General features: G+C 47.0%; 37 protein-coding genes. 22 read left to right on the plus strand and 15 right to left on the minus strand.

Features of this window, described 5'->3' with window-relative positions:
* Nucleotides 1–542: 542 nt before the first annotated feature.
* From OGH69_RS16975 to OGH69_RS16990, 4 genes are all read left to right on the plus strand, one after another.
* The gene (locus OGH69_RS16975; protein WP_265175689.1) at nt 543–1820 is read left to right on the plus strand and encodes a PQQ-dependent sugar dehydrogenase; all 1278 of its coding nucleotides are present in this window, start codon (nt 543–545) and stop codon (nt 1818–1820) included.
* Between the two features lie 357 nt (nt 1821–2177).
* Nucleotides 2178–4367, plus strand: a complete 2190-nt coding sequence (locus OGH69_RS16980; protein ID WP_265175690.1) for a TonB-dependent receptor — start codon at nt 2178–2180, stop codon at nt 4365–4367.
* An 89-nt stretch (nt 4368–4456) separates the two neighbouring features.
* On the plus strand, nt 4457–5011 hold the full coding sequence (locus tag OGH69_RS16985) for a hypothetical protein (RefSeq protein WP_265175691.1): 555 nt from the start codon (nt 4457–4459) through the stop codon (nt 5009–5011).
* Between the two features lie 45 nt (nt 5012–5056).
* The gene (locus OGH69_RS16990) at nt 5057–6292 is read left to right on the plus strand and encodes a cation:dicarboxylate symporter family transporter (protein ID WP_265175692.1); all 1236 of its coding nucleotides are present in this window, start codon (nt 5057–5059) and stop codon (nt 6290–6292) included.
* Between the two features lie 237 nt (nt 6293–6529).
* On the opposite strand, the gene OGH69_RS16995 is transcribed toward OGH69_RS16990, so the two are convergent.
* Nucleotides 6530–7792, minus strand: a complete 1263-nt coding sequence (locus OGH69_RS16995) for an MFS transporter (protein WP_265175693.1) — start codon at nt 7790–7792, stop codon at nt 6530–6532.
* Between the two features lie 170 nt (nt 7793–7962).
* Nucleotides 7963–9426, minus strand: coding sequence for a glycoside hydrolase family 130 protein (locus OGH69_RS17000; protein WP_265175694.1), 1464 nt, complete (start codon nt 9424–9426; stop codon nt 7963–7965).
* Nucleotides 9427–9619: 193 nt separating this feature from the next.
* Between OGH69_RS17000 and OGH69_RS17005 the strand changes: the two genes are divergently transcribed.
* The 10 genes from OGH69_RS17005 to OGH69_RS17050 all read left to right on the plus strand — a co-directional run bounded on the left by OGH69_RS17005 (nt 9620) and on the right by OGH69_RS17050 (nt 17548).
* On the plus strand, nt 9620–10771 hold the full coding sequence (locus OGH69_RS17005; RefSeq protein WP_265175695.1) for a 5-(carboxyamino)imidazole ribonucleotide synthase: 1152 nt from the start codon (nt 9620–9622) through the stop codon (nt 10769–10771).
* A gap of 72 nt (nt 10772–10843) precedes the next feature.
* Entirely contained in the window at nt 10844–11332 is a 489-nt protein-coding gene (gene purE, locus OGH69_RS17010) for a 5-(carboxyamino)imidazole ribonucleotide mutase (protein ID WP_265175696.1), read from the plus strand.
* A 29-nt stretch (nt 11333–11361) separates the two neighbouring features.
* On the plus strand, nt 11362–11580 hold the full coding sequence (locus OGH69_RS17015) for a hypothetical protein (protein WP_265175697.1): 219 nt from the start codon (nt 11362–11364) through the stop codon (nt 11578–11580).
* Between the two features lie 322 nt (nt 11581–11902).
* On the plus strand, nt 11903–13933 hold the full coding sequence (locus tag OGH69_RS17020) for a M3 family metallopeptidase (protein ID WP_265175698.1): 2031 nt from the start codon (nt 11903–11905) through the stop codon (nt 13931–13933).
* Between the two features lie 111 nt (nt 13934–14044).
* Nucleotides 14045–14551, plus strand: a complete 507-nt coding sequence (locus OGH69_RS17025) for a GbsR/MarR family transcriptional regulator (protein ID WP_265175699.1) — start codon at nt 14045–14047, stop codon at nt 14549–14551.
* A gap of 66 nt (nt 14552–14617) precedes the next feature.
* Entirely contained in the window at nt 14618–14923 is a 306-nt protein-coding gene (locus OGH69_RS17030; protein ID WP_265175700.1) for a hypothetical protein, read from the plus strand.
* Nucleotides 14920–15351 (plus strand): hypothetical protein, encoded by a 432-nt coding sequence (locus OGH69_RS17035; RefSeq protein ID WP_265175701.1) that lies wholly within the window; start codon nt 14920–14922, stop codon nt 15349–15351. The genes OGH69_RS17030 and OGH69_RS17035 overlap by 4 nt, the downstream gene beginning before the upstream one ends.
* Nucleotide 15352: 1 nt before the next feature.
* Nucleotides 15353–15724, plus strand: a complete 372-nt coding sequence (locus OGH69_RS17040) for a hypothetical protein (RefSeq protein ID WP_265175702.1) — start codon at nt 15353–15355, stop codon at nt 15722–15724.
* Nucleotides 15699–16565: an SAM-dependent methyltransferase gene (locus OGH69_RS17045; protein ID WP_265175703.1), complete on the plus strand. Its 867-nt coding sequence runs from the start codon at nt 15699–15701 to the stop codon at nt 16563–16565. The genes OGH69_RS17040 and OGH69_RS17045 overlap by 26 nt, the downstream gene beginning before the upstream one ends.
* Nucleotides 16566–16636: 71 nt before the next feature.
* On the plus strand, nt 16637–17548 hold the full coding sequence (locus OGH69_RS17050) for a TIGR01777 family oxidoreductase (protein ID WP_265175704.1): 912 nt from the start codon (nt 16637–16639) through the stop codon (nt 17546–17548).
* Nucleotides 17549–17558: 10 nt separating this feature from the next.
* Here the strand turns inward: OGH69_RS17050 and OGH69_RS17055 are convergent, their stop codons facing one another.
* Nucleotides 17559–18377: a UbiA prenyltransferase family protein gene (locus OGH69_RS17055; protein ID WP_265175705.1), complete on the minus strand. Its 819-nt coding sequence runs from the start codon at nt 18375–18377 to the stop codon at nt 17559–17561.
* 133 nt (nt 18378–18510) lie between these two features.
* Here OGH69_RS17055 and gcvP point away from each other — a divergent pair, with 133 nt between their 5' ends.
* The 4 genes from gcvP (at nt 18511) to OGH69_RS17075 (ending at nt 24109) form a co-directional block, all read left to right on the plus strand.
* On the plus strand, nt 18511–21360 hold the full coding sequence (gcvP, locus tag OGH69_RS17060) for an aminomethyl-transferring glycine dehydrogenase (RefSeq protein ID WP_265175706.1): 2850 nt from the start codon (nt 18511–18513) through the stop codon (nt 21358–21360).
* A gap of 212 nt (nt 21361–21572) precedes the next feature.
* Entirely contained in the window at nt 21573–22367 is a 795-nt protein-coding gene (locus tag OGH69_RS17065; protein WP_265175707.1) for an ATP-grasp domain-containing protein, read from the plus strand.
* Nucleotides 22368–22556: 189 nt separating this feature from the next.
* A complete protein-coding gene (locus OGH69_RS17070) occupies nt 22557–22928 on the plus strand; it encodes a group III truncated hemoglobin (protein ID WP_265175708.1) in 372 nt (123 codons plus the stop codon).
* Nucleotides 22929–23050: 122 nt separating this feature from the next.
* The gene (locus OGH69_RS17075) at nt 23051–24109 is read left to right on the plus strand and encodes a 3-oxoacyl-ACP synthase III family protein (RefSeq protein ID WP_265175709.1); all 1059 of its coding nucleotides are present in this window, start codon (nt 23051–23053) and stop codon (nt 24107–24109) included.
* A 47-nt stretch (nt 24110–24156) separates the two neighbouring features.
* On the opposite strand, the gene OGH69_RS17080 is transcribed toward OGH69_RS17075, so the two are convergent.
* Together OGH69_RS17080 and OGH69_RS17085 are read right to left on the minus strand one after the other, a co-directional pair.
* On the minus strand, nt 24157–25626 hold the full coding sequence (locus OGH69_RS17080; RefSeq protein ID WP_265175710.1) for a lipopolysaccharide biosynthesis protein: 1470 nt from the start codon (nt 25624–25626) through the stop codon (nt 24157–24159).
* Entirely contained in the window at nt 25626–26501 is an 876-nt protein-coding gene (locus tag OGH69_RS17085) for a glycosyltransferase family 2 protein (RefSeq protein ID WP_265175711.1), read from the minus strand. Before OGH69_RS17085 ends, OGH69_RS17080 begins: the two co-directional genes overlap by 1 nt.
* A 54-nt stretch (nt 26502–26555) precedes the next feature.
* Between OGH69_RS17085 and OGH69_RS17090 the strand changes: the two genes are divergently transcribed.
* The 3 genes from OGH69_RS17090 to OGH69_RS17100 all read left to right on the plus strand — a co-directional run bounded on the left by OGH69_RS17090 (nt 26556) and on the right by OGH69_RS17100 (nt 29006).
* On the plus strand, nt 26556–27410 hold the full coding sequence (locus OGH69_RS17090) for a glycosyltransferase family 2 protein (RefSeq protein ID WP_265175712.1): 855 nt from the start codon (nt 26556–26558) through the stop codon (nt 27408–27410).
* Between the two features lie 73 nt (nt 27411–27483).
* Nucleotides 27484–28224 carry an MlaE family ABC transporter permease gene (locus OGH69_RS17095; protein WP_265175713.1) on the plus strand — a complete coding sequence of 247 codons (741 nt, stop codon included), beginning with the start codon at nt 27484–27486 and terminating at the stop codon, nt 28222–28224.
* Nucleotides 28224–29006, plus strand: coding sequence for an ABC transporter ATP-binding protein (locus tag OGH69_RS17100; RefSeq protein WP_265175714.1), 783 nt, complete (start codon nt 28224–28226; stop codon nt 29004–29006). Before OGH69_RS17095 ends, OGH69_RS17100 begins: the two co-directional genes overlap by 1 nt.
* 92 nt (nt 29007–29098) lie before the next feature.
* Here the strand turns inward: OGH69_RS17100 and OGH69_RS17105 are convergent, their stop codons facing one another.
* From OGH69_RS17105 to pdhA, 9 genes are all read right to left on the minus strand, one after another.
* Nucleotides 29099–33358 (minus strand): T9SS type B sorting domain-containing protein, encoded by a 4260-nt coding sequence (locus tag OGH69_RS17105; RefSeq protein ID WP_265175715.1) that lies wholly within the window; start codon nt 33356–33358, stop codon nt 29099–29101.
* A 334-nt stretch (nt 33359–33692) separates the two neighbouring features.
* Nucleotides 33693–37949 (minus strand): T9SS type B sorting domain-containing protein, encoded by a 4257-nt coding sequence (locus tag OGH69_RS17110; protein WP_265175716.1) that lies wholly within the window; start codon nt 37947–37949, stop codon nt 33693–33695.
* Between the two features lie 168 nt (nt 37950–38117).
* Nucleotides 38118–39182 (minus strand): mannose-1-phosphate guanylyltransferase, encoded by a 1065-nt coding sequence (locus OGH69_RS17115; RefSeq protein WP_265175717.1) that lies wholly within the window; start codon nt 39180–39182, stop codon nt 38118–38120.
* A 76-nt stretch (nt 39183–39258) separates the two neighbouring features.
* The gene (locus tag OGH69_RS17120) at nt 39259–39855 is read right to left on the minus strand and encodes a SprT-like domain-containing protein (RefSeq protein WP_265175718.1); all 597 of its coding nucleotides are present in this window, start codon (nt 39853–39855) and stop codon (nt 39259–39261) included.
* A gap of 6 nt (nt 39856–39861) precedes the next feature.
* Nucleotides 39862–40539, minus strand: a complete 678-nt coding sequence (locus tag OGH69_RS17125) for an SDR family NAD(P)-dependent oxidoreductase (protein ID WP_265175719.1) — start codon at nt 40537–40539, stop codon at nt 39862–39864.
* 1 nt (nt 40540) lies between these two features.
* Nucleotides 40541–41434 (minus strand): M20/M25/M40 family metallo-hydrolase, encoded by an 894-nt coding sequence (locus OGH69_RS17130; RefSeq protein WP_265175720.1) that lies wholly within the window; start codon nt 41432–41434, stop codon nt 40541–40543.
* Between the two features lie 3 nt (nt 41435–41437).
* Nucleotides 41438–42379 carry a M28 family peptidase gene (locus OGH69_RS17135; protein WP_265175721.1) on the minus strand — a complete coding sequence of 314 codons (942 nt, stop codon included), beginning with the start codon at nt 42377–42379 and terminating at the stop codon, nt 41438–41440.
* A gap of 135 nt (nt 42380–42514) precedes the next feature.
* Nucleotides 42515–44200, minus strand: a complete 1686-nt coding sequence (locus OGH69_RS17140) for a pyruvate dehydrogenase complex dihydrolipoamide acetyltransferase (RefSeq protein WP_265175722.1) — start codon at nt 44198–44200, stop codon at nt 42515–42517.
* Nucleotides 44201–44203: 3 nt separating this feature from the next.
* Nucleotides 44204–45205, minus strand: a complete 1002-nt coding sequence (gene pdhA, locus OGH69_RS17145) for a pyruvate dehydrogenase (acetyl-transferring) E1 component subunit alpha (RefSeq protein ID WP_265175723.1) — start codon at nt 45203–45205, stop codon at nt 44204–44206.
* A 353-nt stretch (nt 45206–45558) separates the two neighbouring features.
* Between pdhA and OGH69_RS17150 the strand changes: the two genes are divergently transcribed.
* Entirely contained in the window at nt 45559–47316 is a 1758-nt protein-coding gene (locus tag OGH69_RS17150; RefSeq protein WP_265175724.1) for a S41 family peptidase, read from the plus strand.
* Between the two features lie 128 nt (nt 47317–47444).
* Here the strand turns inward: OGH69_RS17150 and OGH69_RS17155 are convergent, their stop codons facing one another.
* Complete coding sequence (locus OGH69_RS17155; RefSeq protein ID WP_265175725.1) at nt 47445–48260, minus strand: hypothetical protein; 816 nt, start codon at nt 48258–48260, stop codon at nt 47445–47447.
* Nucleotides 48261–48388 lie beyond the last annotated feature (128 nt).

Below are 48388 nucleotides of genomic sequence, written 5' to 3' on the forward strand. Positions count from 1 at the left end.
TTTTAAAACGTATAACCTTTTATGGGCTAAAAAGGAGACTTTAAAATGTCAAAATCAGCATGCAAAGAAAAGTAAACTTAATTAAAATGAAAAAGGGGCTATCCTTTTGAGACAGCCCCCCTTAAAAAACAGAATGATAATATAACCTGAATTAGGGATAATATTACAAGGTTCTTTAAAACAAAGGTGTTGGGAATACTTATTTCAAGGATTTTTACCACAAGGGACACAAGGTTATTCACCAGGAACACAAAGCAGAAATAATAAAGTCTTTACGCTGAAAGCACACAAAGCTTTGTGACCTCCCGCCTTTGGCGGCATTCATTGTGCACCTTGTGTAAATCTTCGCGCCCTTTGTGGTAAAATCATCTATCTGTTTCGATGGCAGTAAAGACGTTGCATTGCAACGTCTCTACCCTTAAAAAGCAGAATGATAATATAATTAAAGACAATCCCCAATGTTAAAATACACCTAATTCACAAGGCTTTGGAATTGCAAATAGGTAAATTCGTACTGCATCGCATAACCGAATTATTTTACCATGAAAACATCGTACATTACCCTGGCCCTGGTGGCTGTAATGGCCCTGTCCTCCTGCAAAAAGGACCGCGTGACCAAAGAAGAAAAAGAGGCCGCCAAAGCCGAAGGCAGCACTACCGTGCAAACCGCCATAGGCCCGCTCACCCTCCCGGCGCCCTATGCCACCGAATCGGCAACCAAGAGAAACAGCATGGCCGACTGGCCGGAGGGTCAAACCCCGAAGGCCCCGGCAGGATTTACGGTAACCATATTTGCTGCCGACCTCAAGAACCCGCGCAATACCTACATCGCCCCGAACGGCGACATTTTTGTGGCGGAATCGAACACCAAAGGCAGCGCCGACCAGATAACCGTTTTCCGTGATAAGGACAAGGACGGGACTTTTGAGACCCGTACTGTTTTTGCTGAGGACCTGAACCAGAACTACGGCATGCTGGTACTGAACAATTACTTTTACATTGCCAATACCGACGGGCTGTACCGCTACCCGTACAAAACGGGCGACTTAAAGCTGGCTCCCAAAGGCGAAAAGATCGTAGAGCTTCCCGGCAAGGGCTACAACAACCACTGGACACGCAACCTGCTGGCGAATGCCGACGGGTCGAAGATATACATCTCGGTGGGCTCATCGAGCAACGTGGGCGAGAACGGCATGGAGAACGAAGTGCGCCGCGCCTGCATCCTCGAAATTAACCCCGACGGCAGCGGCGAGCGCATTTATGCCGGCGGCCTCCGCAACCCCGTGGGCATGGACTGGAACCCTGCCAATAAAGAACTGTGGACAGCAGTCAATGAGCGCGACGAACTGGGCGACAACCTGGTGCCCGACTACATAACCAGCGTAAAGGAAGGCGGCTTTTACGGATGGCCCTACTCCTACTACGGTCAGATCGAGGACCCGCGCATGAAAGGCAAAGCACCCGAACTGGTGGCCAAAGCCATTGTGCCGGATTTTCCGGTGGGCAGCCACACCGCGGCGCTTGGCCTTACATTTTATAATGCCGATGCGTTTCCTGCCGACTACAAAGGCGGTGCATTCGTAGGCCAGCACGGCTCCTGGAACAGGTCGGTGCTGAGCGGGTATAAAGTACTGTTCGTACCGTTTAAAAATGGCAAGCCTTCAGGTCCGCCGCAGGATTTCCTTACCGGCTTCATTGCCGATGAGAAAAAAGCCGAAGCCTGGGGCCGCCCGGTGGATGTAACCGTAATGAACGACGGCTCGCTGCTGGTGAATGACGATAGCGGGAATACGCTTTGGAGGGTGAGTGCGAATAAATAAATTCCAAAAGACAAATCCCAAATAACAAATTTGAGCTGCTCTTACGGGGGTTCGTCACTGCGAGGAGGCACGACGAAGCAGTCTTTCTATACAGATGAAACTCGTTACGCAGGAAAGATTGCTTCGTCGTGCCTCCTCGCAATGACAGTGACGGAGTTATTTTCCAAAAAACAAATCCTAAATAACAAATTGAGCAACTCTCACGGTGGGGCGTCACTGCGAGGAGGCACGACGAAGCAGTCTTTCTTTATAAACATTACAATTTGTAGCGGAGGAAAGATTGCTTAGTCGTACCTCCCCGCAATGACTTCACCTAAATTATTTTTTAAAAACTCCCTATTTGCTTAGCTTTATGCCATGCTAAAAAAACTACTACCGCTCCTGTTTCTTATCACCCTGAATGCTTTTGCACAGGATACCATTGGCAGAAAAAAAACTAACCCTGTATTTATCCCGCAGGAAATTCAGGATGACACTCTGATCAAGTCTCCAAACAAGGGCCCCGAATTTCATCACGTAATCGATTATGCGCATGGAGTACAGATAAAATCGATTACTCTTGAAGAGCTTACCATCAGCCGCTACCACATCAACGACAGCCTGCTTAATGCCCCGGCTTCCATCAGCATACTGTCGCAATCACAAATACAGCGCAATAATCTGTCCGACATCTCGCCGGTGCTCAACACGCTGCCGGGGGTATTCATGCAGTCGGGCGGCATCAATACCAACCGCATTTCCATTCGCGGCATCGGGGCCAGGACACCGTATGGCACCAACAAGATCCGCGCGTTTTACGGGAGCATACCGCTTACCTCGGGCGACAGCGAAACCACCATCGAGGATATCGACCTTGAAATCATAGACCGGGTGGAAGTGATCAAGGGGCCGCTTTCCAGCCTGTACGGTGCGGGGCTGGGCGGCGCGATACTGCTTACGCCAAAACTATCAGCCGCAACGGGGAGCACCGGAAAGGTCAGCACCACACATGGGTCGTTCGGACTGATGAAAAATACCATCGGCTACAGCCTGGATACCCAAAACGGGAGCCTTAACCTCAGCTACCACAAACTGGAAACCGACGGCTACCGCGACAACAGCGCGTATGAACGGGAAGGCGTGACCCTTGCCGGCGAGCTGTTCCGGAAAGAAAACAGCAGGCTGACCTACTTTGGGAATTACACGTATTTGAAAGCCTACATACCGAGTTCCATCGACAAAGAAACCTTTGAGAACGACCCTGGCGCGGCGGCCTTTACGTGGAATGCGGCCAAAGGCTATGAACAATACGATTCGTGGCTGGGCGGGCTGGCCTACGACTGGCAGTTGGGCAAAGTAAAGAACTCGACTTCTGTATTCATCAACTTCAAGGAGAATTATGAGCCGCGGCCTTTCGACATCCTGGCGCAGGACACCAAAGCCTGGGGCGCGCGCACGCAGTTTTCGGGTGACTTTAAGCTGGGCAAAATGAAAACGGAGTTTGTGGCCGGGCTGGAATATTTCAACGACGGGTTCGAGGGCAGCACCTATGCCAACCTGTATGAGGACAACAACGGGCAGGGCAGCCTGCAGGGAGAAAGGCTTACAGGTACCGAACAGCAGCGCGGCTTCATCAATGCCTTTGCGCAACTGAGGGTACAACTGGCACGGAAGTGGGAATTGCAGGCCGGGCTGAACTATAACAAAACGCAGTTTGAGCTGGACAACACCTTCCCGGAAGCATCATCCTCTTCCGAAAGCTATGCCTATGAAGGCATCTGGTCGCCACAGGTATCGCTATTGTACAAGCCGTCGCCATTGCAAACACTCTATGCGTCGGTAAGCCGTGGTTTTTCCTTGCCCTCAATAGAAGAAACACTGACCGAAGATGGCACCATCAACCCTAACATAAAACCGGAGAACGGGTACAATTTTGAGGTGGGCGGCAAGTTTTGGCTGCAGGACAGGAACCTGTATGCCGAAATTTCATTATACAGGATGCAGGTGAAGGACCTGCTCGTGGCGCAACGCGTAGGCGACGACCAATACGTGGGGGTGAATGCCGGCGAAACGCTGCACCAGGGCATCGAGGCCAGCATCACCCACCACTGGCAGATAAGCCCGGCCTTTGCACTGAAGCGGTATGTAGCGGTCTCCATCGGCCAATATGAGTTCACGGAATTCCTGAACAACGATGTGGACTATTCGGGCAACGACCTTACGGGCGTGCCGGACAACAAGATCAATGCGGGCATTACATTGCTCGCACCGTATGGACTGTACCTCACTGCCGACTACTACTATGTGAACCGCCTGCCGCTGAATGACGCCAATTCGCTTTACGCCGACAGCTACAACCTGCTCAATGGCAAAGCAGGGTGGCGACACGAATTGTTCAAAGGGTTTACGACCCATGTTTCGGCAGGCGTGAACAATGCCACCGACACAAAATATGCTTCGATGGTTTTGGTCAACGCAACAGGTTTCGGGGGAGCTTCGCCGAGGTATTATTATCCCGGTTTGCCCGTCAATTTTTATGGAAATGTTTCGGTGAATTACAGTTTTTAGCACACTGTACCCAAAAATCATCCCGGCAACCCCCAAAAATCATATCTTAGTGGCTCAAAAATACCCTTACAAGTATCTAAAAACCACCTTTGAACGAGCCATTTTACCATAAAATCATCAACAGTACGGCGCACCGGCCCATCCGTGACCAATTATCGGGTGAGGTGCTGGACAACCCTGATTTACTCCCTGATTTATTGCACATTGCCTTTGACACAACGGACAAAAACCATCACAAAGCCTGCTGGGTACTGGAACTCGTCATGGAGGCGAGGATCGAATGGCTGGCACCCCACATGGATGCTTTTTGCAATGCGCTTTCGGGCTATAGGCAGGAGGGCGCGATACGGTCGATATCGAAGGTTTGCCTCTTTGCCGTGACCCGTCACCGGAAGGTAAAATTACTGGAAAACAAGCATTTGGAACAGATTACCGAAGCCTGCTTCGACTGGCTCATCGACCCTGAGGGTAAAGTGGCGGCGAAGGCGTATGCCATGCGGGCACTATTCATCATTGGCAAAAATGAAGACTGGATCTACCCTGAATTACAGCGCATTTTATCGGAAGACAGCGTGAAGCATACCGCGGCTTATAAGGGAGCTGCAAAAGACATATTAAACAAAATCAATACCTTACAGGGATAAAGCAATGAATTGCGGTAGTTCTTCAGAATCCTTATCTTCGGCACGATGAAACCATCTCCCGAAATCCCGCAAACCCAACAAAGCCTGCTCTTCAGGATAGTGACCAACCTTACCTTTTGGGTGCTGATCGCTATTTTAGCCGGCATTTTGCTTGGGCATTTTACTCCGGCCACGGCTATGAAAATGGAGGTTATAGGCACAACGTTTGTGGGCATCATCAAGATATTCATAGTACCCATCATTTTCCTGACCATAGTACTCGGCATTGCGGGAATGGGCGACCTGAAGAAGGTGGGGCGCATTGGGCTGAAATCGCTGATATACTTTGAGATAGTCACTACATTCGCACTCGCTATCGGTGTAGCGGTGGCGTACTTCATTGAGCCGGGCAAGATTGACAAGTCAGGGCTTGACATCGGCGACCCGTCGAAGTATACCCAACAGGCTGGGGAGTTCAGCTGGCTGCAATTTTTCCTTGACAACATTACCCTGCAGGTACTTGTGGTGGCCATTATAACCGGCATTGCACTGAATTATTACAGGAAACGCGAGCAGGCCATCAGCATTTTATACACCTGTTCCAAATATGTTTTCCTGGCGCTGAAATGGGTCATGTACCTGGCGCCTGTGGGGGCTTTCGGCGGAATGGCGTTTACCATTGGCAAATTCGGGCTGCACACGCTGGTACCGTTGGGCAAACTGATGCTGACGGTTTACATTACCATGGCGCTGTTCATCTTTGTGATACTGGGCGGCATCATGAAATATTACAGGCAAAGCATCCTGGAATTCATCACCTATATTAAGGCAGAACTGCTCATCGTGCTGGGCACTTCCTCTTCCGAAAGCGCGCTGCCCAACCTGATGGAAAAACTCGAGAAGATGGGCTGCAGCAAACCGGTGGTCGGGCTTGTGGTGCCTACGGGTTATTCCTTTAATCTCGACGGAACCTCCATATACCTGTCGATGGCGGTGATATTCCTGGCGCAGCTATATGATGTGCACCTGACCTTTGGCGAGATAGCCACCGTCATCGGGCTGCTGATGATTACGTCAAAAGGGGCTGCGGGCGTAACGGGAAGCGGGTTCATTGTGCTGGCTTCGACACTGACGGCAATCAATAAAATTCCTGTAGAAGGGTTGGCATTCCTGCTGGGTGTAGACAAATTCATGAGTGAGGCACGTGCGATAACCAACTTCATAGGCAATGGCGTGGCTACTATCGTTATATCAAAATCGGAAGGTGAATTTGTGGATGTGGATAACCCGAGGGTGGAGTAGGCACCTATCCGGATTTTCTTACTCTTACGAGATTAGTCCTCTCCCCGGCCTTCTCCCAAGGAGAGGGTGACGGGACGTGCTGACAGTACGCATATACTATCGAAAATATTATGATGAAAACCGAATGTAACATGAATGCTTACGCGCGCGTGAGGGATTGCAGCGGCATCCTGCGGAGGCACGGAGCGGACAGGCCCAAGCATTGGCCTTAGAAAGGGAAGGGACACACCCAAAAAATTATTCCTTTTTCCCGCCTTCATCATCATAATTGAAATTCCGCAGCTTTGGTGCGCCGAAAAATGTCACCGCGACCACTCCAAGCGTGAGGCATCCGCCAACCACAACAGCCCTTACCGTACCGAGCCAATGGGCCATGACACCGCTTTCGAAGTCACCCAGTTCATTGCTGGAGCTGACGAATATGGTATTGACCGAGGCGACGCGTCCCCGCATGTGGTCGGGTGTAACGAGTTGCAATATAGTACTTCGGATAACTACACTCACCGCATCAAACATACCCGAAAACAGCAGCATGAAGAATGAGAGGAGGAAATTCGTGGACAAGCCGAACCCTATGATGCAGAGCGCAAAGCCTGTCACAGCGAGGAATAGTTTGCGCCCCGGGTATGTTTTGAGCGGGATAAAGGCCAGCAGCACCAGCGTAACCAATGCCCCGACACCGGGTGCAGAACGCAGGAGCCCGAAGCCGACCTCATCTACGTGCAGGATTTCCTTTTGGTACACCGGCAGGAGCGCCACTGCCCCGCCAAACAGCACCGAAAACATATCGAGCAGCTGTGCTCCCAGTAATGCGGGTGTTTTGAGTACAAAACGGATGCCCTGGGTGAGGCTTTGCAGTACCGGCTCTTTTTCCTTTTTGAGGATGGGCTTGCGTTTTATGGAAAGTATGGGGATTAGCAAAATAATCTGTATCAGGATGACAGCAAACATACCTGTAGTTATGCTATTGATGGCTATGGCAAGCCCTGCGGCCAACGGCCCGAGCATGGCACCCGTTTGCCATGCCATGCTGCTCCAACTGGTAGCATTAGGGAAATGCTCACGCGGCATAACCAATCCGAACAGCGAGAACACAGAAGGCCCCATGAACGCCCGGGTGATACCGCCAAGGAAAACGAATGCATAGATAAGGTATTGCGTAGAACTTACCCCCAACCTGCCGAAAGCAAAAGGTGTTGTGAGTGCAAAAAGACTGCAGCCAATAACGATATAAGAGGCGATACAGAACAGTACCATCCTGCGCTTTTCGCTGAGGTCAACCAAATGCCCGGCAAAAAACGAGCAGCAGATGGCGGGTATCACTTCGGCCAGGCCCACAAGTCCAAGCGCCAGCTTATCGTTGGTAATGTGGTAGATCCAGTAAAAAATAATGGTAGACTGCATATTCAGGCTGAAAATCAGGCCAAAACGGATGCTGAGGAAGTAGCGGAACTCCTTTATTGACAGTGACGGGTTCTTTGCCCAAAAGCCGTTTTTCACTTTGTGCTGATTATGGTATATTTTTATTCGCTATGCACTATAACTTGTGCAAAGATGGTCATTTCCTGACATAAAAACATTATGCTCCTTCGCCAAAGCAAAGGAGCAGTTTCATCCTGTAAAACAGTAATGCACTAACACCGTCAATGTTTCAGATTTGTATGCGGCGGCTACCCACCATTGCGCAATCTGTCCAGCAGTGTTTTTAAGTTAACGGTTGCAAAGCCGGAACTGTGGTCGGAAAGGCCGTAAGGCAAGACCAGCTCACCATTGTGGATGACTGATCCGCAGGAATATACGACATTGGGAACATAGCCTTCACGCTCGTCCGGATTAGGTACTATAAGCGGATCACGTAACCTGCCAATTTCTTTTGATGGGTCGTGGATGTCCAGCAGTGACGCACCGATGCTGTAGCGTCGCATTGGGCCTACAGCATGGGTTATTACAAGCCAGCCGTATTCGGTTTCAATTGGCGAACCGCAATTGCCTATCTGCACGAATTCCCAGTGGTATTCCGGAGACTGTATTTTAATTGGATCCTCCCATTCGTTAATATTATCGGAATACATCAGGTAATTATTCCAGCCATCGATACGCGAGAGCATGGCATATTTACCATTTATCTTCCGCGGGAATAAGGCCAGGTTCTTGTTCTTGGCCCCGGCCCCGTGCAGCGGGCTGGTCTTAAATTCATAAAAATCGGTGGTTTTCAGAAGCTTGGGCATTATGTGTACGCCATCATAGGCCGTATAGGTGGCATAGTAGCACCCCTTGCCATTGTCGTCGGTAAATTGGACAAAACGGGCATCTTCAATACCTTTGGATTCAAAGTCGGATATAGGGAAAATAACGCGGTCACTGATGTCGGTATCTTTGGAAAAAGTGATCCTGCGGTAACTGTCGGAAAGTGCCAACAATAAGTTATATTGTATCAGCGTTGCGGGGTCATCGGTTTTCTGCCTGGCCTCTATTACCAGTTTCTTCAACTGGTCGTAATCAAAACGATCTTCCAGTTTTTCGGTAACCATGGTAAGGAATTCTTCATTAATATCAGCTTCCTGCGCTTTTTTCAGGAACAGGCGCTTTTGGTAAATGAGGTTGTGAATTTTTTCGGCTTCATCAATGTAATTGCCTGCCGGTATAACGGTAATGTTGTTATTACGGTCGATGATCGCACGTCGAAACACTACTGAAGACACATGCCCTTCGCCTACTGCACGAAAGCTGATGATAACCCTGAGCTGCCCCTCCTCCAGATTGTGCTGGTCGGGATCGGGAACGATAGACGGGTTAAAGAATGCGGCCGATTCAATGGAATATTCGTGTGTAAAGTAAGAACCGATGAGAAGGCGGGTATAATCATCCAGCTTTTCGTAATTGCCGCCGGCCTTATTTATGTATAACTTTACCCTCTCGCAATGGCGGAACAGTTTGCGGGTAATGCTGCGGTGCCTTTTGGAAAAATCCTGCAGCAAAGGCAGCACAAGCCCTGACACTTCCTCTTTATCAAGCGTCAATATCTTTTTTATCAGTTCGACAGCCCTTTCCTCGCCATTAAAAAAAAAGCGTGCAATTACACGCCTGGTATCCGGAAGCACCTTAGCCGGTTTTCTTTCTACTGTCAGTCTCATACCTAATTGTTTGCATCCGCAGGGTGCGGATTTGTGAACCTCTAAATTAAGTATTATTTAAAAAATGTATAGTATGCAAATGCTAAAGTTATCGTAAAAATACTACAAAGGGCAATTTACCTGTACCCGGAATTTCTTACTTTCCCAAAAACCAATAAATAAGTATCTTTGGCATTGAAACAACACACGACAAATGAACTATTTTTCTTCCGATTTTAAACTGGGCATACTGGGCGGCGGCCAGCTTGGCAAGATGCTGCTTACCGATACCCGGAAATTTGACATACAAACCTACGTGCTCGACCCGAGCGATGAGGCACCGTGCAAAATTGGCTGCAACCTGTTTTTTAAAGGCGACCTCATGGATTATGATACCGTGTACAACTTTGGTAAACAGGTGGATGTGCTTACTTTTGAAATTGAACACGTAAATGTTACGGCCCTTGAAAAGCTGGAGGCGGAAGGCATACAGGTGTACCCTTCGCCAAAAACGCTAAACCTCATCCAGAATAAGGGCAAGCAAAAGGATTTTTACGCAGCACACAACATACCCACTGCCGACTACCGCAGGTTTGAAACGCTGGCCGACCTTATACTGGCGGTTGAAGACCGGAAAATCGTGATGCCTTTTGTGTGGAAAAGCACCGAGGGCGGTTACGACGGCATGGGCGTAAAGGTGGTACGCGACGCACAAACGCTGGAAAGCCTTCCGGATGTGCAGTGCATTGCCGAAGCGATGGTGCCGTTCAAAAATGAGCTGGCGGTTATCGTGGCGCGCAACCCGTCGGGAGAGATAAAAACGTATCCGGTGGTAGAAATGGAATTCCACCCTGAAGCCAACCAGGTGGAATATGTAATATGCCCGGCGCGCATTGACCATGTGGTTTCGGAAAAAGCAAGGGCTGTAGCCCTGAAAGTGTCGCAACAGTTTGACCATGTAGGCTTACTGGCCGTAGAGATGTTCCAGACCGTTGACGACGAGATACTGGTAAACGAGGTGGCGCCGCGACCGCACAACAGCGGGCACTACTCGATTGAGGCGAGCTATACGTCGCAGTTTGAGCAGCACCTGAGGGCGATACTCGACCTGCCATTGGGCAACACCGACAGTAAGGCAGCGGGCATCATGGTAAACCTTGTTGGCGAGGAAGGCCATAGCGGGAATGTGGTGTATGAAAACATTGACAAAATAATGAAGCTGGACGGCGTAACCCCGCATATTTATGGCAAAAAGCAAACCAGGCCATTCCGCAAAATGGGCCATGTAACGATAGTGAATAAAGATGTGGAACAAGCACGGAGGATTGCAGAGGAGGTTAAGAACACGATTAGAGTTATAGCATAAATTGTTCAGAGTTTAGAGTTCAGGGTTCAGAGTTGACCCAGAACCCTAAACCTGGAACCCTAAACTGAAGTTATGAAAGTAGCAGTGATAATGGGCAGCATATCGGACATGCCGGTGATGCAGGATGCCATAGACATATTGAAGGAATTCGGAATTGAGACGGAGGTAGACATTGTGTCGGCGCACCGTACGCCGGAGAAATTATTTGAGTTCAGTACCGGAGCGCACATGAGGGGCATTTCGGTGATCATAGCCGGTGCCGGTGGCGCAGCGCATTTACCTGGCATGGTGGCATCCATGAGCCCGTTGCCGGTGATAGGCGTTCCTGTTAAATCCAGCAACTCTATTGACGGGTGGGACAGCGTACTCTCCATACTGCAAATGCCGGGCGGTGTACCTGTAGCGACGGTAGCCCTGAACGGCTCGAAAAACGCGGGTATATTGGCGGCGCAGATCATTGGCAGCCACGACAAGCTGGTGCTTGCCAAAATAGTGGCCTATAAACTGGGATTGAAAGATGCAGTGAATAAGGCTGCTGAGGGCTTGAGGAATAAGGAATAGTTTTTGTAACTTTGATAAAAAAGGAGATCATGGACTTTCAGGCAACAAAAGAAGAATTAGCGAAAATGATATTGGAATCTGACGATTCTAAACTCATCGATAAAGTACGTAAGCTTTTATTCAAAGAGAAGAAGGATTTTTATGATGAGTTTACCGAAGATCAAAAACTTGAAATTCAATATGGAATTGACCAGTTAGACAGAGGTGAAAGAGTATCATGGGAAGATCTAAAAAAGAGATTACCTTGAGATATGCCTTTTATTTTTCACCACTAGCAGAAAGAAATCTTTTCCTTTTGCTCAATTACCTGATTGACGAATGGTCGGTAAAAGCTAAAGACAATTTTAAGCTGATTTTGGATGAAAAACTAAATTACATTTCATTGTATCCCGAAAGCTGCATAAAATCGAAAGCTTTCAAAAATCTGCATATTTGCATCGTTACTAAACAAACATCCCTCCTATATAGGATAACTAATAATGAAATTGAAGTTGTTACCGTTTTTGACAACCGTAGCAGCAATAAATCAATTATGAAAGAAATTCGTAAATACTACGGACGCATATAACCATGAACCTACTTACACAAAAGTTTACCACGAAACACGATACCGCGCCATTCAGCGGGATAAAAACTGAAGATTTCATGCCTGCTTTTATAAAAGGTATTGAAATTGCCCGTAAAGAAATTGACGACATCGTTGCCAATCCGGAAGAGCCTACGTTTGAAAACACCATTGAAGCCATGTCATTTGGCGGGGATGTTTTGGAACGTACCTCGTCGATATTTTTCAACCTGCATTCGGCGGAAACGAATGATGATATCCAGAAGATTGCCATGGAGGTGTCTCCCCTGTTGTCAGAATTCGGGAATGACGTACGCCTGAATAAGGACCTGTTTGAAAGGGTAAAAGCCGTTTACGACAAAAGGGATTCACTCGACCTTACTCCGGAACAGGCTACGCTATTAGAAAAAAAATATAAAGGCTTTGCCCGCAACGGCGCCAACCTGCCGGAAGATAAAAAGAACAGGCTGCGCGAAATTGACAAAGAAGCCTCAAAGCTGAGCCTTGAATTTGGCGAGAATGTGCTGGCGGAAACCAACGCGTACCAGCTGCACATTACTGATGAAAAGGACCTCTCGGGACTGCCGGAAGGCACTATAGAAGCCGCACACGAACTGGCCATGAGCCTTGAAAAAGAAGGCTGGGTGTTTACGCTGGATTATCCGAGCTACGTCCCGTTCATGACCTATGCCGATAACCGCGAACTGCGTAAAAAACTTGCGATCGCTTTTGGCGCGAAGGCATTCCAGGGGAATGAATTCGATAACCGGGAGATTGTACTAAAGATTGCAAAGCTGCGCCACGAACGTGCCAACCTGCTGGGCTATAAGTCGCATGCCGACTTTGTACTGGAAGAGCGCATGGCCGAAAGCCCGGAGAAGGTAAAATCGTTCCTGCAGGACCTATTGGCGAAAGCGAAGCCCGCTGCCGAAAGGGAATTTGCCGAGCTGACCGCTTTTGCGAAAGAACTGGACGGGCTTGATCACCTTGAGAAATGGGACGGAGCCTACTATTCGGAAAAACTGAAGCAAAAGCTGTTCAACCTCGACGACGAGAAACTGAAGCCGTACTTCAAGCTGGAGAATGTGCTCAACGGTGCGTTCACCATTGCCGGAAAACTGTACGGGCTGAAGTTTGAGGAAGTAAAAGATATTGACACTTACCATAAAGACGTTACAACATACGAAGTAAAAGATGAGGCAGGAAAGCTTGTCGCGATTTTCTACGCCGACTTTTTCCCGCGCAAAGGCAAACGCAACGGCGCGTGGATGACTTCGTTCAAGTCGCAGTATGTGAAGGATGGCGTGAACGAAAGGCCGCACATATCTATTGTTTGCAACTTTACAAAGCCAACAGAAACCAAGCCGTCGCTGCTTACGTTTAATGAAGTGACCACATTGTTCCACGAGTTTGGGCACGCGCTGCATGGCATGCTGGCCGACACGGTATATCCGGGCCTATCGGGTACCAGCGTGTACTGGGATTTTGTGGAGCTGCCCAGCCAGGTGATGGAGAACTGGTGCTACGAGCCGGAAGCGCTTGCCCTGTTTGCCCACCACTACCAGACGGGAGAAATTATACCAATGGAATACATCCAAAAAATAAAGGAAAGCGCGAGCTTCCAGGAAGGCATGGCTACCATGCGCCAGCTAAGCTTTGGCCTGTTGGATATGGGCTGGCACAGCGCCGATCCAAGCGGCATTACCGATGTAAAAGCTTTTGAAACAGAACAGTTCGCTACCACGCAACTCTACCCTGATGTGAAGGAAAACGCCATGAGTACTGCTTTCTCACACATATTCCAGGGCGGGTATTCCTCAGGCTACTACAGCTACAAATGGGCGGAAGTGCTGGATGCCGATGCCTTTGAGTTTTTTCAGGAAAAAGGGATTTTTGACAAAGAGACCGCAACAAAATTCAAAAACAATATCCTTTCCAAAGGCGGTACAGAGCACCCGATGGTTTTATACAAGCGTTTCCGCGGGCAGGAGCCAAGGCCGGAGGCATTGCTGAAAAGGGCGGGGCTTTTAGGCTAAGAGACAGATGTGAGACAATAGAAAAACCCTGAGCGTAGCTTCGGTTTTTTTTTATCGAAAATAACTTTCAATTATTTTTGAAAGTTTCAAAATAATTTCTAAATTTGACACATGGAATTTAAGGAAGCAAAAAATAAGTTCGTACAAACCTGGGGGGCGCTCGGTTCTCAGTGGGGTATCAATAAGACGATGGCGCAGATACACGCCCTGTTGCTCATTGCCCCCGAACCGCTTTCTATGGAAGATGTGATGGAGGAGCTCCACATATCCCGGGGCAACGCCAGCATGAACCTGCGCGCCCTGATGGAATGGGGCATTGTATATAAGGAATTCAAACAAGGGGAACGTAAGGAATACTTCACTTCTGAAAAAGACCTTGACGAGTTGGCAGTAAAAATTGCCCAGGAACGCAGCCGCCGCGAAATAAAGCCTGCGCTGAAAGTACTGAAGGACGTTTCCACTTCGGTAAAGGAAAACAGTTCATCTGAAGCGAAACACTTTACCGAACAGACCGCCAAACTGTACGATTTTGTTTTAAAAGCGGATAATATGCTTGAAAAAGTTACGGAATATAAGGACAACTGGCTTGCCCGCCTTGTCGTTAAAATCATGGGCTAAAAAAATTTAATTAATTGTTTCATTTTTTTCTGAAAGTTTAAAAGTTATATGAAAAATTTAAACAGAATGAATTATTTCATGGTGGGAGTACCCTTCCTTTTAGGCCTGATAGGTTTCATCGCTCCCGAATGCTGGTACATTGGAGCATTGTTTACCATCCTTACGGGTGGGTTCCAGTTCATCACCGGTACGGGCCTACTCATTGATACCGGCGGAAAGCGTATTGAGTATGTGATTTACTTTGCCGGAACAATACTGTTCTTTTTACTGTGGACAGTAACGGACTGGCATTACATCATTGTGCTGCCCCCTGCACTCGCTTTATATCTCTCAATACTCCTCTATATCGAAGCAAAAAAAGAAAAGCCATGAACCTAACTATTCCCAACTGGCTCATCATAATTGGCGGCTGTGGCCAGATCTTCACCGCATTAGTTTATCCTTACATCCGGCACAAAGTATTCGACTGGTACAATGATGTAAAGCAACTGAAGCCCCTCAATCAGGAAATCGCTAAAACCTACGGGCGGTACATTCAGGGGCTTAACTTCAGCTTTGGCCTGATAGCTATACTGATACCTCATGAACTAAAGAACCAGACGCATCTTGCCATTGCGCTGACAGGCCTGATAGCCGCCTATTGGGTGGGCAAGGTCGCCACGCAGATTGCTTACTATCCGATGTATGACATTCCCAAAAAACAATTGTTCAAATGGGGAGGCTATGGTATGAACGCATTATTTGTTCTGTTTGCCGTGGTGTATACTTTATTAGTGATCCACAATCTTAAAGGCTTGTAATATGAAAACCATCCACCAAATCAATTTCTGGACTTTTATAATTAACCTCATCCTGTTCCTGATACCCTTTCTTGGCATGCTCTTTATGATGGTGCTGGGTTTTGTACAGATCATACTGGCACTTGCCATAGTGTTTTGCCATTATCGCAGACTGGATCGCAATATGCGGATAATGATCATTGGCTACTGGATATTCGTTGTCATAAACTTTATTGGCATAGGCGCAACCCACTTCTACAATAATTTTGCAAATGATGCCCTGGTGATCCCTTTCCTTTTTCTCATTCCGGGTGCCCTTGCCATTTACTTTGTGTATACCACCTATACCATTACCAAAAACCTCAACCATGAACACCCTGCGCCTCAATACTGAACTGCTGCATGTGCAAAACAACCGTAAGACAGCCAACCTGTATAACGAAGCTACCGAAGACTACGAATTCTGGAGCCGCGACTTCAACATGCATTTTGGGTATTACAGCCCGATGACGACAAACCCGTTCCGCCGGGATAGTATGCTTAACGAGATGAACCGTCAGATATATAAACGGCTCGATGCCAATGGAGTGCTGTGTGACATGGGCTGCGGCATGGGCGGGACAATGAAGTACGGGCTGAAGCATTACGATGGATTGAAGATAATGGGCGTAACACTGTCTGATTTCCAGGCAGAGGAAGGCAACAAACGGTTGGAGGGGCTGGATGGGCTGATACTGAAGGAAGATTACAACCATACCTCATTTGCCAATGAAACCTTTGACGGCGCTATGGCTGTCGAGAGCTTTTGCCACAGCGGGCACAGTGTCGAGTCGTTTAAGGAAGCCTGGCGCATACTGAAGCCCGGCGCAAAGCTGGTAGTCGCCGATGCCTTCCTGAAGAAGGATTTTGAAGACCTGTGCATCGGTGGAAGTTATTGCTACAAAGGCCTGTGCAACGGATGGAGCCTTGAGAAGTTGGGCAACATCCATAGGGTAAAAGCCATGTTGGAGGAAATTGGGTTTAAAGAAATTTATATTGAAGATATTTCGTTCCGTGTAGCGCCATCAGTACTGCACGTACCCTTTGCGATAGGCGGTTTCATACTCCGCAAGATTTACAATGCCCAGCCGCTAAAGCCGCAAAGCATCAAAAACCTGAAAGGTTCGCTGTTCGCGTTGCTGTCAGGTGTACAGATGAACAATTTTGGGTATTATATCATTACGTGCACTAAATAACTGTAAAACAGGTATCATCTCCAACCCTTCCGATATGGGGAGGGCTGGGGTGAGGTCAAAAATAGATCACAATGAAAAAAATGATAATCGCCGCGGGCACCGGTTTCTTAGGAAATGTGCTTATCGACCATTTCAAAAATGACTATAAAATCGTGGTACTTACCCGCGGCAAAGCCGAAATAAAAAACGACATCCGCTACGTAAACTGGGATGCCAAAACCATGACCGGCTGGGAAGCTGAACTGGAAGGTGCCGATGTGCTCATCAACCTCGCGGGGAAGTCGGTGGACTGCCGCTACAACGAGAAGAACAAGAGCGAGATCATGGCATCGCGGGTGGACAGCACCGTAATACTGGACAAGGCGGTAAGCCAGTGCGCCAACCCACCCAAGCACTGGCTCAATTCCTCTACCGCAACCATCTACAGGAATTCTGTCGATAAGCAAATGGATGAGGAAACAGGAGAAATAGGCCACGACTTTTCCATGAACGTTGCCAAGGTATGGGAAAAAGCTTTCTTCCGTAATGAAACACCCGGAACCCTCAAAACGGCATTGCGCACCTCCATCGTCCTGGGCAGGAATGGCGGGGCTTTCGTACCCTTAAAAAAGCTGGCGCAATTTGGTTTAGGTGGCAGGCAGGGCAGCGGCAGGCAGTTTGTAAGCTGGATCCACGAAAAGGACTTTGCCCGCGCGGTGGAATTCATAATCGAAAGGCGAATGGAGGGCCCGATAAATGTCGTCTCCCCTACCCCTGTTCGCAATGCCGCCTTCATGAAAACGTTGCGCAAGGCTGTGGGCATGCCGGTTGGGATTCCCATTGGCACAAGCCTGCTGAAGTTGGGAGCAATGCTCATTGGTACCGAAACCGAACTGGTACTAAAGAGCCGAAACGTAATACCAAAACGATTGACAGATGCCGGGTTTACTTTTGGCTATGGGGATTTGGGCACGGCGCTGGGGAATTTGCTAAATAAGTATTAAAAGACTAATATTAAACAGTCCCAAACACCACTACCAACCCAAACCAGAAAATAGGTACGGCCTCAACCCAAAAAAGCGTATAATATTTCGGTCGGTTGGGTGTGGCATAAATAGTGAACAGTGCGGTGGCAATTACCATACAGAGGTTAGCGGCCAGTTGGCGGTAATCGATGGTTGTGCGGAGCAATTCCAAAAAGAAAAATAGTGCCAAAAGAATGATATTGAGTATTTTGGCCTTGTGTACGCCTATCTGCTGGGGGATGGTTTTCAGGTGGGGATCGTCTTCCCGCAGGTCGATGATCTCGAAAATGGCAATGAGCGTAATGATGAGCAGGAACCGTTGGCAGAATTTTAAATACACATCGGAGGTGATGAGCGCACCGGCATCAATCAGGGGCAGCAGAAGTGTGATGCCCGCCCAACACAGGGCAACAATGTAAATTTTCACCCCGCTCCAGTTGCGGAGGTTTTTGGTCTTCGGGAAAAAAGGAACGGTGTACAATGCCGTAAGCCCGAACGACAGCACTGCCGTTATTTGCGAGGCTCTCTCCAAAAAGAAAAAGCTGGCCCCTGCAATGGCAAGCGCAACAGTACTCAATGCCACGATGATCTTTACCCTGGGCCCGGCTGTCTTCTTGACACGGAAAAGCCCATCGTATTTCATAAAGTTATAGCTGAACATCGTGCCGCAATACGCAAAAGCCGCAACAGGCCAGTTGAACGGCAGGCCAAACTGGTGGTTGGTCATCAGCACCAGCGCCAGCACGCTCATGGCAACGTGCATGCTCCCGTAGATGTACAATGAAAATAAGCGTTTAGCGACATTCATAATGTAAAAATAATGAATATCACAACAGGTCTCTATTTTTGGTGAAAAATTCACAAAATGTCAAGGTCAATATCATTCCTGTTTGAATTTAAATAATTACTTTTGTGCTTCTTAAAAACTATACGCAACACACATGAAAACAGATGCTTTTGCATTAAGGCATATCGGGCCACGAGAGGCTGATCTGCAACACATGTTTAAGGCCATTGGGGTTGAATCCATTGACCAACTGATCTACGAAACCCTTCCGGACGACATCCGCCTCAAAGCCCCGCTAAACCTGGAGCCTGCCATGACCGAATCTGAGTACATGAGCCACATCCAACAGTTGGGCAACAGGAACAGGATATTCAGGTCGTACATCGGGCTGGGTTACCACCCTGCTATCGTGCCGGCACCTATCCAGCGCAACATTTTCGAAAACCCGGGGTGGTATACTGCCTATACGCCCTACCAGGCCGAGATAGCGCAGGGACGCCTTGAAGCGTTGCTGAACTACCAGACCACGGTTATTGAGCTTAGCGGTATGGAGATCGCCAATGCATCGTTGCTTGACGAAGGTACTGCTGCTGCCGAGGCCATGGCACTGTTATTCGACGTGCGTACACGTGACCAAAAGAAAAACAACATAAATAAATTCTTTGTTTCGGAAGAGATACTGCCGCAAACCCTTAGCGTACTTCAAACGCGTTCTACCCCGATTGGTGTAGAGCTTGTGGTGGGTAACCACGAGGAGTTTGCCTTTGGCGACGATTTCTTCGGGGCGATACTGCAATACCCGGGCAAATACGGCCAGGTGTATGATTACGCAGGGTTCATTGCAAAAGCAAAAGAAAAAGAAATAAAAACAGCTGTTGCTGCTGATATCCTGAGCCTTGTAAAACTGACGTCTCCGGGCGAAATGGGCGCCGATGTTGTAGTGGGCACTACCCAGCGCTTTGGTATCCCGATGGGATATGGGGGTCCGCACGCTGCTTTCTTCTGTACTAAAGAAGAATACAAGCGTTCGATGCCGGGCAGGATTATCGGGGTGACTGTTGATGCCAACGGCAACCGTGCGCTTCGTATGGCATTGCAGACGCGTGAGCAGCACATCAAGCGCGAAAAAGCGACTTCGAACATTTGTACCGCTCAGGTACTGCTTGCCGTTATGGCGGGAATGTATGCCGTATACCACGGGCCGAAAGGGCTTGGATACATTGCTGATAAAGTCCACGCCTCTGCCGTTACTACTGCTGATGCACTAAACAAGTTGGGCGTATACCAGACCAACACCGCTTTCTTTGATACCATCCTTGTAAAAGCCGATGCTGCCAAAGTGAAGGCTGCTGCAGAAAAGAGGGAGATTAATTTCTACTATGTGGATGCTGATACGATCTCGATCTCATTCAATGAAACAACGTCTATAAAAGACATCAACGACATACTTGCCGTATTTGCGGAAGCGACTGGAAAAACAGCCGAAACTGTTAACGAGCTTTCAGGAAGCATTGCTATTCCTGATTCTGTAAACAGGACAAGCGAATTCCTTAAGCATGAGGTGTTCAACAAATACCACAGCGAAACAGCCATCATGCGCTACATCAAAAAGCTGGAGCGCCTGGACCTGGCACTGAACCATTCGATGATATCGCTGGGTTCTTGTACCATGAAGCTTAATGCGGCATCGGAAATGCTTCCGCTAAGTATGGCCAACTGGAACAACATACACCCATTTGCCCCAATTGAGCAGGCGGAAGGCTACCAGCAAATGCTTAAGAAACTGGAAGAACAACTAAATGTGATTACCGGTTTTGCAGGCACAACCCTACAACCTAATTCAGGTGCACAAGGTGAATATGCAGGCCTTATGGTGATACGCGCCTACCACGAATCACGCGGCGAAGGCCACAGGAACATTGCGCTTATCCCGGCTTCAGCACACGGCACCAACCCTGCCACGGCACACATGGCCGGCATGCAGGTGGTGGTAACCAAAACATCTGAAAACGGAAATATCGACGTAGATGACCTAAGGGCAAAAGCCATTGAGCACAAGGATAACCTTGCCTGCCTTATGGTTACGTACCCTTCGACGCACGGCGTATATGAGGCATCGATCAGGGAAATAACCAACCTGATACACGAAAATGGCGGACAGGTATACATGGACGGTGCGAACATGAATGCACAGGTTGGCCTTACCAATCCTGCTACCATAGGTGCTGACGTTTGCCACCTGAACCTGCATAAAACCTTTGCCATACCACACGGTGGCGGAGGACCTGGTGTTGGGCCTATTTGCGTAGCAAAACATTTGGTTCCGTTCCTGCCAACCAACCCTGTAATCCCTACAGGCGGCGAAACAGCCATCACGGCTATATCTGCTGCTCCATGGGGATCGGCACTGGTATGCCTTATCTCTTACGGATACATTACCATGCTTGGAGCGGAAGGGCTTACAAGTGCTACGCACCACGCTATACTGAATGCCAACTACATCAAGGAAAGGCTGAGCGGCCACTACGAAACGCTGTATACCGGCGAGATGGGAAGGGCTGCCCACGAAATGATCATTGAATGCCGTCCGTTTAAAGCGAATGGCATTGAAGTGACCGATATTGCCAAGCGCCTTATGGACTACGGCTTCCACGCACCTACAGTATCGTTCCCTGTAGCAGGCACGCTGATGATAGAGCCGACAGAAAGCGAGAACCTTGAGGAACTTGACCGTTTTTGCGATGCAATGATTGCCATCCGCAAAGAGGTTGAAGAGGCAAGCGCCGATGATAAAAATAACGTACTGAAAAACGCACCGCACACCCTTGCGATGCTTACAACTGATAACTGGACGCTTCCTTACACAAGGGAGAAGGCCGCATTCCCACTGGAGTACCTGCAAGAAAACAAGTTCTGGCCTGGTGTGAGGAGGGTGGATGATGCCTACGGTGACCGAAATTTGATTTGCTCCTGTGCGCCTATTGAGGCGTACATGGAAAACTAATTAAGAAGAGGCTGCCGCAAGGCAGCCTTTTTTTATGCAATCAATTCCAAAAATCATTATTCGATTTTCCACTGTAGAGATGGAGTGCTTCCATCTCACAAAAATTAACATTACGCGAGATGCAGGCACTGCGTCTCTACTTACGATGATCAATACAACTAAACTAAAAACGAAAATTAACTATTGAGGAAATTATTTTAAACTGAAACAAAATGGAAAAAAAGAGGATTCTTATCGTTGGGCTTGAAGAAAATGAGGTAAACGTCATACGCCAAAACCTGGAGTTTGAGTACCTGGTTGTACACTACGATATGCTGCCCAACATCAAGCTCATCGAGGGGCAGCTGTTTGTGGAGAGCCCGACAGTGCCCGGTAAGTATTTTATTATAGACAAAGTAGTTTTCCATGGCATTTATGAAACAGACATGGATTTCCTTACGCTTCTGGCGTTATGGAACGGTCCCTGCCTACCCGATGCGTTGGGCATGATGGATCTGAGGCAGCGCATACCGGGACTGGTGCGTGCGTTGCGGATAACGAAATTCGGTGGCAACAAACGAGGTATGGCTATTGGCAGGCAGTTGGTGCATTCGGACACCGAAGTGGTGGCAAAGTGGGGTATCTGGCACTGCGGAGAGGACAAGCATAAATTCATCGGTGCATGGGAGAGCAGCGAAACATCGGTCATTGAACCGTTTATTGACGGCGAGGCTGTACGTATTATGATCGTGGGTGATAAGTACTGGCAGATACGGCTAACCGGTGACGGCTGGCTAAAGTCGATACACAACGAAGGATCATGGGAAATGGAAGTTGACCAGGAACTGTTGGAAGATAGCCGCAAGATAGCGAAACAATTTAACCTCGACGCTGTGGGTATAGACTATATGATAGGAAAGGATGGTACACGGCATTTGCTGGAAGTTAACCATATCCCGAACGTGACGGTTTTTCCGTTCATCAATGAAGCATTTGTGGAATATGCTTCGGCGTGGATAATGGAATAGTGATTTTCCGTCCCGGTCGTTCATTGCGACGGCAGTTCACCGAGCGTGGCAATCTTTCCTTCAGATGCGCGGAAAGATTGCTTCGTCTTTCTCCCCGCAATGACAGGACGTGAATAATTCCTATTTCTTATGACCCGGATCATATTTTTAATCGGTTAAATTAGCGTAATTAGTGGCAAAATTCTTTTTATGAAAGACATTGAAAACAGGCAGGACCTTGAATTCCTGCTGTCTCAATTTTATGATAAGCTGCTCAAAGACCCAGCGATAAGCTACATCTTTACCGATGTGGCAAAGGTCGATCTGGCACACCACCTGCCTATATTGGCCGATTTTTGGGAACTGAGCCTGTTCCATACCGGTAATTACAGGAACAATCCCATGCAGGTGCATATGGAACTTAACAGCAAGGAAAAGCTCACTGAAAAGCATTTCAATATCTGGCTCAACCACTTTTATGACACCGTAGATGAGCATTTTGAAGGCCTGAATGCCGAAAAGATAAAAACTCGGGCTGTATCCATATCAACAGTGATAAAAATAAAATTAGCCCCATCATAAATTATGGCATTCCTGATTTTTTAAACAAAAAATGCTAATCTGTTTAAATATTATGCATGCATAGCATTATTTAGTAAAAGTTATTGTATTATTGACTAATTTTATATTTTAATTGCAGGACTATGAACATCAGGATCACAGGATCGGGAGCCTACATCCCAAAACGCAGCATTTCCAACCTCGAGTTTGCACAGCACGAGTTCATGGATGAGGAAGGCAAAGCTTTGCCCTACTCGAATGAAGTAGTAGCCGAGAAGTTCAGGCAAATTACGGGAATAGAGGAGCGGCGTTATGTAGATGACAACCTCCTGACCTCTGACATAGCATTTTTTGCCTCACAAAAAGCCATTGAAGATGCGGGCATCGACCCGGAAACACTGGATTATATCATTTTTGCGCATAACTTTGGCGATGTAAAGCAGGGTGCCATACAAACGGATATCCTGCCCAGCCTTGCCAGCCGCGTAAAGCACAGCCTTAAGATAAAGAACCCACGCTGTGTGGCCTATGACATCTTGTTCGGGTGTCCCGGATGGGTGGAAGGCGTGATACAGGCACAGGCTTATATCAAAGCCGGAATGGCAAAGCGGTGCCTGGTGATTGGAGCTGAAACACTTTCCCGCGTTGTAGACCCTCACGACAGGGACAGCATGATCTATTCGGATGGTGCGGGTGCAAGCATCATTGAAGCTACTAATGACGAAGGCGGCATATTGGCGCATGAAACAGCTTCTTACACTTATGATGAGGCTTATTTCCTTTTCTTTGGAAACTCCTACAACAAGACCCATGACCCTGACGTGCGCTATATAAAAATGTACGGCAGGAAAATATACGAGTTTGCACTCAATCATGTGCCGCTAGCCATGAAATCGTGCCTCGAAAAAAGCGGTGTAGCTATAGATGACGTCAAAAAAGTACTTATCCACCAGGCGAATGAGAAAATGGATGAAGCCATCATCCTCCGTTTCTTTAAGCTATTCGGCAAAACCCCGCCGGAAAGAATAATGCCTATGAGCATCCATAAGCTGGGCAACAGCAGTGTTGCTACTATCCCAACACTTTACGACCTGCTTATAAAAGGCCAGATTGAAGAGCAGCAGCTTAACAAGGGCGATGTGTTGATTTTTGCATCGGTGGGTGCAGGAATGAATATCAATGCTTTTGTCTATAAGATTTAGTCATGAGTATTGGTTTAGCCGGAGAATTAAGCCTTCGGTCTTAAAACCTATCGCTTTATTTTAGCCAAGACCTTATCTATAGTGGCATTTACCTGGTAAACCATTCTGAATTTATAAATAATAATTATGGTGCCTGCCATGTAAAGCAACGTTTTATAAGTAAGCGTTACAAGATGTGAGGCGTGGGACGGAAGGAAGTACACCGCTATACCGGTAACGGCGAAAACAATGCCCATTTGCAGGAATTTTTTATCGAAAGGCAGCAAGCCGAACTTTTTGTAAATGAAAATAAGCTTGCTGATGTTGAAAAGGGTCATGCTGATGAACGAAGCCCATGCCACTCCCACAATGCCATAGCCCCCGCCGATAAACCAAATGTTAAGCGACACGTTAAGTACAATGAGCAGCAACACAGCTACCAGGTTGAAACGGTAATATTTGGAATAGGTGATTATCTCGCCATTGAAGCCTGTAGCCATGTTGATGAGTACGCTGAAGCCAAGAATTTCAATTATTGGGATGGTGGGCTGCAGCTTAGTGTAGTCGGGCATCAGGCGGAACAGGTCATCCAGCCCAATGATGATGCAGCCATACAGCACTGCCCCTATAAAAAAAAGCAGGCGGGCAATTTCTTTGTATTTCACATTCAGGTCACCCATGTTGTGGCTGCGCAGGTAATTGGAAATGATGGGCGCGTAGAGTGCGAACATTCCTACGGCGGGTATTTGCAATGTAGTGGCAAGCATAGCCCCATTGCTGAATACGCCATTAGCCTCCAGCGAAATCATATTGGGTATTATAAGCCCGTCAATGCGGAATGCCAGCAACGAGCCCAGGCTTCCGGCCAGTGAATACAGGCTATACCGGAAATATTCCTTACGTGAAATCTCCCCAAAAAGCGTTTTAAAACGGTAATTGAAGCCCGGCCTGTACTTTTTAAAAAGATATACCGATGTAAGTACTAAAATAAGGAGAAAGCCGCTCATATAAAGCCAAAGCGCCTCATTGCGGGAAATGCCTTTATACAGGAGCAGAAGAAATGCCGCCGGAAGCACAATTTTGGGAATGATTTTTTCAAACATGGCGGGCACGGCAATCTTTTGCAAATCCTGCAATTGTTTCTTGAACAGTTCAACAAAAGCCAATGCCACAGCTATCGGAAAAGCAAAATATACCAGCCCTTTAAATTCGGGACTCCCAAAGTTTTCATACAACAATATACCTGCAAAAACCAAAACGCTTACCGCGAATACCGAGAAGACGCTATAACTAAAAAGCTGCTTTTGCCGCTGTTCAGTGAGAGCCGGGTAAAATTTGATAAGCGACTGGCTGGCGCCCAATACCATGATTGGGAACAGCAGTTGCGATATGCTGTCTATATAGCGGACAGTTCCCTGAAACTCATAATTTTTAGGGTATATAAGCAGCGATGACACCACCCCTATTCCCGTACCAAGGTAGTTAATGATGGCAAACCACACCACCTGCTTCATCGGCGCTGCCTGTTGCTTCTCCATTATTTGGCACGTTTGCGGGCGGCGGTGACCTGCCCCGGTTTTATAATGAAACCCCAGTAATAGCCTAACAGGGCTTTCGCCATTTGCCTCGCCTCTGCCCTGCTGTAAAATTTAGAGAAATATTTCGGAAGACCCAGCGCCTCTTTCAATCCCTGCAAATACGCACCCGGCAGGCTGCGGTTAGGGTCGATGAGCGTGGCCAGTATTTTGTATTGGCTTTGGGTAATGTCCTTTTTGAAGTTGCGGGTAATGACGCGATCGTGTACTATTCCTGCATTTCTATCAATCAACATTAAAAAACCGTGATAAAGCACACGGTCACAATAGTTGCGATCCTCTCCATAGTGCCCGAAGAGCGGTTCGAAAAACCCTACACCCTGCACGCATTCCCGGCTGAGCATCCAGGCTGCGGCATTGACGAAGTTTGCAGTAAAGAGCCCCTCTTGTTTTAATGGTTTAGAGCGTTTGAGGTAGGTTTTAAAATTAGCGTCTAAAGTTTGCCCATCGGCGATGTAATGCGTAGGGCTGGCAATACCTGTTTTTTGCATCCCCATTTCCATTACATCTACGAGCCTGCCAATCGTATCGTCAAACACCCAGGCATCCTGGTTAAGCAGGAAAAGATAATCTCCCCCCTGCTCCAGCGCCATTTGCATACCTATGTTATTGGCCTTGCCAAAACCCAGGTTTTCGGGCGACTTTACCAATTGTACCTGCGGGTATTTTTCGAGAAGGGCCACAGAATTATCGGTTGAATCATTATCGATGGCAATGATGCTCACCGGATAGGACGAGGCAAGCAGCGAAGCGATATTTTTATCGATCCACCTTGCGCCGTTGTAGGTAACAATGATTACAAAAACCTTTTTATCCAATGTTTTCTTTTCTTCCCACAAAAATAAGGATATTTGCACCTATTTAGCCACAAAATGAAATATTACGTCATCATACCGGCTTACAACGAAGCAGCTTTCATCGGGACAATGCTCGAATCACTGGCCTCACAAACCTTTTTGCCTGCCAAAGCCATTGTGGTAAACGATAATTCTACTGATGCTACTGCGACCATTGTAAGTGAATTTGCTGCTAAACATCCCTGGCTGTCACTGGTAAACAAAAAGTCGGATACCGTACACCTTCCGGGAAGTAAGGTAATACAGGCCTTTAACTCGGGATATGAAGCTGTGGATGATGGTTATGACGTAATTGTAAAGCTGGATGCCGACCTTATCCTGCCCCCCAACTATTTTAAAGAAATACTGGATGTTTTCCGGTCCAACCCCAAAGCCGGTATGGCCGGTGGGTTTGCTTACATTGAAAAGGACGGCAACTGGGTACTTGAAAGCCTTACGGATAAAGACCATATCCGTGGCGCATTCAAAGCGTATCGCAAGGAATGCTTTTTACAGATTGGAAAACTGCGCCCAGCGATGGGATGGGACACTGTCGATGAATTGTTATCCAAATACTACGGCTGGGAAGTGATCACACTCGAAACACTGATAGTAAAGCACCTGAAACCCACCGGGTCTAATTACGACAGAGCTGCCCGCTACAAACAGGGCGAGGCTTTTTATACACTGGGTTACGGTTTTCTTATTACTGCCATAGCCGGAGCAAAGCTGGCAATGCGCAAAAAAAAACCGCTGCTTTTCATTGACTATATCAACGGATACATGAAAGCTAAAGCCAAAGGCGCAACAATGCTGGTGAATGCGGATCAGGCAAAATTTGTCCGTGCATATCGGTGGGACAAAATGAAGGCGAAGCTTTTTAATAAGTAAAGTATTAAAAAACTATTAACTGATAAGGAATAATGGCTGTAATGTGGTACTTTAGCCATTATTTTCCACATAAATGATTAGAGCATTACACCAGATAGGCCGATACTTCCTTATGCTGAAAGAGGTTTTTACCAAGATGACAAAGTCAAAGGTAATGAAGCCCCTGATCCTTAAAGAAGTCGACGACCTAATTATAGGATCATTGGGCATTGTCGCATTCATCTCGTTCTTTATCGGGGCGGTTGTTGCCATCCAGACCGCGCTTAACCTCACCAACCCGCTCATCCCGAAAATGCTTATCGCATTTGCCACAAGGCAGTCGGTGATCCTTGAGTTTGCACCTACATTTATTTCGATAATAATGGCAGGGCGTGCAGGATCATATATCACTTCGAGTATAGGAACAATGAGGGTTACCGAACAAATCGACGCCCTTGAAGTAATGGGCGTTAATTCGTTGAACTATCTTGTGTTCCCAAAAATTGTGGCATTTATACTCTACCCGTTTGTAATTGCACTATCAATGTTCCTGGGTATACTCGGGGGCTATGTAGCCGGGGTTTACGGAGGGTTTATTGGAAGCGATGAGTTTGTACAGGGCATGCAGACGGACTTTATCCCCTACCATGTGTTTTACGCATTCTTCAAAACGTTCCTTTTCGGGATGATTCTGGCAACAGTGCCATCATTCCATGGGTTTTATATGAAGGGTGGCGCGCTCGAAGTAGGAAAAGCCAGTACAACATCTTTCGTTTGGACCAGCGTTACCATTATCCTGGTAAATTATATTCTAACCCAACTAATGCTGAGCTAATGATAGAGATAAAAAACATAGAAAAATCTTTTGGAGAAGCAAAGATCCTGAAAGGGATATCGACCACTTTTGAGACCGGCAAGACCAACCTCATCATTGGCCGAAGCGGATCGGGTAAAACGGTTATGCTGAAAACGCTGCTGGGGATACACGCCCCGGACTCAGGCACCATATCATTTGACGGCAGGATTTATTCTGAACTCACCCCCGATGAAAAGAGGACGCTTCGTACCGAAATAGGAATGGTATTCCAGGGCAGCGCGCTGTTCGACTCCATGAATGTTGAGGACAACGTAGGCTTCCCGCTGAAGATGTTTACCAAAAAACGAAGCCGCGAAGTAAGAGAGCGTGTTAACGAAGTTTTGGAGCGCGTAAACCTGAAGGATGCCAACAAGAAGTTTCCTAATGAAATTTCCGGTGGTATGCAGAAAAGGGTGGCCATTGCCCGCGCCATAGTAAACAACCCTAAGTACCTGTTTTGCGATGAGCCTAACTCCGGACTTGACCCGGAAACCTCTATCCTGATCGATGAGCTGATCCAGGAAATCACCAAGGAATATGAAATTACAACTGTTATCAATACGCACGACATGAACTCAGTATTGCAGATTGGCGAAAAGATTGTTTTCCTGAAAAACGGCATCAAGGAATGGGAAGGAAATAATGAGCAGATACTTGAAACCCGGAATAAATCCATTGTAGAATTTGTATATTCATCGGACCTTTTCAAGAAAGTGCGTGAAAGCCTGCTTGCAGAAAGCGAAGAGGAGGACAATAAATAAGCAATGTGAGTTTACTGACTGTGCCTGCTTAATAAAAATATAATTAGAGTTTAATAATAAGGCCCGCTTTTAAAAGAGCGGGCCTTAGTTCTTTAGTTTACCTCTCTCTGAAGGTAAACCCATCCGGTTACCTGTTTCCCTGCGGACAGCGTAACCACATAGTAGTAAGTGCCGGTGGGCAGTTCGCCCTTATCCGACTGGCCATACCACTCATCTTTATAATTCTCTTTTTCATATACTTTTTGCCCGTAACGGTTAAACACCATCAGGTCGCGCACATCAAGATTGCTCAGGTCGAAACTTTGGTTATACTCATCATTGTTTGGCGATATGCCTCGTGGAATGAAGCAGTTGGTGTTATCCACCGTCACGGTAGCCTGGGCGCTGCAGCCATCAGCATTGGTCACGGTTACCGAATAGTCGCCGCTCTCTAATCCTGTAATGTTGGCAAACTCTCCGAAAGCACTGTAGTTGTCCGGGCCTGTCCATTCGAAGGTAGCACCCGGGATTTCGTTGATATTTACGATGGATATGATATAATTAAAGTCGATGCACCCGTCTTCGAGTGTAATGGCAAATGCATTGGTATTGCGGGTTACCTCTATAGCATGCGTTGTGGTACAGAAGCCGTTATCCACCTCAACCTCATAGTCTCCCGGCTCAGATATTTCTATCGCCCAGGATGTCAGGGCCGGATCGATTACCCCATCCACATACCAGGTGTAGGTATATCCGGCATCGTTGGTGCTGAAGTTGCCCGGCTCAACCGATATTTCGGTGGTTTGGCCTTCGCAAATGGCAGTATTACCATCGAATGCGAACTGAGGAACAGGATTTACAACTACTGCAACAGTAGCCGCGGGCGATTCACACCCATCAACTGTTACTGTAAGTGAATAGTCTCCCGCATTGGTCAATGCAATTGCATTTATAAGAGGGTTTTGAACTGCAGATGTAAATCCGTTAGGCCCCGTCCATGCATAGGTAGCACCCGGCACGGCATCGGCCGAAAGCTGTACATCCAAACCTTCACAAACCGGGGCAACAGCGCCCAGCAACGGTGCACCGGGCCTGTTTTTAAGCTCAATGGTTATCACGGCCGTATCGTCGGGCCCACAGCCGGAGGCGGTATAAGTAAACTGGTAGGTTCCCGGGGCAACACCCACAGCATTAAAGGTGTTTCCTGCCAGTGCTCCGGTGCCGCTCGTATCTGTCCATACCCCATTAGTATCTGCTGTTGCAGAAAGCAGGTCGGCAAGATTGACAGACTGCCCGTCATTACATAGTGAAATACTGTTATCAGCACCGGCATCAGGAGTGGCGCCTACCTGTACTGCCACGGTAGAGGCAGGAGATGAACAGCCATTAACTGTCACAACTAATGTATAATTGCCACTATTCCCTACCACTGCATTAGTGATTACAGGGTTTTGCAATGTTGATGTAAAATTATTCGGGCCGGTCCACGCATATGCCGCACCCGGGACTGCATCAGCCATAAGCTGGATGTTGTCTCCTTCACAAAGTCCGGCTACAGGAGTAAGCACGGGAGCGTTTGGAACATCTTTGAGCTGGATGCTGATGATGGCTACATCATCCACTCCGCATGAACTGGTAACTGTATAAGTAAACTGGTAGGTACCCTGGGCTACACCGGTAGTGTTGAATACTGTACCTGTAAGCGCCCCCGAGCCGTCAACATCGGCCCATGTACCGCCGGCGTCGTGTGGTGTGCTCAGGTAGTCCTCAAGATTGATGGATGTACCCGTATTACAGAACGAATCGTTGTTGTTATCGCCTGCATTCGGCATTACGTTAGGCACTATTGTATATTCGAGGGTCTGGTTGATGCACGACCCCGGATTATCAGATGAGATGGTAACATAATAGGTGCCGGCCTCTGATGCTTCAAAAGCTGGGAAGTCAAGCACATTGGTTGTACCCAGTATGGTTCCCGGCGCGCCGTCTTTATACCATTCATAATCCAGGAAAGTAAAATTCTGTACCGAAAGCGAGCTGTCCTGCCCCTCACAGAAGCCATCAGCTACAATTTCGATAGGGTCAAGGTTATTGATATCTATCTGGATGTTTACAGAGTTGCCACAAACATCGGTAACCATGAAGTTATAAGTACCGGGTTCCAGGTTTGAGAACAGGTTCGATGTACCGTTATCAACCGGGAAAGGATCGTTGTCCATTGTGGTAATCTCGTAATGCAATGGCGCAACACCCGTAGCATCAATAATCACTTCCGAAGTATTGTTGGCACACGGGAAGTTATAAGCACCTTCGATTACCGGAACACCTCCAAATTCGAAGGTATCGATGATTTCAAGGCACCGGAAGTTAGTAGTGGAACCATTACTGTAGACGTGGAAAGCCCTTACAATCCTGAATTCACCAGTGTAAATAAGGGTATTGTTGCTTGTGTTATTAGTAAGCAAAAGCGAGTTCCCTGCTGTTGGCAGAGTACCTTCAGTATAAGGGTTACCCGACCCCGGATGACCCCAGGTACCGGTCACTTCGTTATATTTTTGAAGCCAGAAGGACTGCAGGTTCGACCCGTTACTGGCAAACTGCAGCTGTATATTAAACGACCCGCAATTAGGCTGAACATTTACGGTATTATTCACTACCTGGTAACCTTGTATCGTTACTGTTTTTTGTCTTGCCGTACCACAGTTGTCTACCGTTTCAAACACATAGGTGCCGGCAGGCAGGGAGTTCATGTAAAAGTCGCCATCTGTGGCTATGTTGGCCGAAACATTTTGCGGAACAGTAAATCCCGCAGGCCCCTGGGTAATCATTACCGAAACCAGTGCGTTATCGGCAGCACCCAGGCGTACCGAACCTTCGCCAACCGCACAACCGGGTCGCTGGTTTTCCGTAAGCAGCAGGTCATCGCCAGATGGCGCAATGATGGCCGTTTCGGTATATTCATCGCCACACTCGTCGATTATTACGAATACGTAGGTTCCTAAGGGCAGGTTACCCATTATAAATCCGGTGCCGGGAATTATGTATTGCGATACATCGTCAGGCAGCACGTCCGGTGCAATACTGTCAATATACGCCTGGGGCGCTGACGTCATCACCACCGAAGCAATATTCCTTGTTCCCAATGTAATATTTACCTGTCCAAGACAGGTGGTTCCCTCTATTTCAGTCTGTACAGTTGGGGTTGCCCCATCTGTTATATCAAGTATTTGGGTTGCCGTATGGCCGCAGGCATCGGTTATCTGAATTTCATAGCTCCCAAATGGTACAGGATTAGCGTCTGAACCATAATTAACAAAAGCACCGCTATGTGTAGGGTGTGCAGGATTGAACGCGGAAGGGTTGAAGCCGGCAGGGGCATTTAAAAAGTTTACTGTATATGGAGCTACATAAATAGAGGGCGTCAGCTTTATAAAATAATTGCCGCAGCTTTCATTTTGCGGCTGTGCCTGAAAATCAAACTCCTGGTCAATCGTATTACCGTTCCTTGTAAACACATTGCCACAGGCATCGGTAACTTTCAGATTGTATGTATATTGCTGTGCGTGGTAAAATGGTATGGTTGCCACGACGTTATTATTCAGGTTATTCCCCGTTGCAACAGTCTGCGTCACTACTGTAGGTGCACCGCCTCCCGGAGGGAATACTGTAAATTCAAAGGTAAGCGGGAAGAATATCTGGTTCCCTGTTACAGTGGCAAAAAAATGATCGACAGTTATTGTATTACAACTGGGCAATACTGCCGAAGCGATTGTAGGCGGATCCATGATCACACTGGTAGGCGTCTGGTTAAGCTGTACGGTAACTACCACAGCATTACCACATACGTCTACCACCCTTACGTTATAAGTTCCTACAGGAAGATTATTAAACGCGTTTGATGCCTGAGGGGCAGTAGTAACCGGACCCGACACAAGCTGGTAAGTCGCTGCGGTCCCGGAAGTCATATTTACCGTGACTTTACCATCACCCGGACAACGTACATGGGTAAGGGTTACACCATAAGTTAACGTTTGTACAAGGTTGGTTATAGTTACATTGGCCGTTGCCGTGTTGGACAATGCACCTACAGATTGTGTAGCAATAATAAGGTAATCGCCCGCTACAAGGCTGCCAACGGTACCGGTACTTACTGTGGCCACGGGCGTGGTGGTATTGGGTAAAAGGTATACTTCATATCCCATTACAGCACCCGCAGCAATATCGGTAACTGTAAAAGACAACGCACCGTTACCCAAACAGGTTTGGGGCGTGGGCGTAACCGTCAGCGTAAAGGGATCCAGCTGGGCGAAAGCGCCAAACCCTGTAAACAGGGAAAACAGCAGGAATAGTTTAATGCATAATTGTTGCTTCATAAATTGGTGGTTTTAACTGTGGTTTTTTTATTTTTCAAGGAATCATGAATTCCTTTTGTTTCCCCGGAAATGCGCCGACCGGCCCTCTATAAATGGCCAATTGCCCTCTACCCGAAAGAAACGGGAAGGGCCACACGATTGTATAACAGCTCATAAGCAGAAAATCATACCTCAAAATTCAACTTTAACATAAATATTCCTGCGAATAAATCTTAAAATTCTGATTATAAAAACATTAACCCTGTTAAATTTCTCAAACAATTATACATAAAGATTTAACCGGGCCATATTACTCACAGTCCCGGAACAAATAAAAAGGTTGCGTAAAATTGTATTAATTTACCTGTCGCTGCAAATATACCCACCCTGTCACCCTTTTGCCCGCTGATAAAGTAAGGACATAATAATACGTTCCCGTAGGCAATTCCCCGCGATGTGACTGGCCGTGCCATTCATTCAGGTAATTGTCCTTTTCGTAGACTTCCAGGCCATAACGGTTGAATATCTTAATGTGCTTTACATCAAGATTGGAAAGATCGAACGAATTATTATAGCTGTCACCATTAGGCGATATACCCCTCGGTATAAAACAGGTAGTATTATCCACAATTATTGAGGCATTTTCAGCACAACCTTCAGCATTGGTCACGGTTACAAAATATTCACCGGAAGAAAGGTTGGTTATTATGGCTTCCCCGCCAATATGGTGATAGCCATCGGGCCCGGTCCAAACAAAATCTGCACCATTTATATCACCAATGTTGGCAATGGTAATCACATACTCGTTATTCCGGCATCCGGCGTCAAGTTCCACCGTAAATAATCCGGTAGCCCGGGTTACAGAAATTTCCTGTGATGCGGTACACCCATTTCGTGTTACTTCTACGTTATAAATACCCGGCTCAAAAACTTCTATGGCGCTTTGGTCAATACCTGCCAGCAATTCGCCGTCATGGTACCACGCATAAGCAACGCCGTTTTCAGGAAAATTATCCGGTTCAACCGAAATTACCGTGCTTTGCCCTTCGCAAAAAGAAGGCGTGCCGCCAATGGTAAACTCAGGAAGCGGATTAACAGTTATATTCACGACGGATGGTGGCGATGCACAGCCGTTAACCGTTATTATCAATGAATATGTCCCCCCTTGGGCGGTTGAAATGTTAGATAATACAGGATTTTGTTCGGTAGAGGCAAAACTGCCCGGGCCCGACCATTGGTAGGATGCCCCGGCAACACCTGCTGCCAGCATCTGTACACTGCTCCCCTCGCAGGCGGGAGCTAAAGGGGTGATTACAGGAGCTGACGGCCTTTCCTTCAACTCGATAGTAATTACAGCATCATCCTGCCCGCAGGCATTGGAAACCCTGTAAGTAAAATGATATGTGCCTCCTGCCATCGCCGCAGTAGTAAAGCTACTGCCTGCCAATGCGCCGGTGTTATCCGTATCTTCCCATATACCACCCGGAACAAAAGGCACAGAAAGATAGTCATTAAGATCCAGCTGCTGCCCATCATTACAAAATGATAGCGCAGCATCAGGCCCTGCCAATGGCAGCGGGTTCACCACAACATCCTGCGTGGCTGTTGGTGATGCGCAGTTGTTTACCGTAACGGTAAGCGAATAAGTCCCTGCATTAACCAAAGCCGGACTGGCAATGATTGGGTTTTGGTCAGTAGAAGTAAAGTTGTCCGGGCCGGTCCAAAGGTAGGATGCGCCGGGTACAGCTGCTGTCGAAAGCTGAACAGGACTGCCTTCGCATACAGGGTTGGTGACCGATATTACAGGCATATCGGGAGCATCCCTCAATTCGATTGTAATAATGGCTGTATCTTCCCCCCTACAGGCTGTACTTACCTTGTAAGCAAAATGATAAGTCCCTTCAGGCAGTGCCCCTATAGTGAAAAGGCTCCCTGACAGAGTTCCAGCATTATCCAAATCCTCCCATGTGCCCCCCTGGTCGTAGGGCTGGGTGAGGTAGTTTTCAAGATTCAGCGCGACATTAATGTTACACTGAATGATGCTGTTATCAGGACCTGCCTGCGGCAATGTGTTCGGTGCGGCTTCGTATGAAAGCAATTGGTTGATGCACGAGCCTACAATTGGAGAAGAAATGCTTACATAGTAGGTGCCTGACTGCGTTGCCGAATTATATGACGGAAAGCTAAGCGTGCCCGAAGTGCTCAGTATGATTTCGGGGTTGCTTTCTTCCCACCATTCATAGGTAAGGAATGAAAACTCATCAACCGACAGCGAACTTGCCTCGCCCTCGCAGAATCCCTGCGCAGTAAGCTCAATCGGGTCAAGCGCGTTGATATCAAATTGTATGTTACGCAGGTTGCCGCAATAATCAGCTACCTGGAAATTATAGGTAGCTGGCTCCAAACCCGAAAAATGGCTGGAGGTGCCATTGTCTACCAAAAACGGTTCACCATTTTTTGTAGTGATCTTATAGGTAAGCGGCGGTACACCTTCGCCCACGACAATCACTTCGGTGAGCCCGCCGGCACACGGAAAGCTGTAAGCATCGATAATAACAGGCGCTCCATCGAACATGAACTCTTCTATGATGTCAAGGCACCGGAAATTGGCAGAGCTGCCGTTGCCCCAAACATAAAACAGCTTTATGATCCTGAACTGGCCTAGCGACTGGATGTTGATGTTATCTGCATTATTATTGAGAAGGTAGGAATTGGTAGTATTGGGTGTAGAACCTTCAGTATAATTGTCGCCGCTAACAGGGTGTTCCCAGGTACCCTCCGCTTCGTTATAGCGCTGCAAATAAAACGTCTGGAAATTATCACCATTGCTTGTGTGGTGTAGCTCCAAATTGAAGGATGAACAGGTGGGCGTAATGTGAATTTCCTGCTGTTGGATGTGGTAGCCCTCAACACTTACCGGCAGGTCTGCCATTCCGTTGCAATCATCGGTTACCCTGAACACATACTCGCCCTCAATAAGTGAATTCATGTAAAAGCGGCCGTTAACTGCAATATTGCCTGTTACGTTCAGCGGGAGCGTCCCTACGAAATCGTCCGGGGCATCGATTATCTGTACAGTACCTATTGGAGAGCCTCCCGAGGTAATGCGTACCGAACCATATCCTTCCTCACAGCCCGGGTTTTGGGATACCGAAAGCGTGAGTACCGGCGGCTCAAGGCTAAAAGACATTTCGTGCTCGTCTCCGCAGGAGTCGGTAACTACAATTTCATAATCACCCATCGGGATATTGCCCATAAGGAAGCCGCCGTCCGGTGTTATGAATTCCGAAACATCATCCTCGAGCGGATTGGGATACGATTCAGGCGCCTCAATGATCACCACCGAGACGATATCCCTGTCGATCATTTCGATCCCAAAATATCCTTCGGTATCGCAGGTATACAATTGGGCGGTAAGCTGCGGAACCACTTCAACGGGTATAGTATCAAAACTGTGCGTAACGCTGTGGCCGCAGGCATCTGTAAGTATAAATTCATAATGCCCTATTGGGACAGGGTTAAGCATTGTGTTTCCGTAAGAAACAGGGACAGCATTAAAAGTCGGATGGCCCGGATTGAAGTTTACAGGATCGAACCCTGCAGGAGCCTGCGTGAAATTAATGGTTACAGGCAACACAAAATAGGCGGGCAAGATACTAAAGGCATTATCACCGCAATTGATGGCAGCCTGCTCTACACTTACGGATATCGACCTGTTTACAATGACATTATTGCGATTATACACATTGCCGCAGGCATCGGTAACCTTGAGGTTATATGTATACTGCTGTCCGTGGTAAAATGGTATTTGACCTAAGACAGCGACACCGTTAAAAGGCCCGCTGTTAACCTGGGTGGTTACTACCGCCGGGGTACCGCCACCAGGCGGATATATGGTAAACTCACATGTAAGCGGATAAAACACAATAAGATTAAGCCCGGTAACCTGCACATTATGACTAACATTGATAAGGTTACAGGCCGGCAGCATCCCCGACTGAATAGCTGCTGAAGATATGCTAAGCCCGGTATTGAGCTGGATAAGCTGGACGGATGTTACATTGGCCTCACCACAGTTATCGTACACACGAACCTGGTAAGTACCTACAGGAAGCCCTGTAAGCACGTTAGAAGCCTGTGGCGGAACGACTACAGGGCCTGATATAATTTCATACAGCGCCCCAACCCCGTTTGTGATATTTACAGTAATAACCCCATCGTTGCCACAACGAACCATAGTTGGCGTAAGGTTGTAAGCCAGTGGCACTATGCTATTGGTTATAGTAACATTGGCTGTAGCCGTGTTAGATTCCCCTGCCAGCGATTGTGTGGCCACCACCAGGTAATTGCCAGCTACAAGCCCCCCCACTGCCGGTGTTGTAGCAATGGCAACCGGTGTGGTGGTATTGGGCAGCAGGAAAACTGCATAATCTATAGTGGCCGAAGAGTTTGTACCCGACACCGTAAAAGCCATTGAGCCATTACCCAGACAGGTTTGTGCTGTGGGTGTTACATTCAGCGTAAAGGCGGGGAGCTGGGCAAAGCCTTCGCATGAAAAAATGAGTGTCATTACAAGTAATAACACCTTTACAGAAGGTAATCGTTTCTCCATCAGCAATTTTTTATTGGTCTTAAAGATAGCCATTGCGTGGATATGCTACTCAGCAGACTACAAATTTTAACACAATAGTTTGCCAAATTGTCATTTAGCAAATACACTTCCGGGAAATAAAAAAGCCCTGAAGCGATTTCAGGGCTGTATAATGTTCAGTAATAAACGCTATATGTTTTGCGTCACCAACGCCGTAATCTTCTTGATTTCCTGTTCTTTTTCCTTGGGGTAAATGAGCAGGATACGCTCCTTATCTACAATGATATAATCGTTCAGGCCGTCTACAATCACAATCTTTTCCTTATCGGTCCTGATGATATTGTTTGACGAGTTTTCAATAAACAGCCTCGCATTTACCACGGTATTATTATTGGCGTCTTTATCCAGCTTGTCATGCAGCGAACCCCATGTGCCTAGGTCATTCCAGTCGAAAGATGCAGGCACAACGTATACATTCTCCGCATTCTCCATCACGGCATAGTCAATGGAAATATTTTCAGAGTCAGCATAATTTTCCTCAATCCATCCCTTTTCATCAGCCGTATTGTAACTATCGCTGCCACTCATGAACAGGCCGTACATAACCGGCTGGAATTTTTCGAATGCTTTGGTAATCGTCCTGGCGCTCCAAATGAATATACCTCCGTTCCACAGGAAATTACCGCTTTCCAAAAACGTTTTGGCAGTCTCATAATCCGGTTTCTCCCTGAACTGGAATACCTTTTTGACAGGATTCTGGTCCTGCGTACCATACTCTATATAACCATATCCTGTATTGGGAAACGTTGGCTTTATGCCAAGCGTCATCAGCACATCTTTATCCTGCGCATAATCGAATGCCATTTGCAGGTTATCAATAAAGGCCTGCTCGTCTTCAATCCAGTGGTCGCTTGGGGCTACTACCATCACAGCATCGGGATTTTGCTTCTGTATCTTTAATGATGCGTACAATATGCAGGGCGCTGTATTGCGCATAGCGGGCTCCAGCAATACCTGTTCCTGCTTTACCTGCGGTAGCTGCTCCAATACAAGGTCATTGTAGAGTGCATTCGTAAGGATCAGTATGTTTTCTTCGGGGATAAGTTTTGAAAGCCTGCTGAATGTTTTCTGGATAAGCGTTTCGCCTGTGCCCAGCATGTCATGGAACTGCTTGGGGAATTGCTGTGTACTCACAGGCCAGAATCGTGAGCCTACGCCCCCCGCCATCAGTATGGCATAATAATTATTGTTCATCGGTTGATTGGGTTATTTCAGGGTAAAGGTTTTAATTTATATGTAAATCTCAAAAGCGTTTAATCAACATTTAACATCATGGCAGTGGCTCAACCTCGGCATTGGGACTAAAAAGGTAGGTAAGCCCCGAGCTAACCTCCACGCATTCAAACCGTTTGACACGCTGCGCCCCCCTTTGGAATATTTTTCCATTACGTATCCTGAAGATGCCCCCATAGGGCACCTGGAACACATACGTTTTATCAGTAGCCTCATCAAACTGCTTTAGGGCAATCGACAGCGAAGCATCCGTATCGCTGCTGGCTTTCGGGTTCCTGAAGTGCCTTGCCAGCAAGGGCAATAGCTGGTTCGGGAATATCTCCGGCCGAATAAAGGATACCATCAGCTTTTGGAAAGTGAGCTTCCACTCCTCCCCATGAGGCTTTATATTGCGCCCGTATTTTTCAAAGGCTGCCAGGTGGGCAATCTCATGTATAAGCGTCATCAAAAAACGGTACTTGTTCAGGCTGGCATTTACCGTAATACGGTGGTAGCCGCTATCATCGCGCCGGTAGTCGCCATGTCGCGTAACACGCTCGTTTACTATCTTCAAATGGACACCGTACAGTTTTATCAATTCAAAAACTGCATCAGTAGCATGTTCCGGTATGTAGCGTGCCAGTACGTCTTTCACTTTTTTCTATGGGGTACTGGAGGAAACCTGCAGCACCTTCCCATTATAGTATTTATTCCCGGTGAGGGCAAAGTTATAAATATAATCAGCCATTTCCGCGGGCGAAAGCGGCGCTTCATATCCCGGGAAAGCCTCCCGAAGCATTTCGGTATTTACAGCACCCAGTGCCAACACGTTAAAGGCAATGCCCCGCTCATTATATTCCTCTGCAAGCAGTTCTGAAAGCGTTGTTGCCGCACCCTTGCTCGAGCTGTATGCCGAAAGTCCACTGAATTTAACGGTTCCCTGTACGCCTCCCATACTGCTGATGGTGACCACGTGCCCGCCCTTTTTCATATACGGCAGCACTACCCTGTTGAGGGCGGCAACACCAAAAACATTCACTTTATAAATGTACTCAAATTCATCAGCAGTTATCTGCTCAAACGGCTTAAGGAGCAATGCCCCTGCATTATGGATCACAATATCGGCATGCTGCCATGTGCTGTCAATGAAATTTTTAATGCTTTCTGCACCGGCACTTTCCGATAGGTCGGCCGCCAGGCAGGTAATATTGGGGTTATCCAGCAGTTCTTTTGGCATTTTACGGGAAACAGCCAGTACACTGTGCCCTGCCCCTGCAAACTGCAATGCCATCGCGTAGCCTATCCCCCTGCTCGTCCCGGTAATAATTATCTTCTTCATCTTATGTAGTGGTAATTTCTTTAAGCTGTGTGCTTGCCATCGCAGCAATAACAGGCAGCATTTCGTTTATCACCCCGGTTATGTGTTGTATGTCTAAATTCCCTATTTCATCATCTATAGTATGCACCTGGCCGTAATTTTCCATGTTAAAGGTTGTAACCGAATGTGCCGGAACCCCAAACACATCATTGAACGGATAGTTATCTGAATTCCAGTACAGCACAAGGTTGGGTACCGCGGCAAGCGCTTTAAAAAACACTTTGCCTGCATAGCTGTTAAAGCAGGCACCCATATTCGACCGTTCAAACCCGGTGAGGTACACAGTGCCATCTTCCAACGGCACACCGATCATCTCAAAATTCACCATTGCATAAATGGGAAAATTTGCCGCTTTTAGCCTTTGTGTAAGATGGCCGGATCCTTTTCGCCCATCTTCTTCGGCTGTAAAAAAACAGAACAACAGGCTGCGCTTGTTATCTCTCCTTGCGGCAAAATATCTGGCTATTTCAATTACGGCTGTTACTCCCGATGCATTGTCATTGGCCCCGTTATACACAACATCCTGCTCAGGACCTCCCCCAACCACCACTCCTTCATGGTCATAATGGGCGCCAATTACCACATATTCATGTTTTAGCACCTCATCACAACCTTCTATGTGTCCCACAATGTTATAGGTAGGGCTGCCATTATGTAAAAAACCATCCCTGTATGACTCAAAATAAGGAAGTATGCCGTTATCAGAAAACACACCCTCGAGGTATTGTGCCGCCAACTCAATACCCTGCGTACCGGGTTTCCTGCCCTGCAATCCGTCAGAAGAAAGATAGGCGACCGCTTCATAAACGGACTGTTCGCTTACCTTTAGATGTGATGCAAGGCCTCTGTGCGGCATAATTTACTTTTTCAGTGTAATTTCCTGTGTTTTTGCATTGACCATCTTCTCTACCACCGGTATCATCTGCTGGATGAATGACGTCATGTGTTTAGTATCCATGGCCTCAAACTCATCATCAAGCTTATGGTAAAACGGGAAAGTACTCATCTCTGTAGTGCTAAGCGTATGTGAGGGCACATTGAATTCAAGGAAGAACGGATAATTATCCGAAAATTTGAAAAGTTGATACTTCATCTCAAATTCATTCGACCCGATAATCTTTTTGCCTGCATACTCATTGAACTTGTCTGCCATGTTGCTCTTCGCGTAACCGGTAATGAAAGCAAGGTTTTCACCGCCAAGCGGCACACCTGTCATTTCAAAGTTCAGCATGGTGTAAATATTGAAGCCCTGGCCACGAAGTTTCTCCGAAAGATGGTAGCTGCCCAAAAGCCCGGCCTCCTCAGCCGAGAAAAAACAAAATAATATGCTACGTTTGTTGGTCTTATGCTTTCCGTAATAGTTTGCCAGCTCAGCAACAGTAGTGGTGCCCGTAGCATTGTCATCGGCACCGTTAAATATGTCGTCGCCGTTAACGGCCACTATTGCCACCCCTATGTGGTCGTAATGCGCACCGATAACCACAAACTCATTTTTCAGTTTAGGGTCGGTGCCTTCCAGTACCCCTACAATATTATATGCCGTCTTTGCATAATTGGAAAGCGTATCGCGATAGGTAGCAAAATAAGGCTTAATGCCGTTTTTTTGCAGCACATCTTCAAGATAAACCGCTGCCAGGTCCATTTCAGGTGTTCCGGGAGCGCGGCCCTTCATCTCGTCTGAAGTAAGGAATTGCAATGTCGCAGAAACACTTTTTTCGTCAACTTTATAAGGTTTGCTTTGTGCACAGGAAAGGGCTACAAACCCAAAAGATGCCCACAGCAAGGACAATATTTTCTTCATAATGCTCTATTTGACAGCTAAAGTAAGAAAAAAAGAGCAGTCGAGGGATTAAATTTGTGTCAGGAAATGGATACAGGAAAAATAAAACCCGTCCTGAAAAGGACGGGTTTAGTATCATTTAGCAACAATTGAAGCTTATGCCAGCATCGTTACCGGGTTTTCTATGTATTGCTTCAGCGTTTGCAGGAACTGTGCCCCTGTAGCGCCGTCTACCGTGCGGTGGTCGCAGGTAAGGGTTACTGTCATCGTATTGCCTACAACGATCTGGCCATTTTTCACAACCGGCTTCTGCACAATGGCACCTACCGAAAGTATTGCCGAGTTCGGCTGGTTGATGATAGAGGTAAACTCCTGTATGCCGAACATACCTAAGTTAGAAACCGTAAATGTGCTTCCGTCCATTTCAGCAGGGGTCAGCTTTTTGTTCCTTGCTTTGCCGGCAAGGTCTTTCACTGCACCGCCAATTTGCGAAAGCGACATCATGTCGGTAAACTTAACTACAGGCACCACAAGGCCATCTTCTACCGCTACGGCAACACCAATGCTGATGTGTTTGTTGTAGATGGTTACATCGTCCTTCCACTGGGTGTTGATTTGCGGGTGCTTGCGAAGCGCCATGGCGCAGGCTTTGATAACCATGTCGTTGAACGACACTTTGGTATCCGGCACCGCGTTGATCACATTGCGGCTCGCAATCGCGTTATCCATGTCAAGCTCAATGGTAAGGCTGTATTCCGGAGCGCTGTATTTCGATTCGGCCAAACGGCGCGCGATGGTCTTGCGCATTTGGTTGTTTTTCACCTCTTCGGTAGCCACCTCGCCTACAGGGGTATAAACCGGAGCTGATGCAGGAGCTGATGCCTGTTGTGCAGGAGCAGCTTGCTGTTGTGCCGGCTGGGCAGCCTGTGGCGTATAATTCTCAATATCTTTCTTCACGATGCGGCCGTTCTCGCCACTGCCTTTTACCTGCTCAAGGCTTACACCTTTGTCTTTGGCAATCTTGCGTGCAAGCGGAGATGCAAACACCCTTCCGTTATCATTGGCAGGGGCAGCTTCGTCTGCTTTAGGCGCTTCGTTAGATTCTTCTTTCTTATCTTCAGCAGGCTTGTCTTCGCTTTTGCTTTCAGCAGCCGGGGCACCGCCTTTACCAAAGTTTTCGGCAACACCGCTCACATCAGTACCTTCAGGGCCAATGATGGCAAGTATGCTGTCAACCGGGGCCGTTTGGCCTTCCTGTACGCCAATGTACAATAAGGTACCGGCATTGAACGACTCAAACTCCATTGTTGCCTTGTCAGTTTCAATCTCAGCAAGGATATCGCCTTCAGATACTTTGTCGCCTACTTTTTTCAGCCATGTAGCCACGGTACCATCGGTCATGGTATCGCTAAGGCGTGGCATGGTTACCACTTTCACTCCTGCAGGAAGTTCAGCCGGAGCCGATTTCTTTTCCTCAGCAGGCTTGTCTTCTTTTTTATCTTCTGCCTTTTCAGCAGTTTTTTCTTCCTGTTTTGGCTCCTCTTTCTTTTCAGAGTCGCCGGCAGGGGCAGCCTTACCGTCAAGAAGGGTTTTATAGTCCTCGCCTTCTTTTCCGATGATTGCCAGTACCGAGTCAACTGCGGCCGTCTCGCCTTCGTTTACTCCTATGTATAACAGCGTACCTGCGTCAAAAGCCTCAAATTCCATTGTGGCCTTATCAGTCTCTATCTCTGCGAGGATGTCCCCTTCTTTAATTGTATCGCCAACTTTCTTTAGCCACGTAGCCACAGTACCTTCGGTCATGGTGTCGCTAAGGCGCGGCATTGTAATGATCTTTGCCATGGTTTATTGTAGTTTATGTGGTAAGAATGGATAGTTTTCCTGTTCGTAAACAACGTCATACATCACGCTAAGGTCCGGGTATGGTGATTCCTCTGCAAATTTCTCGCATTCTTCCACCAGGTTCTTCACCCTTTCGTCGATAGCTTCAATTTCAGCGTCGGTAGCATAGTTGTTTTCTTTGATGATGTCCAGCACCTGGATGATCGGGTCAATTTTCTTGTACTCCTCAACCTCGTCTTTTGTCCTGTAGTGCTGCGCGTCGCTCATTGAGTGGCCACGGTAGCGGTACGTTTTCATTTCAAGGAAGGTTGGGCCATCGCCCCTGCGCGCCCTTTCCATGGCTTCGTGCATGGCTTCGGCAACTTTCACAGGGTTCATGCCGTCAACCGGGCCGCATGGCATTTCGTAGCCAAGACCCAATTTCCATATATCGGTGTGGTTAGCCGTACGTTCTACCGAGGTACCCATGGCATAACCGTTGTTCTCTACAATGAATACTACCGGAAGTTTCCACAGCATTGCCATGTTGAATGCTTCGTGAAGCGATCCCTGGCGTGCGGCACCGTCACCAAAGTAGGTAAGGGTTACACCGCCGGTTTCAAAATACTTGTCTGCAAATGCCATACCGGCACCTACAGGTATCTGGGCACCTACGATACCATGCCCCCCGTAGAAGCCATGCTCCTTAGAGAAGATGTGCATCGAGCCGCCAAGGCCTTTTGAAGTACCTGTGGCTTTACCCAAAAGCTCGGCCATAACCCTTTTCGGGTCTACGCCCATGCCTATCGGCTGCACGTGGTTACGGTAAGCAGTGATCATTTTGTCTTTAGAAAGGTCCATGGCATGAAGCGCTCCTGCAAGCACTGCCTCCTGGCCGTTGTATAAGTGAAGGAAACCTCTGACTTTCTGTTGAATGTACAGGGCTGCCAGCTTGTCTTCGAACTTTCTCCAGAACTGCATATCCTCGTACCACTTCAGATAAACTTCTTTTGTTATTTCTTTCATTGCTAAGTTATTGTTGCTAATGTGATTTTGTAAAAAATGTTTTTGGAACCGCAAAAAGTCTCCTTACACAAATTGCGAATTGCAAAAATAGGATTTCCCCTTTAGAAGTAAAAATTTATAGGAAGTATTTTGATAAATTTTGAAAGGCAACAATGATGAGAGAGAATCGGGCAAACGGGTACGGATTGTGACCATGAGTTACCAACATTTCACAAATTTATGACCCGGAGTGAAAAGAGCCCACAAAGCCTCATTTAATACAGCCCGATAGCCAATAATGAAACCCAACTTTAACTTATTTACCAAGGGCACCTGAAATTAAAATTTTAGTTTTGTTTTTTACAGTATCTATCATGAAAAAATCAGTTGCCCTGTTAATCTTACTTAGCATAACTTCTTTACTCAATGCCCAAAGCATTGAGCCGGCAGAAAGCCAAATTCATTTTTTCAAGGTATGGAACTATGTAAAATACTACCACCCTTCTGTGGCGGGCGGCAGTATTAATGCGGATACTTTATTTCTGCAAAACATTGGCACAGTTGACCAAATTAAAACAACAGAAGAATTCAATGCTTTTGTAAGCTCGTTTTTAGACAAACTACCGAAGGCAGAAAATAAAAAGCCTTTTAAAAGCACCGCAAAGCTGCTTACAAAAAACAGGGATAAAAAATGGTTTACATCGGGCAGGCTTTTCAATAAGAGCAACAAGAAAAAACTTGTCGAAATTTTTGAAAACCGATACACCGACAGCATTCATCATTACATTAGTGACATTCGCTATATCCCCGACATTCCGAACGAGCCTGAATACCCGTTTGCTGTAACGGAGAATATCCCTTACAAATTTCGTATGCTGACCCTGGCTAAAATACAGGGAGCAGTAGATTACCTGTTTCCGCACAAATACCTGATGGATAAAAATTTTGACAGCCTCCTGAAAACAAAACTGCCTTTAGCTGTCGCTTGTAAAACGCGGCAGGAGCATGAGGTAATTTTGCTGGAACTGGTTGCTGCGTTTGATGATACACACGCATTCAAATTCATCAAACAGGCCAAATTCAGGGAGCAAATTTTCAGGAACAGCTTCTTCCCTCCTTTTAAATATGTTGTGTTTGATGACAGGATCGTTGTGACAGAAATAATACTGCCTGATTATTGCGCTAAAGCGGACATAAAAGTAGGTGATGCCATTGTAGAGGTTAATGGTGAACCTGTTACTGCTTTATTGAGCAGGACAGCGAAATGGGTATCCGTATCAAACCGGGCAACCTTACGGCATTATTTTTCAGATTACATCAGAAACCTTGTCTGGCAATCGGAGACAAAAGACTTCGAACTTACCGTTATGCGAGACCGCTCCAAAACATTAAAGGCTGTCGAATTCGTGTACAACCGCGATGCTGCCGGCGTGAAACGGATCACGGACTATATTAACAGTGTAGTACCTGATAAGCGGACCGACATGAACCTTGACATAATCTCCGGCGACATTGCTTATTTCAAGATTGGGGAAACTTTCCGGTTTATAGAGACTGTGCCCGATGATAAAATCTTTACTACCACGGATAGCATCATGAATATAGCGGCCCGCCAGAAAGGAATTATCCTCGATATGCGGAATTATCCCGACTGGGGTGGTTTCGTGTTCACCCTCTATAAGAATTTTGGCAGGTATCCCAACCGTTTTGCCGATTATTTTGAGATCAATAAAAAAGAGATTGGCACCTTCATATTGAACAATAACTATGAGACCTATAACCATCCCGACATCAAAGCTGATGGCGGTTCCTATAACGGAAAAGTAGTGATTATCGTAAACCCCGAAACTTTGAGTATGAGCGAATGGAATGTAATGAACCTGCAAAACATTTTTCCGCAAAGCATAACCATAGGAGAACAGTCGGCAGGCGCCGATGGTGACGAAAAAATGTTAATGCTCCCCGGAGGCTACAAAATGAATTTTACGGGAAATGCTATATTTTACACTAACGGAACCTCTGCGCAACGCAAAGGGGTACGGATTGATAAGTATATGCCCTCCACACCTGAAAACCTTCTGAACACGAAAGATTATTTGCTGGATGAGGCGATCAGGCTCATTAAAAATTAAGCTTTACTTTGCTGAAGACATTAAAATAAAGCATAAACGCCTTCATATTATGCTTACAAACAATCCTTTATCAAACACAAACGGGAGCAGTTTTTCAGGAATCGGATTCCTAAATCTTCTATAGGTTTCTATATCCCATCCGTTTCATTATCGGGAGGGCAATCTTTCGTCACGTCAGAAAAGAGCTTTTCAAAATCTTCTTTCAGGCCTTTTTCATCAACATGGTAAACATGGCTATCTGCACATTCATACCAGCCATAATGAAAAATATCTATCCGGGCATGGGCAACACTATCGGGAGATTTGCGATTGTGATTGTAACGGCTCATGTAAGAGCGCTCAATACTTTCATAACCATAGCTTTTTGCCCTCTTTTCGATCAGCTTCCGCCAAGCCTCAAGAACATCGGCATCATCGGCATTAAGTGTTTCGGCATACTCAGTGCAATATTCATGAAAGGGATTATCCAGAAAGGTTTGCGGGGAAGCAATACCCTCAAGGGAAACGCGTACAAAGTCATATATTTCTTTTAATTCCCTGAGCCTTGACTGGCGCAGATCCTCCCATTTTGCGCCGGGTACCAGCTCCAACCTTTCCAGGTGTTCCCTTTTTTGGACATATTCCTCATCGAGCTTAGCCAGTTCCTTTTCCAGGTTAAACTCATACAGCGCACGGGGAAAGGAGGGCGAAGCGTTACTAAGATAGCCTGTCACATGCCATAAATAATAGGTGCCTTCAAGTTGATGCGGAGTATACTGTGCAGCCAAATAGGTTCCTTCATAGTTACAGGCATCGTGCCACCATTTATAAACTGCCGTGCCTTTACGCACAGAATCTATTACCGGTTTGTTTTCTTTCAATTCAACCCCTGTAGCCTGCTGTTTGTCATTGCAGCCCATTATAAGGGCCGCCAGGAAGAATACATATATTAATCGTGTTTTCATAGCAAAGAAAAAGGGGCTGTCTCAAAAGTGAGGCAGCTCTAATTTTTTAAACAAATAAGGGAGCCCTCGGGCTCCCTATATTCTGCAAGTTTGTTAACTTGCGGTGTGTATAATAAATCAAAAGTAAT

Origin of the sequence: Flavobacterium sp. MFBS3-15 (genome assembly GCF_026107645.2) — a bacterium.
GTDB lineage: Bacteria > Bacteroidota > Bacteroidia > Flavobacteriales > Flavobacteriaceae > Flavobacterium.

Bases quoted from the DNA above. Each gene is read 5' to 3' on its own strand.
- OGH69_RS16975 (WP_265175689.1), top strand. From the start codon at position 543: ATGAAAACATCGTACATTACCCTGGCCCTGGTGGCTGTAATGGCCCTG.
- OGH69_RS16980 (WP_265175690.1), top strand. From the start codon at position 2,178: ATGCTAAAAAAACTACTACCGCTCCTGTTTCTTATCACCCTGAATGCT.
- OGH69_RS16990 (WP_265175692.1), top strand. From the start codon at position 5,057: ATGAAACCATCTCCCGAAATCCCGCAAACCCAACAAAGCCTGCTCTTC.
- OGH69_RS17000 (WP_265175694.1), bottom strand. From the start codon at position 9,426: ATGAGACTGACAGTAGAAAGAAAACCGGCTAAGGTGCTTCCGGATACC.
- OGH69_RS17005 (WP_265175695.1), top strand. From the start codon at position 9,620: ATGAACTATTTTTCTTCCGATTTTAAACTGGGCATACTGGGCGGCGGC.
- purE (WP_265175696.1), top strand. From the start codon at position 10,844: ATGAAAGTAGCAGTGATAATGGGCAGCATATCGGACATGCCGGTGATG.
- OGH69_RS17015 (WP_265175697.1), top strand. From the start codon at position 11,362: ATGGACTTTCAGGCAACAAAAGAAGAATTAGCGAAAATGATATTGGAA.
- OGH69_RS17020 (WP_265175698.1), top strand. From the start codon at position 11,903: ATGAACCTACTTACACAAAAGTTTACCACGAAACACGATACCGCGCCA.
- OGH69_RS17025 (WP_265175699.1), top strand. From the start codon at position 14,045: ATGGAATTTAAGGAAGCAAAAAATAAGTTCGTACAAACCTGGGGGGCG.
- OGH69_RS17030 (WP_265175700.1), top strand. From the start codon at position 14,618: ATGAATTATTTCATGGTGGGAGTACCCTTCCTTTTAGGCCTGATAGGT.
- OGH69_RS17035 (WP_265175701.1), top strand. From the start codon at position 14,920: ATGAACCTAACTATTCCCAACTGGCTCATCATAATTGGCGGCTGTGGC.
- OGH69_RS17040 (WP_265175702.1), top strand. From the start codon at position 15,353: ATGAAAACCATCCACCAAATCAATTTCTGGACTTTTATAATTAACCTC.
- OGH69_RS17045 (WP_265175703.1), top strand. From the start codon at position 15,699: ATGAACACCCTGCGCCTCAATACTGAACTGCTGCATGTGCAAAACAAC.
- OGH69_RS17050 (WP_265175704.1), top strand. From the start codon at position 16,637: ATGAAAAAAATGATAATCGCCGCGGGCACCGGTTTCTTAGGAAATGTG.
- OGH69_RS17055 (WP_265175705.1), bottom strand. From the start codon at position 18,377: ATGAATGTCGCTAAACGCTTATTTTCATTGTACATCTACGGGAGCATG.
- gcvP (WP_265175706.1), top strand. From the start codon at position 18,511: ATGAAAACAGATGCTTTTGCATTAAGGCATATCGGGCCACGAGAGGCT.
- OGH69_RS17065 (WP_265175707.1), top strand. From the start codon at position 21,573: ATGGAAAAAAAGAGGATTCTTATCGTTGGGCTTGAAGAAAATGAGGTA.
- OGH69_RS17070 (WP_265175708.1), top strand. From the start codon at position 22,557: ATGAAAGACATTGAAAACAGGCAGGACCTTGAATTCCTGCTGTCTCAA.
- OGH69_RS17075 (WP_265175709.1), top strand. From the start codon at position 23,051: ATGAACATCAGGATCACAGGATCGGGAGCCTACATCCCAAAACGCAGC.
- OGH69_RS17080 (WP_265175710.1), bottom strand. From the start codon at position 25,626: ATGGAGAAGCAACAGGCAGCGCCGATGAAGCAGGTGGTGTGGTTTGCC.
- OGH69_RS17090 (WP_265175712.1), top strand. From the start codon at position 26,556: ATGAAATATTACGTCATCATACCGGCTTACAACGAAGCAGCTTTCATC.
- OGH69_RS17095 (WP_265175713.1), top strand. From the start codon at position 27,484: ATGATTAGAGCATTACACCAGATAGGCCGATACTTCCTTATGCTGAAA.
- OGH69_RS17100 (WP_265175714.1), top strand. From the start codon at position 28,224: ATGATAGAGATAAAAAACATAGAAAAATCTTTTGGAGAAGCAAAGATC.
- OGH69_RS17105 (WP_265175715.1), bottom strand. From the start codon at position 33,358: ATGAAGCAACAATTATGCATTAAACTATTCCTGCTGTTTTCCCTGTTT.
- OGH69_RS17110 (WP_265175716.1), bottom strand. From the start codon at position 37,949: ATGGAGAAACGATTACCTTCTGTAAAGGTGTTATTACTTGTAATGACA.
- OGH69_RS17115 (WP_265175717.1), bottom strand. From the start codon at position 39,182: ATGAACAATAATTATTATGCCATACTGATGGCGGGGGGCGTAGGCTCA.
- OGH69_RS17125 (WP_265175719.1), bottom strand. From the start codon at position 40,539: ATGAAGAAGATAATTATTACCGGGACGAGCAGGGGGATAGGCTACGCG.
- OGH69_RS17130 (WP_265175720.1), bottom strand. From the start codon at position 41,434: ATGCCGCACAGAGGCCTTGCATCACATCTAAAGGTAAGCGAACAGTCC.
- OGH69_RS17135 (WP_265175721.1), bottom strand. From the start codon at position 42,379: ATGAAGAAAATATTGTCCTTGCTGTGGGCATCTTTTGGGTTTGTAGCC.
- OGH69_RS17140 (WP_265175722.1), bottom strand. From the start codon at position 44,200: ATGGCAAAGATCATTACAATGCCGCGCCTTAGCGACACCATGACCGAA.
- pdhA (WP_265175723.1), bottom strand. From the start codon at position 45,205: ATGAAAGAAATAACAAAAGAAGTTTATCTGAAGTGGTACGAGGATATG.
- OGH69_RS17150 (WP_265175724.1), top strand. From the start codon at position 45,559: ATGAAAAAATCAGTTGCCCTGTTAATCTTACTTAGCATAACTTCTTTA.
- OGH69_RS17155 (WP_265175725.1), bottom strand. From the start codon at position 48,260: ATGAAAACACGATTAATATATGTATTCTTCCTGGCGGCCCTTATAATG.